Source organism: Streptomyces sp. RLA131 (assembly GCF_056270125.1).
The window spans coordinates 1,340,828-1,397,220 of record NZ_JBWDOQ010000002.1; the positions used below are offsets into that span (position 1 = coordinate 1,340,828).

The window sequence follows — 56,393 nt, forward strand, 5'->3', positions numbered from 1 at the left end:
TGAAGACCGCGTCGAGCTCGTCCTTGGGCTCGACCCGGAACAGCCGCAGCACCAGCCGGGCGCAGGCGCCCAGGACCGCGATGACCGGCCGGAACACCCGGGCGAAGGCCACCAGCCCGGGGCTGAGCCACAGCGCGGTCTTCTCGGGCGCGGCCATCGCCAGGTTCTTGGGCACCATCTCGCCGATGACCAGGTGCAGGAAGACCACCACCGCCAGGGCGATGACATAGCCCGCCGGATGGACCAGCTGGTCGGGCATGCGCACGGCCTCGAAGAGCGGCTCCAGCAGATGGGCCACCGTCGGCTCGGCGACGGCGCCCAGCGTCAGGGAGCACACGGTGATGCCGAACTGGGCGGCCGCCATCATGCGCGGCAGGTGTTCCAGGCCGTGCAGCACCGTCCTGGCCCGCCGGTGCTTGCCGGCCAGTGGTTCGATCTGGCTGCGGCGTACGGAGACGAGCGCGAACTCGGCACCGACGAAGAAGCCGTTCGCCAGCACCAGCAGGCCCGCGAAGAACAACTGCAGAACGCTCATCGCTCACCGCCCTCCCCGGTCGTCGCGGCGCCGGTACGGACCAGGCGAACCCGCTCCGCCCGGTGATGGGTGACATCCCCGACCCGCAGCTCCCAGCCCGGCAGCCGGGCCGTGTCGCCGGGGGCGGGGATCCGGCCCAGCAGGTCGGCCACGAGGCCGGCGACGGTCTCGTACGGGCCCTCGGGGGCCTGGAGGCCGACGCGGGCGAGTACATCGACCCGGCAGGAGCCGTCGGCGTCCCACGCCGGGCGGCCGGTGCCGGCCGGGTCGGGGACGGGGGCCAGCTCGGGCAGGTCGGCGGTGTCGTGCTCGTCGCGCACCTCGCCGACCAGTTCCTCGACGATGTCCTCCACCGTGACGACGCCGGCCGTGCCGCCGTACTCGTCGACGACGACGGCGATCGGCTGCTGGCCGCGCAGCCGCTCCAGCAACTGCTGCACCGGCAGCGTCTCGGGGACCAGCAGCGGCGCGACCGCGATCCGGCCCGCCGGGGTGCGGTCCCGCAGATGCGCGGGGACGGCGAGGGCGTCCTTGAGGCTGACCATGCCTATCGTGTCGTCGAGCCGCTCCCGGTAGACGGGGAAGCGGGACAGTCCGGTGGCCCGGGTGAGGTTGAGGACGTCGGCGGCGGTGGCGGTGTCCTCCAGCGCGCTGACCCGCACCCGCGGTGTCATGACGTTCTCGGCGGTGAGCTCACCCAGCGACAGGGTGCGCACGAACAGGTCGGCGGTGTCCTTGTCGATGACCCCGGCCCGGGCCGAGTGCCGGGCCAGCGAGACCAGCTCGGTGGGGGTCCGGGCCGACGCCAGTTCGTCGGCGGGTTCCACGCCCAGGGCGCGGACCAGCCGGTTGGCGGCGGTGTTGAGGACCTCGATGACCGGCCGGAAGAGCGCGGAGAAGGCCCGCTGCGGGCCGGCCACCATACGGGCCACCTGCAACGGCCGGGAGACGGCCCAGTTCTTGGGCACGAGCTCGCCGATCACCATCTGGACGGCGGAGGCCAGGGCCATGCCGATGACGACGGCGACCGTCGGGGCGGCCCTTGCGGGGATGCCGGCCGCGGTGAGCGGACCGGTGAGAAGATCGGCCAGGGCCGGCTCGGCGAGCATGCCCACCACCAGGGAGGTGATGGTGATGCCGAGCTGGGTGCCGGAGAGCTGGAAGGACAGCTTGCGCAGAGCCGCGACCACACTGCGGGCCCGGCGGTCGCCCTCGGCGGCGGCGCGCTCGGCGGCCGGCCGCTCCACGGTCACCAGGCCGAATTCGGCGGCGACGAAGAAGCCGTTCGCGAGGATCAGGACAAAGGCTGCCGCGAGGAGCAGCAACGAGGTGTTCATGCCACCGCTCCGGGATGTCGGAAGAATACGGCGGCGCTGGTACTACTGGACGGTCCGTCCATCGTGGCTTGGTTGTCACTCCTTGGGTCGTTACGGGCCGCTGTCGCGGGGTTCCAGGGTAATCAAGAACCGGGCCCGCGCGGCAGAGCCGACGTGTTACGAGCTCGCTTCCCCGGCTGCGGTCCCGTGGGCGTCGGCCAGGGCGCGCAGGCTCCGCGCGTCGCGCAGCGCCTGCTCGCGGCCGACGCCCGGCTGGATGCCCATGGCGGCGAGGCTGGTGCCGTCGGCGAGGTCGAGATGGACCCAGGCGTCGCCGACCCGCAGATTCACCCGGACGATCTCCGCCCAGGCCAGCCGGCGCCGGGTGACGAGGTTGACCACCGTCACCCCGTCCGGGTCCGCGACGACCTTGGGGCGGCTGAGCCAGGCCAGCACGGCCAGGATCAGCACGCCCGTGGCCGCGAAGGCCAGCCGGTCGCCGGTGCCCCACGGGCGGGCGCCGTCGGCGGGCAGCAGCACGGCGATCAGCGTGAACATGCCGAACGCCACGCCGCCCGCCGTCAGCAGCACCGCACGGGTGCGGGCCGGCCGGAAGGTGACCGTGGTCACAGCCGGCACGCGTGGATGCCGGTGGTGAGGATGGCGCGGGCCCCGAGGTCGTACAGCTCGTCCATGATCCGCTGTGCCTCACGGCTGGGGACCATGGCGCGGACGGCGACCCAGCCCTCGTGGTGCAGCGGGGAGACGGTGGGCGACTCCAGGCCGGGAGTCAGGGCGATGGCCCGCTCGACGTGCTCGACCCGGATGTCGTAGTCCATCATCACGTAGCGCCGCGCGACCAGGACGCCCTGCAGCCGGCGCAGGAACTGCCGCACCTTGGGGTCCTCCGGGTCGGCCTCCTTGCGGCGGATGACCAGCGCCTCGGACTGCATGATCGGCTCGCCGATGACCTCCAGCCCCGCGTTGCGCAGCGAGGTGCCGGTCTCGACGACATCGGCGATGACCTGGGCGACGCCGAGCTGGATGGCGGTCTCCACCGCGCCGTCCAGCCGGACGACGGAGGCCTCGACGGAGTTGTCGGCGAGGTGCCGCCGGACGACCTCCGGGTAGGAGGTGGCGATGGTCAGGCCGCCGAACTCGTCGACCTTCGTCACCGTGCCGGGCACGGTGGCGTAGCGGAAGGTCGAGCGGGCGAAGCCGAGCTGGAGGATCTCCTCGGCGTTGGCCGCGGAGTCCAGGAGCAGGTCACGGCCGGTGATGCCGATGTCGAGGCGGCCGGAGCCGACGTAGATCGCGATGTCCCGGGGACGGAGGTAGAAGAACTCCACCTCGTTCTCGGGGTCGACCAGGACCAGCTCCTTGCTGTCCTTGCGTTGCCGGTAGCCGGCCTCATGGAGCATGTCCGCCGCGGGTCCCGAGAGTTGGCCCTTGTTGGGGACGGCGATGCGCAGCATGGGAGCGGGTTCCTTCTGTCGGTCCGTGCGGGGGCTCAGGTGTCGCTGGGGCAGAGGGTCACAGATGGGCGTACACGTCGTCCAGGGAGATTCCCCGCGCGACCATCATCACCTGCAGGTGGTACAGCAGCTGGGAGATCTCCTCGGCGGTGCGGTCGGCGCCCTCGTACTCGGCTGCCATCCACACCTCGGCGGCCTCCTCGACCACCTTCTTGCCGATCGCGTGCACCCCCTTGCCGACGAGTTCGGCGGTGCGGGAGGTGCTGGGGTCGCCCGAGGCGGCCTTGTGCCGGAGCTCGGTGAAGAGCTCCTCGAATGTCTTCTTCGCCATGGTGGTCCTCAGCCTACGCGCAGCCGCCCGCCGCTCACCGCCACGGTTCAGATACTGAACGCAGAATGGTCGCGGTCGCGACAGCGGCGGTCACGGCCTCGTGTCCCTTGTCCTCGTTCGATCCCTCCAGGCCCGCCCGGTCCAGGGCCTGGTCCTCGGTGTCGCAGGTCAGGACACCGAAGCCGATCGGGACGCCGGTCTCCACCGAGACCTGGGTGAGCCCGGCGGTCACGCCCTGGCAGACGTACTCGAAGTGCGGGGTGCCGCCCCGGATGACCACGCCCAGGGCCACGATCGCGTCATAGCCCCGGCCGGCCAGTACCTTGGCGGCGACCGGGAGTTCGAAACTGCCCGGCACGCGCAGCAGGGTCGGCTCCTCGATGCCCAGGTCGCGCAGCGCGCGCAGCGCGCCGTCGACCAGGCCGTCCATCACCTTGTCGTGCCACTGGGCCGCGATGACGGCGACGCGCAGGTCGCCGCAGTTCTTCACGGTCAGCTCGGGGGCGCCTTTACCACTCACGTACGTCTCTCCTTGCTCGGTGCGTATTCTTCGGTGCGCAGTGCGGTTCACGGATCACGGGTGAGGTGTCACCGGTGTGTCGAGCCAGGGCAGGTCATGGCCCATACGGTCCCGCTTGGTGCGCAGGTACCGCAGATTGTGCTCGCCGGCCTGGACCGGCATGGCCTCACGGCCGGTGACCTGGAGGCCGTGCCGGGTGAGGGCGGCGACCTTCTCGGGGTTGTTGGTCATCAGGCGCAGCGAGCGCACCCCGAGATCGGCGAGGATCTGCGCGCCGGCGGCGTAGTCGCGGGAGTCGGCGGGCAGGCCGAGTTCCAGGTTGGCGTCGAGGGTGTCACGGCCCTGTTCCTGCAGCTCGTAGGCGCGCAGCTTGGGCAGCAGGCCGATGCCGCGTCCTTCGTGGCCGCGCAGGTAGACGACGACGCCCCGGCCCTCGGAAATCACCCTTTCGAGTGAGGCCTTCAACTGCGGACCGCAGTCGCAGCGCAGCGAGTGGAAGATGTCACCGGTCAGGCATTCGGAGTGGATCCGGACCAGTACGTCCTCGCCGTCGCCGATCTCGCCCTTCTCGCCGGCGACCAGCGCGATGTGCTCGACCCCGTCGACGGTGCTGCGGTAGCCGTAGGCACGGAAGTCGCCGTAGGCGGTGGGCAGCCGGGTCTCGGCCTCGCGGTGGACGGTCGGTTCGGCGGAGCTGCGGTAGGCGATGAGGTCCTCGATGGAGATGATGGCAAGACCGTGCTTGCGGGCGAACAGCACCAGTTCGGGGAGCCGGGCCATGCTCCCGTCCTCGTTGGCGATCTCGACGATCGCGGCGGCCGGGCGGAGCCCGGCGAGCCGGGCCAGGTCGATGCCGGCCTCGGTGTGGCCGGGGCGGACCAGCACACCGCCGGGACGGGCGCGCAGCGGGAAGACATGGCCGGGGCGCACGAAGTCGCCGGCCTGCGACCCACCGGCGGCCAGCAGCCGGATGGTGGTGGCCCGGTCGGCGGCGGAGATGCCGGTGCTGACCCCGTGGGCCGCGTTCGCGTCGACCGAGACGGTGAAGGCGGTGCCCATGGACTCGGTGTTGGTCTCGACCATCTGCGGGAGGTCGAGGCGCTCGATGTCGCTCTCCTCCAGTGGCACGCAGATCAGGCCGCGGCACTCGGTCATCATGAACGCGACGATCTCGGGGGTCACCAGCTCGGCGGCGGCGATGAGGTCGCCCTCGTTCTCGCGGTCCTCGTTGTCGACGACCACGACCGGCCGTCCGGCGGCGATGTCGGCGATGGCACGCTCGACCGGGTCGAGCCCGATCGGCTCCTCGCCGGTGTCGTGCACGCTGTGCGGTGCGCTGGTCATGCGGGCGCTCCTTCCAGGGCCGCGGGCCCCTCTTCCCGTGGGTCCGCCCGGGGGACGCGGGTCTGCTGCCACCAGGCGTACATACCGGCGATCACCAGGACGAAGTAGATGACGTAGACAAGGCCCGAGAAGGGCAGCCCGCTGGTGAAGGCGAGCGGGACGCCCACCAGGTCGACGGCCAGCCAGGCGAACCAGAACTCGACCCAGCCACGGGCCATGGCGACCATCGCGGCGACGGTGCCGACGAAGATGTACGCGTCGGGCCAGGGGTTCCAGGACAGCGACGGGTAGAGGGTGAACAGGCCGACCACGGCCAGGGTGCCGGCGACGGTGCCGCCCACCAGCCAGCCGCGCTCACGCCAGGTGGCGAACCGGATCCCGATCCGCCCGGAACCGGAGTCCCGGCCGCCGCGCCGCCACTGGAACCAGCCCCAGACGGCGACGCCGATCACCAGCAGCTGCTTGCCGACCCCGCCGCTGAGCTGCGCCGACCAGTAGGCGGCGACCAGCACCAGGCCGGAGAACAGCTGCACGGGCCAGGCCCACACCGAACGGCGCCAGCCGAGGGCGAGGCCACCGAGGCCGAGCAGGTTGCCCAGCATGTCGGACCATATGACGTGCTGGCCGAAGGCGGTGAACGCCTCGCTGTTGAGCCAGTCGGACGCACTCACGGGGTGGCCTCCTGACGGCCTGCGTTGTACAGCCGCTCGACGTACTTGGCGATGACGTCCACTTCGAGGTTGACCGGGTCGCCGGGCTGCTTGCTGCCGAGCGTGGTGAGGGCGAGGGTGGTCGGGATCAGGCTGACGGTGAACCAGTCCGGGCCGGCCTCGACCACGGTGAGGCTGATGCCGTCGACGGTGATCGAGCCCTTGTCGACGACATAGCGGCCCAGACCGGCCGGGAGGCTGATCCGTACGATCTCCCAGTGCTCGGACGGCGTGCGCGCCACGATGGCGCCGGTGCCGTCCACATGCCCCTGGACGAGGTGTCCGCCGAGGCGGCCGCCCAGTGCCATGGGACGCTCCAGGTTGACCTTCGAGCCGACGGTGAGGGCGCCCAGGCTGGAACGCTTCAGTGTCTCGGCCATCACGTCGGCCGTGAACTCGCCACCGCCGAAGTCGACGACGGTCAGGCAGACTCCGTTGACGGCGATCGAGTCACCGTGTCCGGCCCCCTCCGTCACGACGGGGCCGCGCAGGCGGAAGCGCGACGCGTCGCCCAGCTCCTCGACGGCGACGACCTCGCCCAGCTCTTCGACGATTCCGGTGAACACTCAGCTCTCCTTAACAACGGGATATGCGGTGATACGCAAGTCGGGGCCGATACGTTCGACTTCGGCCACGTCGAGCCGCAACGCCTGCTCGATGCCGGTGATTCCGGCGGGGCCCAGAGCGGCCGGTCCGGCACCCAGCAGAGCGGGGGCCAGATAGCCGACGACCTTGTCGACGGCGCCCGCGGCGACGAAGGCACCGGCGAGGGTGGGGCCGCCCTCCAGCAGGACGGACCGCACCTGACGCTCGTACAGCGCGGCCAGCAGACCGGGCACGCTGAGGCCGCCCGCGGCGCGCGGCAGCCTGAGGACGACGTCGGCCGGCAGATGCGCGGTGCCGGCGTCCGGGGCGACCGCGATCAGGGTGGGTGCCGCGCCGTCGAGCACCCGGGCGCCGGGCTTGACGGTGGCGTTGGTGTCGACAACAACCCGCAGCGGCTGGGCTGTTGCCTCGTGCGTCCCGTGTGCTCCGTATGTCCCGAGCGCCCGTACGGCCAGGTGCGGGTCGTCGGCGCGCAAAGTGCCGGAGCCGACGACGACCGCGTCGGCCTCGGCGCGCAGCCGGTGGACATCGGCGCGGGCGGCCGGGGAGGTGATCCAGCGGCTGGTGCCGTCGGCGGCGGCGATACGGCCGTCCAGGGTGCTGGCGTACTTCCAGAGCACGAAGGGGCGGCCGAGCCGGACCGAGGTCAGCCAGGCCTGGTTGCCCGTGGCGGCCTCGTCCGCGAGCAGGCCGCCCTCGACCGGGACACCGGCCGCCGCGAGCCTGGCCGCGCCGCCGGTGGCGGCGGGGTTGGGGTCGGCGACGGCGTACACGGCGCGGGTGACGCCGGCGTCGATCAGGGCCTGGGAGCAGGGGCCGGTACGGCCGGTGTGGTCACAGGGTTCGAGGGTGACGACGGCGGTGCCGCCCCGGGCCCGTTCCCCCGCGGCGCGCAGCGCGTGGATCTCGGCGTGCGGTCCGCCGGCCTGCTGGTGCCAGCCCTCACCGACGATCCGCCCGGCGGCGTCGAGGATGACGCAGCCGACGACGGGATTGGGGCTGGTGCGGCCGAGCCCACGGGCGGCGAGCATGATCGCCCGGCGCATCGCGTCGGCTTCCGTGGCGGTGGCCACCGGGTCCTCCTGCCTCTTCGGGCACGGACTCCGGGGCAAAGGGAACATGAGCGGACGCCGGGCTCCGGGAACGCCGAGGTCGGACGGACGGCTGGGCACGCGGGGCGCGTGCTTCGGCCGCCGACGGCGGCGTACCGGTGCTTGGACCGCCGCGCACTGCCTCCCATCCGGACTTTAACCGTCGGTCCAGGAATTTCACCTGGTCAACCGCCCGCTGGATGCGGACGGGTCGCGGACTGTAACCGCCGGTTCGGAGTTTCACCGACCCCGGAGTGCGCTGAACGTCACTGGTACGGAGACCAGTCTGCCACGGAGGTCGATGCGTGTGCATCGGGGTTTCTGTGGATTGGCTCACACGAAGGTCCGGACCTCCGGCGTGAACAGGTCGTCCTGGGCGGCGTCCATCGCGGTCAGGACCGCGCCGCGCAGCACCGCGCTGCCGGTGACCCCGCCGGGCCTGACCTCGGTGCGCAGCGGGGACATCCGGGCCAGGCCCTCCCCGACGCGCACGGCGAGGGCTTCGCCGCCGGCCCGGCCGACCTCGCCGGCCAGTACGACGCAGCCGGGGTCCAGGACGGCGCAGACCGCGGCGGCGGCGATGGCCACCCGGGCGGCGAGGGCGTCCAGGAAGAGTTCGCCGTGCTTGCCGCCGCCCCGCGCCCGGGTCACCACGGCCTCCGCGGCGGCGGCGTCGTCGTCCTCCCCGGGGACCGGCAGGCCGTGACCGCGGGCCAGGGCGCACACCGCGGCGCTGCCGGCCAGCGAGTGGAAGCCGCCCTCGCACTGGGAGGCCGTCGGCAGCTGGAAGGTGCCGGGGACCGGGAGGAAGCCGATCTCCCCCGCGCCGCCGGAGGCACCGCGGCGCAGGGTGCCGCCCAGTACCAGTCCGGCGCCGACGCCGTGTCCCAGCCAGAGCAGCACGAAGGTGTCCCGGTCCCGCACCGCCCCGAGCCGCTGCTCGGCCAGGGCGGCGAGATTGACCTCGTTGTCCAGGAGTACGGGGACCCCGATCCGCCGCCGCACTTCGGCGACCAGGGCGGAGTGCCACACGGGCAGTTGCCCGGTGGCGCGCAGTTCGCCCGTGGCGGGGTCGACGAGTCCGGGCGCGCCGACGGCGATGGTGTGCAGGTTGGTGGCGCCGGCCTGGCGGGCGGTGCGTTCCAGCAGCGCGACCGAGCGGCGTACGGTGCGCCGGGGGTCGCCGGCCGGGTCGACGGGCAGCGCGGCGCCGCCGATGGTGTTGCCCAGCAGGTCGGCGATCTCTATGGCGACGCTGTGGGTGCGCACGTCGACGGCGGCGAGGTGGGCCCGGCCGGCGACGATCCCGTACAGGCGGGCGTTGGGGCCGCGGCGCCGCGCTCCGGCCTCGCCGACGATCTCCACCAGGCCCGCCGCGCCCAGCCGTTCGACCAGGTCGGAGACGCTGGGCCGGGACAGCCCGGTCAGCTCCTTGAGCTGGGTGGCGGTCAACGGGCCCTCCTGCTGGAGGAGTTCGAGCGCCAGCCGGTCGTTGATCGCACGTGCCGTACGGGGCGAGGCCGTGCGCCCGGAGTAGCCGGGGCGGGGGGCGGTCATGGCGGGAATCATCCCATGGGCCTTTCCTGGGCATTTCTATCAGGCAGCCTTCCTGATAGTTTACTGGCCGCACGGCCGCGTCCGGCCGCGTCCGGCCGCATCAGGCAGCGCGTTCCCGGGGAGGGGATCCATACGATGACCACGAACCGGAACACGGCCTCCACCAAGGGCGATCCGCGGGCCCGCCGCGCGCATGTCGCGGTCGCGGCGGTCTTCGCCGTGCACGGCGCGGTCACCGGCACCTTCGGCACCCGCATCCCGTGGATCCAGGAGCACGCGGGGCTCAGCGCCGGGCAGCTCGGCTTCACCCTGATCTTCGCGGCCCTGGGCGCGTCGGTGGCGATGCCGCTGTCCGCCCGGGTGGTGCACCGGCTGGGCATCCGTACGGCGCCCCGGCTGCTGCTGGTCGTGTTCTGCGCGGCGCTGGCGGTGACCACGCTCGTCCCGGGGCAGCTGTGGCTGTCGGTGACGATGTTCGTGTACGGGGCGAGCGCCGGCATGGTCGACGTCGCCATGAACGCCCAGGGGGTCGAGGTCGAGGAGCGGCTCGGCCGGTCGATCATGTCGGGGCTGCACGGGATGTGGAGCGTCGGCACCCTGCTGGGTTCGTTGATCGGGGTCGCCGCCGCCCACGCCGACCTGGACGCACGGACCCACCTGACCGCGATGGCCGTGCTGCTGGCCGCCGCCGGCTGCTGGCTGTGCTCGGGCTTCCTGGACGTGGAGCTTTCACCGGGCGACGAGGCGCCGGCACGTTTCGCGCTGCCGCCGAGGTCGGCGCTGATCATCGGCGCCGTCGGCTTCTGCGCGGTCTTCGGCGAGGGCGCCAGCATGGACTGGAGCGCGGTCTACCTGCGCGATGTCGCGCACGCCTCCCCCGCCGTGGCCGCCGCGTCCTACACCGCCTTCGCCTGCACCATGGCCGCCACCAGGCTCCTCGGCGACATCGCCGTACGGCGCTTCGGCCCGGTGCGCACGGTGCGGGCCGGCGGCGTGCTCGCCACCATGGGCGGCGCCCTGGTGGTGACGGCGCACTCGCAGGCCGCCGCCGTCGCCGGGTTCGCACTGATCGGGGTGGGCGTCGCGGTCGTCGTGCCGCTGTGCTTCGCGGCGGCCGGGCGCAGCGGCCCGGTGCCGAGCCAGGCGATCGCGGGGGTGGCGACGGTGTCGTACACCTCGGGGCTGGTCGCGCCCGCCGCCATCGGGGCCATCGCCGAGGCCACCTCGCTGCGGACCTCGTTCGGCCTGGTCACCGCGCTGGCCTTCGGGCTGGTGCTGGGAGCCGGCGTGCTCCGCCCCGCCGCCGCCGTGGTGTCGCCCGGCCCGGCCGCGCGCAAGCAGGCCGCTAGCGACCCGGTGTGAGGTCCTGGAGCCCTACGACCCGCAGCAGACGCAGCCGGTCGTAGGAGGGGCTCCCGGGGCGCGCGGTGTGGATCACCAGCCGCTGGTCGTGGTCCGCGCCGAGCAGCACCTCGCAGTCCAGTTCCAGGAGCCCGACCACCGGATGCCGGACGCGCTTGACGTCGCTGCGCCGTACGGCGACCTCGTGGTCCGCCCAGAGCCTGGCGAACTCCTCGCTGGCCGAGCGCAGCCCGGCCACCAGCGCGGCCGGCTGCGGGTCGTCGGGACGCGCGGCCAGCAGGGCCCTCAGGTGCGCCACATGGTTGCGGCCGAGCCGTTCGTGGTCCTCGGCGGGGAACAGGTCGCGGGCGGCCGGATCCAGGAAGAAGCGGCGCACGATGTTGCGCTCCTGCGGCGGGCGGCCCGAGATGTCGCCGAAGAGCGCCGCCGCCATGGGGTTCTGGGCGAGGACCTCGCCGTCGTCGCCGACCACCTGCGCGGGCGTGTCGTCGAGGCGGTCCAGGACCAGCATCAGGCCCGGCCGTACGTGCCGTGAGCGCTGCCGCTCGCGCGGGGGCTCCTCGCCGGCCAGGTGGAAGAGGTGGTCCCGTTCGTCGTCGGCCAGCCGCAGCGCGCGGGCGATCGCGGCCAGGATCTGCCGCGAGGGGCGCGGCCCCCGGGACTGTTCGAGCCGGGTGTAGTAGTCCACGGACATCCCGGCGAGCTGGGCGACCTCCTCGCGGCGCAGCCCCGGGGTGCGGCGCCGGGCGCCCTCCGCCAGGCCCACGTCGGTCGGCGTGAGGCGGGCGCGGCTGCGGCGCAGGAAGTCGGCGAGTCCGGTTCGGTCCACGTCTCCAGGGTGCGGCGTTCCCGCGTCGGTATCCAGGGAGTGCTGATCCCGGGATCGGGAGGTCTCTGCCGCCGTGCACCGGCCCGGGGCACGGTGGTCCCCACGAGATCACACGGGATCACACGAGGTCCCGCGAGGGCGCTCTCGGCGAGAGGAGCACGACATGCTGACCCTGGTGACGGGTGCGACGGGCGAGGTCGGACGGCGGTTCGTGCCGCGGCTGCTGGCGCAGGCCGGCCCCGGCGACACCGTACGGGTACTGGTCCGTGACGAGGCGCGCGGCGAGCCGCTGGCCCGGCTGGGCGCCCGGCTCGCGGTGGGCGCGCTGGGCGACACCGAAGCGGTGCGCAAGGCGCTGGCCGGGGCGGACGCGGTGGTCAACATCGCGGCGGCCTTCCGGCACGGCGAGGCGGCCGAGGAGGTGTGGGCGGTCAACCGCGACGGCGCGGCCGGCCTGGCGCGGGCGGCCCTGGACGCCGGGGCGGGACGGTTCGTCCAGGTCAGCACGAACCTGGTCTACGGCCCCGGCCACGGGCGCCCCGCGACCGAGCAGGACGAGCCGCGCCCGGACGCCGCCTGGGGCCCCTATCCCGCCTCCAAGGCGGCGGCCGAGCAGCGGTTGCTCCAACTGCACCGGGAGCGGGGGCTCGACCTGCGCATCGCCCGGCTGGCCTACGTCTACGGCGAAGGCGATCCGCACCTCGCGCAGGTGGTGCGCTTCGCCGGGGCCTGGGCCGCGCACAAGCCGATGCAGCTGGTGCACCACGCCGACGTGGCCCAGGGCCTGCTGCGGCTGCTGCGGGCGCCGGGGATCGCCGGGCGGACGTACAACATCGCCGACGACGCCCCGGCGAGCGCGGCCGTGCTGCACACCCTCAACGGGGTGCCGCTGCCCGAGGGGATGGCCGGACGGGACTGCCCCGACCCCTGGGAGGGTGTGGTGTCCACCCTGCGGATCAGGGACGAGCTGGGCTTCCGGCCGCTGTATCCGTCGGTGTGGACCGCCCGGGACGCGGGCGTGCTCTGAGCTGCCGGCCGCGTCACCCGATCCGGCGACGCCCCGCGCGGGCAGCCGCCGCAACCGCACCCGGCCTGCGACTGTGTGCGCATGACGGACCGCACGACGACGAAGGCGCCCGGGCCGCACGATGTGGACGAGGTCGCGCGGCGCCTGCGCGACCTCGGCAGGGGCCTCCCGCCGGGCGACGGCGTGGCCGTCTTCAACCAGGTCTACCTTCGTGTCACCGAGGAACTGCGGCTGCGCATCGCCGCCCGGGCCTTCGCCGATCCGGTTGCCGCCGGAGAGCTCGGTGCCCGCTTCGCGGTCCGCTATCTCGACGCCGTCACCGCCGGGCCCCGCCGGGCCCCCGCCTGCTGGCGGCCGCTGCTGCAGCTGCGCGGCCACCGGGGCATCCGCCCGCTCCAGTTCGCGCTGGCCGGCATCAACGCGCATGTCGGCCACGACCTCGCCCTCTCCGTGGTCGACGCCGCCCGCGCGCTGCACCGCGAACCGGCCTCCCTGGAGCGGGACTTCGACCGGGTCGGGGACGTACTGACGGCCATCGAGGAACGCGTGCGCGAGGAGCTGATGCCCGGCCCCGACCTCCTCGACATCGCCGACCCCCTCACCCATCTCGCCGGCTCCTGGAGCCTGGAACGGGCCCGCGACGCCGCCTGGGCCGCGTCGCGCGTGCTGTGGTCGCTGCGGCGGCTGCCGGAGATGTACGAGGAGTTCGCCGACCGGCTCGACACGGGTGTCGGGCTGATCGGGCGCTTCCTGCTGACGCCCCTGGACCGCTGACCCGGGCCCGGGCCCGGGTCACCTGCGGGCGGGGATCAGTCCTCGGCGAGCAGCACCGGTGCGATCTCCTCGTACCGGTCGCCGGGCCCCGGGTTGGAGGCGTCGGTGCGGCCGCCGAAGTGGTGCATGACGCCCCACACCGCGTTGAGCGCGGTCTGCACGGCGCCCTCCGCCCAGCCGGCCGTCCAGGAGATGTCGTCGCCGGCGAGGAAGACGCCGCGCTTGTCCTCGGGGAGGTCGTTCTGCATGAAGTGGGTGAACAGGCGCCGCTGGTAGCGGTAGTGGCCGGGGAGGTTGGCCTTGAAGGCGCCCATGAAGTAGGGCTCGTTCTCCCAGGAGACGGTGACCGGGCTGCCGATGATGTGCTTGCGGATGTCGACCTTGGGATAGATCTCGCCGAGCGACTTGAGCATGACCTCCATGCGCTCGTTGGCGCTCAGCGGCAGCCACTTGAGGCTGTCGTCGCACCAGGTGTACGACAGACAGATGGTGGCCGGCCGGTCCGGGCCGTCGTCCAGCAGATAGGTGCCGCGGGTCATCCGGTCGGTGAGCGTCATCGACATCACGTCGCGGCCGGTGACCTCGTCCTTGTCGAGCCAGAAGGGCCGGTCGACGGGGACGAAGAGCTTGCTGGACTCCATGTAGTGGGTGCGCTCGATCGCCGTCCAGTGGTCGATCGGGAAGAGCGAGTCGTCGCAGGCGATCTTGCTGAGCAGCATCCAGCTCTGCGCGGTGAAGACCGCGGCGGCGTACGTACGGATGTCACCGGCGGCGTCGGTGACCGTGATCCGGTTGCCGGCGGTGCGGTGCAGGCGGGTGACGGCGGGGCGGGGCTCGCCGCCGTGCAGGGACTTCAGCGAGGTGCCGTACGGGTGGTGGACGATCTTCTCCGGCTCGCGCTCCCACAGCCGCAGCGGGAGCTGCTGGCTGCCGCCGACGATGCCGCGGTGGTCGTCGTCGGCGCCGGTGTAGACGACGCGCAGGATCTCCAGGATGGAGTTGGGGAAGTCGGTGTCCCAGCCGCCGGTGCCGAAGCCGACCTGGCCGAAGATCTCGCGGTGGCGGAACGACTTGAATGCCGGGGAGTCGCAGAGGAAGCCGTAGAAGGTCTGGTTGTCCAGCTTCTCGACCAGCCGGGACCAGATCTCGCGGATGCGCGGGATGTCGCGCTCGCGCATGGCCGTCTGCATGCCGGAGAAGTCGGCGCCGTCCTCCAGACAGGCGTTCCAGGCGTGCATGACCTGGTGGTAGACCTCGGGCAGGTCGTCGACCGAGGTCGCGTAATGGGTCTCGCCCTTGAGGTCGACGACGGTCGACGGGGTGCCGGGGGCAAGGGGGTTCGGGAAGGGCCTGGTCTCCAGGCCGACCAGGTCGACGTAGTGCTGGAAGGCCGTCGACGACGGCGGGAAGCGCATCGCGCCCATCTCTGCGGTCAGGGAGTCGTCACACCCGGGGAAGCCGACGGTCCGCAGCCGGCCGCCGATCCGGTCGGCCTCGTAGACGACCGGCCGCAGGCCCATCTTCATCAGCTCGTACGCCGCGACGATGCCGCTCAGCCCGCCGCCGATGACCGCGACCTCGGTGCCGTGCGCGGTCGCCGGTACGGAGCCGAGGCCCGTGGGGTGGGCCAGGAAGTCGTCGTACGGGTAGGGGAAGTCCGGCCCGAACATGGTGATCGGCGGGGTGGCCTGGGCCTGCGCGTGCTGCTCGTCGTGGACGGCGGTGGGCACGGACGTCATCGGGGCGGTGCTCCTCGGAAAGCGAAAGGGGGTGACTCAGTACAGCGCGGGGCGGCGGTCGGCCAGATACGGGTTGGCCGCGCGGGACTCGCGCAGCGTCGCGGGGTCGGCGTCGCCGAGCAGCAGCTCCTCGCCGCGCCCCGCCCGGACCGGCGTGGTGCCGTCCGGGCCGGCCAGGCAGCTCAGCCCGACGAAGTCGAAGTCGCCCTCCGTGCCGTGCCGGTTGACGTAGGCGACGTACAACTGGCTCTCGAAGGCCCGGGTCGGCACGACGCTCTCGGCGACGAACTCGTACGGGCGCATCTGCGCGGTGGGCACCACCAGCAGGTCGGTTCCGGCGAGGGCGTGCGCCCGCACGTTCTCCGGGAACTCCACGTCGTAGCAGATCAGGAAGCCCAGCCGCAGGCCGCCCAGCTCCGCCTGCACCACCGGGGTGTCACCCGGGGTGAAGTGCGCACGCTCGAAATCGCCGAAGAGATGGGTCTTGCGGTAGTTCGCCGCCCGCCGCCCGTCGGCGCCGATGAGCTGCACGGAGTTGTACGTCGTACCCGGGGCGCCGCGCTCCGGGTAGCCGTAGGCCAGGGCCACGCCGTGCGCGACGGCGATCCCCGCCAGCCGGTGCGCGCTCGGCCCGTCGGCGGGCTCCGCGAGGCGGTGCACGTCGTCCCCGATCGCGTACCCGGTCAGGAACATCTCGGGCGCGATCAGCAGTCCCGCTCCGGCCTCGGCCGCCCGGCGGGCGGCGTCGTCCAGGATGTCGATGTTCCGCTCGACGTCGCTGAGCTCTCCTGAGCTCTGGAGCAGGGCGGTGCGCAACGGCGGCGTCATGGAACCTCGCGTCGTCCGGGTGTTCGGGGGTCGTCCTGAACGGTACGTTCCGCCGTCCGGGGCGGACAAGGCGCGGACATTGCGGACCCGGGGCCGATCCGTTGCGTCTTTCGGCCCGGCGGCGGCGATTCGTTGTGCGGCCGCCGCCGGTGGGAGGGCGCCCGCCACGCCCGGGCCCGTACCGGCGAGTATCCGCGGCCGGGGCGCGGCCTGCTGCTACACCTGGCATCACCGTGTGTGACGGTCCCGGTACCTGATGCGAGGTGAATCCATGCCGCACCGCAACGACGGCGTCCGAGAGCAGGGGGTGCTGTGGCGGATGCGACGGTACGTCCCGCCGGAGTCGCTGCTCTTCGGCGGAGTCTACGGTTCGGTGCTGGCCTGCGCGCTGGCGGCCGCGCTGGACGAGCAGAGCGGCGCCCCCGACCCGGGGTACGACGCGCTGTGGGTGCTGCTCACCGCGCTCGCCTCGGCGGCCGCCCATGGTTACGCCCGCGCCATCGCCCGTCACCCGCCGCAGCACCACGGGATGGCGGCGGCCGCCCTGCGGTCGGTGCTGGGCGAGTGGGCCCTGCCGGCCGCCGTGATGCCGACCGTCGTCCTGCTGCTGGCCTCGTACGCGGGCTGGTTCCCGGAGTCCCGGGCCGTGACGGCCGCGCTGGCCTTCAACACCATCGCGCTGTTCGTGTGGGGGCTGTGGGCGGCCCGTGCCATCGGCCGCCGCAGCTGGGCCGCCGCCTGGGCGGTGGGCGCGGTGGACATGACCATCGGGCTGTTCATCGCCGCCGTGAACGCCCTGATCAAGTAGCCGGTGCCGCCGCGGGACCGGTGCCGCTCACGCCGGGGAGCCGGAGGTGAAGCGCCGCAGCAGCGGGGACAGCACCAGGACCGACTTCGTACGCTCCACGAACGGTTCGCCCGCGATGCGTTCCAGCACCCGCTCGAAGTGCCGGACGTCGGAGGCGAAGACCTGGACCACCGCGTCCGCCTCCCCGGTGACGGTCGACGCGGACGCCACCTCCGGGTAGCGGGCCAGACCTCGCCGGATGTCCTCCGGCGAGGTGTTGTGGCGGCAGTACAGCTCGACCAGCGCCTCGGTCTCCCAGCCCAGCGCCGCCGGGTCCACCCGTACCGTGAAGCCGGTGATGGCGCCGTCCGCGCGCAGCCGGTCGACCCGGCGCTTCACCGCCGGGGCGGACAGACCCACCTCGGCGCCGATGTCGGCGTAGGAGCGGCGGGCGTCCTCGGCAAGGGCGTGGACGATGCGTTCGTCGAGTTCGTTCAGACGCACAGCGGCGGGGTGTCACTTCTCTTCGCGGGCGAGCTGGGAGCGGCGGATGCCGTAACCGAAGTACACCACGAGGCCGACGGCCATCCAGCCGAGGAAGTACTCCCAGGTGATGGCGTCGAAGCTGCCCATCATCCACAGACACAGGGCGAAGCCGACCGCCGGCGTCACCGGTGAGAAGGCGACCCGGAAACTCCTGGGCATGTCGGGGCGCTTCCTGCGCAGCACGATGACGGCGATGTTCACCAGGGCGAAGGCGAACAGGGTGCCGATGCTGGTGGCGTCGGCGAGCGCGCCGAGCGGCACGCAGGCGGCCAGCACGCCGCAGAAGAGCGACACGATGACGGTGTTGGCGACCGGGGTGCCGGTGCGCGGGTGGACCTTGCCGAAGACCTTGGGCACCAGGCCGTCGCGGGACATCGAGAAGAGGATGCGGGTCTGGCCGTAGAGCACGGTCAGCACGACGCTGGCGATGGCGACCACCGCGCCGGCGGCGAGCAGCACGGCCCAGACGGTCTGACCGGTGACCTGCTCCATGATGCGGGCGAGGGCGGCGTCCGCGGTGCCGAAGTCCTGCCAGGGCATGGCCCCGACGGCGACCAGCGCGACCAGGCAGTAGAGCGCGGTGACGATGAGCAGCGAGAGCATGATCGCGCGCGGCATGTCGCGCTGCGGGTTCTTCGCCTCCTCGCCGGCCGTGGAGGCGGCGTCGAAGCCGATGTACGAGAAGAACAGCGAGGCGCCCGCCGCGCTGACGCCGCCGAGGCCCAGCGGCACGAACGGCGTGTAGTTGCCGGCCCGGATGCCGGTGAAGGCGACGGCGCAGAAGAGCACCAGCGAGGCGATCTTCACCATCACCATGACGGTGTTGGCGCGGGCGCTCTCGCGGGCCCCGCCGAGCAGGAAGCCCATGGCCAGCAGCACCACGAGCAGGGCGGGGAGGTTGAGGATCCCGCCGCCGGCACCGGGCGGGGCGGCGAGCGCGTGCGGGATGGTCACCCCGATCGTGCCGTCGAGGAGTTCGTTGAGGTACTCGCCCCAGCCGACCGCGACGGCGGCCACCGACACACCGTATTCGAGGATCAGGCACCAGCCGCAGATCCAGGCGATCAGCTCGCCCATGGTGGCGTAGGCGTACGAGTACGACGACCCGGAGACCGGGATGGTGCCGGCGAGTTCGGCGTACGACAGCGCCGAGAACAGGGCGGTGAACCCGGCGATGACGAAGGATATGACCACGGCGGGACCGGCCTTGGGCACGGCCTCGCCGAGCACCACGAAGATGCCGGTGCCCAGCGTGGCACCGATGCTGATCATGGTGAGCTGCCACATGCCGAGCGAGCGCCGCAGCTGCCCTCCCTCGCCCTGGCCGCTCTCGGCGACCAGCCGCTCCACGGGCTTGCGCCGCATCATGCGGGCAGCCGGGCCGGCGGGGCGCGGGCCGCCGGCCGCCGGCCTGCCGAGGGTGGACGGCGGCTGTGCGCCGGTTCGTGCCACGGGGGACTCCTTTGTCGCTGCGGCTTCAGGCGGCAGCGACGCGGGAGGGAGGGGAATCGCCGAGGGTCGCCGCCGCTCCACGTACGGCAACGACCCTACGAGACCGGCGACGAATACCGTAATACCGGTCTATTGCATGCCTGCGGGCGATCATTGCGGGAAACCGGGGCTCGCCGGTGATTCGTTGCACGGCCCGGATCGGGGCTACTGCCAGCTGGCGTGCAGCGGCTGGCCCTCCGCGTAACCGGCGGCGCTCTGGATGCCGACGACGGCCTTGTCCTCGAACTCCGCGAGCGAGGCGGCGCCCGCGTAGGTGCACGAGCTGCGCACGCCCGCGATGATCGAGTCGATCAGGTCCTCGACACCGGGGCGGCCCGGGTCCAGGAACATCCGGGAGGTGGAGATGCCCTCCTCGAACAGCGCCTTGCGGGCCCGGTCGTACGCGGACTCGTCGCTGGTGCGGTTGCGCACGGCGCGGGCCGAGGCCATGCCGAAGCTCTCCTTGTACAGCCGCCCGTCGGCGCTCTGCTGCAGGTCACCCGGGGATTCGTGGGTGCCCGCGAACCACGAGCCGATCATGACGTTCGACGCGCCGGCGGCCAGCGCCATGGCGACGTCGCGCGGGTGCCGGACACCGCCGTCGGCCCAGACGTGCTTGCCGTACTTGCGGGCCTCGGCGGCGCACTCCATGACGGCGGAGAACTGCGGGCGTCCCACGCCGGTCATCATCCGGGTGGTGCACATGGCGCCGGGACCCACCCCGACCTTGATGATGTCGGCGCCCGCCTCGATCAGGTCGCGCACGCCCTCGGCGGCGACGATGTTGCCGGCCACGATCGGGACCCGCGGGTCGAGGGCGCGCACCGCGCGCACCGCGGTGATCATCGATTCCTGGTGGCCGTGCGCGGTGTCGATGACGAGGGTGTCCACGCCGGCGTCGAGCAGCTGCTTGGCCTTGCCGGCCACGTCGCCGTTGATGCCGACGGCGGCGGCGACGCGCAGGCGGCCGTCGCGGTCCACGGCGGGCTCGTACAGCGTGGCGCGCAGCGCGGCCTTGCGGGTCAGGATGCCGGCCAGCCTGCCCTCGGCGTCCACGGCGGGGGCGAGCTTGCGGTGGGCGTCCTCCAGCCGGTTGAAGGCCTCGCGCGGGTCGATGCCGGCGTCCAGGAGCAGCAGGTCCGTCGACATGACCTCGGACAGCTGCGTGAAGCGGTCCACGCCGCTGAGGTCGTGCTCGGTGACGATGCCGACCGGGCGGCCGTCCTCGACGACCACGCCCGCGCCGTGCGCCCGCTTGGGCAGCAGTGACAGGGCGTCGGCGACGGTGGCGGTGGGGGCGAGCACGATCGGGGTGTCCAGGACCAGGTGGCGGGACTTGACCCAGCTGATCACCTCGGTGATCACATCGATCGGGATGTCCTGCGGGATGACCACCAGTCCCCCGCGCCGGGCGACGGTCTCGGCCATCCGGCGGCCCGCGATGGCGGTCATGTTGGCCACCACGAGCGGGATGGTGGTCCCCGTCCCGTCGGGGGACCCGAGGTCCACGGCCTGGCGGGATCCCACCGCGGAGCGGCTCGGGACCATGAAGACGTCGTCGTAGGTGAGGTCGTACGGAGGCTTTACATCGTTGAGGAAACGCACGTACTTCATTTTCGCATGCCGCGGCGTTCCGGGCCCCGGGATGAACGTCCTGGACCGGCCGCGGTCCTTTGTGGCTTTCTCCAAGCTCGTGCCTGGCGGGTCGCAAGAGCCCGCCACGGTGCCGGGATCCGTGCCGGGATGCCGGTGCGCCCGCGCCGGGATGCCGCATCGCGGACGGAGTGCAAGCCTGGTACCAGGGAGCCCTCGGGGGCCGATACTCCTCGCAAGGAGCGCCGACATGACAAGTCACGTCAGCCACACCCCCCGCAGCCACAGCCGGGAAGCCGCGGAAAGTCCGTGGGCGACCGGGTGGACGGCCGCAGCCGCCGCCCTCATGATCTTCGGCGGCATCATGGCGATCTTCGAGGGGATCGCAGCCATCGCCAAGGACGACATCTTCGTCACCACCCGCAACTTCACGTACCAGTTCAGCCTCACCGGCTGGGGCTGGGTCCACATGATCCTCGGGATCGTGATCGCCCTCGCCGGCTTCGCGCTCTTCACCGGTGCCATGTGGGCGCGGGTCGTCGGCGTGGTGCTGGCCGGCCTGAGCGCGGTGGCCAACTTCGTCTGGCTGCCGTACCAACCGGTCTGGTCGATCGTCCTGATCACCATCGACGCCTTCATCATCTGGGCGCTGTGCGCACCTCGGCGTGAGGCCGGGTCCTACTAGGGCCTGTCCGGCAGCCGACGCCGTCCGCCCGACGAGCGGGGCTCACGGCTTTCCCCCGGCCTGGTGGCCGGGGGAAAGCCGTGGGGCAGGCGGGATCTGCCGGGCGGGACCGGGCCGGCGGTCACGGAGCGCCGGACCGCGAGGGCCGCTGTGACAGCCGATCAGATCCTGGCGGGCACCGCCCTGACGGTGGTGCTCGCCGTGGGCTCGCAGGTGCTGGCCGGCCGGCTGCGGATACCGGCTCTGATCGTGCTGCTGCCGGCCGGCTTCACCGCCGGAGCCCTGACCGACGTCGTCCACCCCGACCAGCTGATCGGGGCCGCCTTCCCCGAACTGGTGTCGCTCGCGGTGGCGTTGATCCTCTACGACGCCGGGCTCGCGCTGGACCTGCGCCATCTGGCCGGGCACACCGGCCGGGTCGTCACCCGGCTCATCTGGCTGGGCACCCTGATCACCTGGGGCCTGGCCACGGTGTTCGCGGCACTGCTGCTGGGCATGTCGCACCGGGCGGCGGTCATGCTGGGCGCGATCCTCGTCGTCTCCGGGCCCACCGTGGTCGGGCCGCTGCTCGGCTACGTACGGCCCGTCCGGCGGCTCCAGCGGATCCTGGTCTGGGAGGGCTCGCTGATCGATCCGGTGGGGGCGATCCTGGGGGCACTGGTCTTCCACGTCGTGCTGGCGGGCCACGGGCGCTGGGGTTCGCAGCTGCTGGCCTTCGCCAGGAGCATCGGGGTGGGCCTGCTGGGCGGCGCCGTCGGGGCCGCCATGCTGTGGCTGCTGCTGCGGCGGCTGCGGCTCGGGGAGACGCTCGGCAGTACGGCCCAGCTCGCGACGGTGATCGGTGTGGCGGCGGTCTGCGACATCGTCCGGGACGACACCGGGCTCATCGCGGCCATCGTCATGGGTCTGGCGGTGGCGAATCTTTCCTGCTTCGACGCGGCGGGCCGCAGGCCGTTCTTCGAGACGCTGATCAGCCTGGTGCTGGGGCTGCTCTTCGTGTCCATCTCGGCCACGGTCACCCCCGAGTCGCTGCGGCATCTGCTGCTGCCGACGCTGGCACTGCTCGCGCTGCTGGTGCTGGTGGTGCGGCCGCTGGTCGCGGCGGTGTCCACATACCGGACGGACCTGCCCTGGCGGGAACGCGCCTTCGTGGGGTGGATGGCCCCGCGCGGCATCGTGGCCGCGTCCACCGCCTCGGCCTTCTCGGCGACCCTGGTGGCCAGGGGCATCGGCGGCGCCGCGAAGATCCTTCCGGTGACCTTCCTGGTCATCGTGGCGACCGTCACGCTCTACGGGCTGTCGGCGGTCCCGGTCGCCCGGCGCCTGGACGTGGTGCGGCCGGCGCTGTCCCGGCCCCTGCTGGTCGGCGGCGACCCCTGGGTGATCGACCTCGGGCTCGCCCTGCGGTCCGCCGGGCTGGACGTCCTGGTGTGGGCCGGCGGCGAGCAGCAGCGCGAGGCCGTGCGCCGCGCGGGCCTGCGGCTGGCCGAGGGCGAACTGCTGGCGACGGCCACCGGCGAGGGTGCCCGGCTCGAAGGCATCACCACGCTGCTGCTGCTCACCGCGGAGGACGACTTCAACGCCCTGGCCGCCACGGTGCTGCGGGGCAGTGTCGACGGCGCCGTCCTGCGTCTCGGGCCGCCCGCCGGCAACCACTGCGTGGTGGCCCCTTTCACCGGCGGCGACACCCTCTTCGGGCCCGCCCTGACCCGGCCCGCCCTCGCCGCCCGCTACCGGGCCGGCGCCCGGGTCACCGCCCTGGCCCCCGGAACCGCGGTGCCGCCCGGCCACGACCTCCTCTGCCTGGTCCACCCCGACGGGCGCCTCGAAGCCGCCCGCGGTCCGGCCCCGGCCACTCCGGCCCCGGCCCCGGCCCCGGAGACGGCGCCGGGCGTCATCGCCGTCACGCTTCCGCCGGCAGGACGGTGACCCGCGCGGGTGGGCGGCGCGGGTTCCCCCTCACCATCCGCGAGTGCGCCCCAACGGCCTCCGGGGGATCACCGGCGACGCGACCCGTCAGGGGCGGAACAGCACCTTGATCGCGCCGTCCTCCTTCTTCTGGAACATCGCGTACGCGTCCGGCGCGCTGTCGAGCGGCATGTGGTGCGTGGCGAAGCTGTCCACTCCCAGTGGATCCTCATCGGTGAGCAGCGGCAGGATCTCGTCACTCCACCGCCGGACGTTCGCCTGGCCCATGCGCAGCTGCAGCTGCTTGTCGAACATCGTCAGCATCGGCAGCGGGTCGGCGGCCCCGCCGTACACTCCGCTGATCGAGAGGGTGCCGCCCCGGCGAACCAGGGCGATCGCCAGCATGAACGCGCCGAGCCGGTCGATGCCCGCGGTCTCCATGAGCTTCTGCGCCCAGCCGGCGGGCAGCAGGCCCGTGGCCGCCTGGGCGAGCTTGGCGACCGGGCTTCCGTGCGCCTCCGTGCCCACGGCGTCCACGACACTGTCGGCACCCCGGCCACCGGTCAGCTCCCGCACCGCGTCCGTCATGGCGTCCGGGGAGTCGAACGCCTCCAGGTCCAGCGTGACCGTGCCGTCGAGTTCGGCCCGCTCCAGGCGTTCGGGCACCAGATCGACGCCGATCACCAGCTCGGCACCCAGGTGACGGGCGACCCTGCAGGCCATCGCCCCGATGGGCCCGAGGCCCAGCACCACCACCGAACCGCCCTTGGGCACGTCGGCGTACTTCACCGCCTGCCAGGCGGTGGGCAGCACGTCGGACAGGAACACGAAGCGGTCGTCGGCCGGGCCTTCGGGCACCTTGATCGGGCCGTAGTGCGCCTGTGGCACGCGCAGGTACTCCGCCTGCGCGCCGGGCACCGCCCCGTACAGCTTGGTGTAGCCGAACAGCCGGGCGCCCATGCCGTGCTCGGTGACCTGGGTGGTCTCGCACTGGGTCGGCAGGCCCCGGACGCACATCCAGCAACTGCCGCAGGCGATCTGGAACGGCACCACCACCCGGTCACCGGGTTTCAGGCCCGTCACCGCGGAACCGGTCTCCTCCACCACGCCCATCGGCTCGTGTCCGAGGATGTCGCCGGGTGTCATGAACGGCGCCAGGACCTCGTACAGATGCAGGTCGGAGCCGCACAGACCGGAGGAGGTGACACGGATGACGGCGTCGGTGTCCTCCTGGATGACGGGATCGGGCACGTGCTCCACCCGGACGTCCCGCTTGCCGTGCCAGACAGTCGCACGCATGAGGCCTCACCTCGCTCGTCCACGGGCCCAGCGGTGGGCGGCGGTCGGACCGCGCCGCCCCGCCGCTTCCGCTCCTGAGACCTCGACTGCCCGGGACATACTGTGACAAACAGCACAGAACGGACCCTTGCCGTTCCGGCGGCACCGGTCGTCACATCGAAGCCGGCAGCCGGCCGCCGGCGACTCGCCACTGAGCAGCCGGACCGCGGCGTGTGTTCCTCAGGCGGCCCGGAGGGCGGAGCGGCCGGCCCGCCACGCGTCCAGCAGATGGGCGGCCAGCCGGTCGTCGAGGAACACGGTGGCGTCCGCGCCGAAGGCCACGTCGGCCTCCAGGTGCGGTTCGTCGGCGAGCAGTCCGCCGATCACCTCGCGGCGTACCACCTGCTCGTGCACGGCGTCCGCCTCCACGTGCTCGTCGTAGAACCGCTCGGCGGCGGGACCGGCGCCCACGCGCCGCATCGCCGCGGCCAGCCGGCGCGAGCCGGGTGACGAAGTGACCTCGACGCAGGCGAAGTGACCGACCAGTGCCCCGCGCAGCGCCCGGTGCAGGCCGAACAGGGTCATCATGTTGACGGTGGCGAGCGCGACAGCCGGGGCGGCGTCGAGATAGTGGCCGTAACCGGTCTCCAGCTCCAGATCGGTCATCAGGTCGGCGAAGAGCCGCGCGTGGATGTTCTCCGCCCGTCCGGCCCCGAACTCGTCGTACTCGATGGCGACCATCCCGGCCTTGGCCCGGCCGCGCAGCCGCGGGATCACCCAGGCGTGCGGATCGGCCTCCTTGAGGTGGTACAGCGAACGCAGGGCGGCGTACTCGCGCAGCTGCCACAGCTCGCCGTGGTGCTCAAGGTGGTGGGCGACGCTGTCCCGGTGGTCGGTGGGCTCCACCAGCAGTTCGCCGAACACCTCGTCCGTACCGCGGCCGGTGGGGACGTCCCTGCGCAGCTCGCCGAGGAAGCGGTTTTCGAGCGCCCTGCGCAACGGCATCAGCGCGGGGTCCCATTCGCGGTCCTCGGCCACCCCCGCGAAGCCGCGGTAGTGCAGCTCGTAGCAGAGGTAGAGGGCCAGCTGCAGGTCCTCGCCGTACGGGTCCGCGGCCGCGGCCTCGCATGTGCCGGGCGCGGGCCGCCCCGGTGAGGTGAGCGCGGCCATGAGACCGGCCGAGAGCGGCCCGCGGGGTGCGGGCAGGGCCGGGCCGGTGCGGGGCCGGTCAGTGGGGATCGTCGTCATGCCTGTCCTTCGGGTCGCGGGCCGGGCCGCCGCTCGCCGTGGCCGGGCGCTCGGCGTCCGGCGGCCTCCGGTGGCCGCGGTGACTGGTGTCGCACCACGGGTAGGCGCGGCTGCGGCGGCAGGTGCACAGGGCCACCACGAACCGGTCGGAGGTGGCGATCGTGCCGTCTTCGGCGACCACCTCCACGGGGCCCTCGATGAGGATCGGACCGCCGCGGTCGACGGTGACCCGCCTGGGGCGGTCAGCTTCGTTCGGCACGGACGACCACCAGTTCTTCCTTGTCCTCGTGCGCCCCGACCAGACCCCGGGCGCGCAGCCACGGCAGCCGGCCGCTGAGTACGGGACCGAACGGCACGTAGGCCCTTTCGGTGACCGAGCAGGTCAGCCCGGCGTCGGCCAGCATCCGCAGGGTCGTCTCCGCGCCGCACAGGCCGGAGTGCACGATCAGCAGCACTCCGTGCGGCCGCAGGAGCGACGGAGCGCGGGAACAGATCCGGTCCAGGACGTGCCGGCCGTCGTGGCCGGCGTCCCAGGCACGGGTCCGGCCCCGCGGCGGGGGCCGCATGCTGCGGGCCGGAACGTACGGAGGATTGCTCACCACGATGTCGAAGGTCCGGCCGCGCCAGGGTACGGAGAGGTCGCCGTGGCGGACCTCTACCCGCTGCCCGGCGCGGGCCGCGTTGAGGCGGGCGGTCAGTACCGCGCGCCTGGATATGTCGGTGGCCGAGACCCTGGCGCCCATCCTGGCCGCCATCACCGCGAGCGCGCCGCTGCCCGTGCACACATCGAGGACGTCCATGCCCGGCGCGACCCCTTCCCTCGACAGAGCCCGCGCGAGCAGGAAGGTGTCCGCCTGGGGCGCGTACACCCCGGGCAGCGTCCACAGGTCCCCGAGGCCGGCGGGCCGGACGGCAGTCGTCATACATACCTCCGGGTGGGATGCGGTTTCAGCGGCGTGATCGTTCCGACGGGCGCTGGAACCAGCCTTCTCAAGGCTCGCCGCACCTGTGGTCCACCGCGACCGGGGCGGCGGTCACCAGGCGCCTGCCCGCCATCCGCTGTCCTATGCGCGGGCCCTCCGCCCCGCCGCCCGGCGGGGCGGGTCCACGTCAGACCGCGGGTGTGAAGCGGTCCCAGGCGCGGTGGCGGGCCAGCAGGTCGGTGACACCCTCCAGGGCCGAGGTCGCGTCGGCGGCGGTCACCACGCCGGGAGCGTCAGGGGTGAGACCGGCCGCCTCCAGCGCGGCGGCCCCGTCGGCCCAGGCGCCCAGGACCTTGCCGTGCCGGTACGCCTCGGTGAGCATCAGCAGCACCCGGGGGTCGATTCCCGCGGTCAGCGCGGCGTCGTCGTTCACCTTCGCGTCCCGCGCCCCGTAGGCGTCGGCGCCCGGGGCCGGGGCGCCGGCGAGCAGAATGGCGTCGAACTCGATGGAACGGGCGGTGGCGAAGGTGCGCTGCACGGTGACCGGGTCGCCGTCCGCATCGAGCTTCCCGCCCGTCGGCGCGATCACCAGCGGGACCATGCCGGCGTCGAGGACCGCCTGACGGACCGACCGTACGGCGCTCAGATCCTGGTCGTCCGCGGTGACGATCCCGATGATCCGCCCGTCCGCCGGCCAGCTGCGTCCGAGCTGGGAAAGCGCGGGGCTGGGCCGCGGTTCGGCCGGGCTCACGGTCGCTTCGGGTGCGGGCAGCCCGAGGCCGGTGGCGACCTGGGCGGACAGCTCGGTGTCGATGTTGGCGAGAACCTTCAGCGCACGTTCCTTGATCGCCGTCTCGTAGCACTTGTTCAGTTCGAAGGTGTAGGCGGCGACGATGTGCTCGCGTTCGGTGGGGGTCATGCTGAGCCAGAACAGACGGGGCTGGCTGAAGTGGTCGTCGAAGGAGGCCGCGGCGTCGCGGACCTTCCGGGCGGCCGGCAACTCGACAGGGGCCTCGATGTAGGCGCCGGTGTCGGCTCCCGCGAGGAAGGGACAGCCGCCGTCGAGGGAGTTGGGCCGGTAGGGGGCGACGCCGCGGTGGACGGCGGTCTGGTGCATGCCGTCGCGGAGCATGTCGTTGACCGGGGCGTGGGTGCGGTTGATCGGCAGCTGGCCGAAGTTGGGTCCGCCCAGCCGGCTGATCTGGGTGTCGAGGTAGGAGAAGAGCCGGCCCTGGAGCAGCGGGTCGTTGGTGACGTCGATGCCGGGTACGAGGTGGCCGACGTGGAAGGCGACCTGCTCGGTCTCCGCGAAGAAGTTCGACGGGTTCGCGTTCAGCGTCAGCAGGCCGACCGGCTGCACGGGGGCGAGCTCCTCGGGCACGATCTTCGTCGGGTCCAGAAGGTCGATGCCCTCGAACATCTGGTCCTCGGTGTCGGGAAAGGTCTGCACGCCAAGCTCCCACTGGGGGAACGCGCCGGCCTCGATCGCGTCGGCGAGGTCGCGGCGGTGGAAGTCCGGGTCCATCCCCGCGGTGATCTGCGCCTCCTCCCAGACCAGGGAATGCACGCCCAGCTTCGGCTTCCAGTGGAACTTCACCAGCGTCGTGTCCCCCGCGGCGCTCAGCAGGCGGAAGGTGTGGACGCCGAAGCCCTCCATCATCCGGTACGAGCGGGGGATGCCCCGGTCCGACATGTTCCACAGAGTGTGGTGGGTGGCCTCGGTGTGCAGGGTGACGAAGTCCCAGAAGGTGTCGTGGGCGCTCTGCGCCTGCGGGATCTCGCGGTCGGGGTGCGGCTTGCCGGCGTGGATGACGTCGGGGAACTTGATGGCGTCCTGGATGAAGAACACCGGCATGTTGTTGCCCACCAGGTCGAATACGCCCTCGGAGGTGTAGAACTTCGTCGCGAACCCGCGGGTGTCCCGCACGGTGTCGGCCGAGCCGCGCGAGCCCAGGACGGTGGAGAAGCGTACGAACACCGGCGTCTGCACGTCCTTGCCCAGGAACGCCGCTCTGCAGATCCCCTCGGCGGTGCCGTACCCCTTGAAGACGCCGTGGGCCGCGGCGCCCCGCGCGTGCACCACCCGCTCCGGGATCCGCTCGTGGTCGAAGTGGGTGATCTTCTCCCGCAGGTGGTGGTCCTGGAGCAGCACCGGGCCGCGCGGGCCGGCCTTCAGTGAGTGGTCGGTGTCGTACAACCGCGCCCCCTGCGCGGTGGTGAGCCGTTCTCCGCCCTGCGCGACCTCCTTCTGAGGGGTGCCCGTCGGCTGCCCGGTGGGGCTGTACGTGTCCGGGCCGCGCTGATCGCGCTTCGGCGGCAGCGGGGCGACCGGGTCGGTCGGCTCCTCCGGCGAAGGCGGCACCGGTCCCGGAGCGCCCGGGATCTCGTTGCCCGGGTGGATGGCCTCCTGGACGGAGTCCACGATCTTCTCCGCGGCGGCCGACAAGGGGTTCTTCTTCTCGTTCACGGGTTTCCGATCACTCGATTGCGCGGCGCCACGGAGAAAACAGGCGCACTCGGACGAGAGCGACGATGTGCGACGACGGGTACCCCCTGGCGCGGACGGGAACACCTGGGATGCGCCGTACGAGGTCGATTCCCGTAGGACACGGGACACCGGAGCCGCCGCGCCCGGTTCACCCCGCAGCCGGGGCAGTCAGTACGCAGGGCGGACCGTCGCACCGGCGTCATCGCGGGGCGTCATCGCGGGGCGGCAGCGGCACGGCTCGGGGTCAGTGCGTCCGCCGCCTCGCTGTGGGGGGCGGACGCTGCTTCCCTGATGGCGTCGGCCGACAGGCGGCGGCCCGGTAGGTCAGCGGCCGAGGGCCTTGGCCAGTTCCTGTTTCGTCATCGACGAACGGCCGTCGATACCCCGCTTCTTCGCCTCCGCGTACAACTGGTCCTTCGTCGGCCCCTGGGCGCCGCTGTGGGACCGTTCGCCGCCGCGCCGCGGCGCGGACTTCGGGTCCTGGGTGGAGGTCCTGCTCGCCGACCGGGCCTCCCCGGAGCGGGCGCGCTCCTTGTTCACGGTGCGCGCCGCGATCTCCTTCGCGCGGCTCTCCGAGGTGCCGCGCTTCTCGGCGCTCTCCTTGATGTGCTCGTACTGGCGCTCACGCTTCGCGCTGGAACCTCGCGGCATGGCGCTCTCCTTCCGGACCGGCACGGCCCCCTCGGCCGCACTCGCTCTGCGCTGTCTCGCGCGTACCCACAGCCCGGCGCTTCGCACCCTCAGGGCGCGCGAGCAGACGGGCCGAACGAATGATCGGACAGGCACCGGGGGGCGGACTCCGTACCGGACTGCTCAAGGTCGCCGAAGTGGGTAGGCGCCAACTGGAAGCCGCACAGGCGGACTTCACGTGTGCTCCCCGGCTGCTTGTGTGCAGCCCCTAGACCACGGAGATGCCGGTATGGACGCGATCGTGCTGCTCAAGGACGACCACCAGGCAGTGGAAAAGCTCTTCAAGGAGTTCGAGAAGGCGGGCGACAGGGCCTTCAAGACCAAGCGCGGCATCGCCGACAAGGTGATCGCGGAGCTGACCGCCCACACCTGGATCGAGGAGAAGGTCTTCTACCCCGCAGCGCGCGAGGCCGTGCCGGCTACCACCGACCACGTTCTGGAGAGCGTCGAGGAGCACCATGTGGTGCTGTGGATGCTCTCCGAGCTGGCGGGCCTCGACCCCAAGGACGAACGCTTCGACGCCAAGATGACCGTGCTGATGGAGAACGTGCGCCACCACGTCGAGGAGGAGGAGAAGGAGTGGTTCCCCCAGGTGCGCTCCGCGTTGGGCCGCACACGGCTGGCCGAGCTCGGTGAGCAGCTGGCCGCGGCCAGGCCCACCGCTCCGCGCGAACCGCTGAAGGTTCCCAGCGCGCGCGAATAGGGCCGTGCGGGTGGCCGGCCGGCAGATGCTCCGGCGGCCCGCCGGGAAGGGCGGTTACGAACCGTCCGGGTCGGCGCGGTCCAGGGCCGGGCGGGGCATCGGGGCGGTGGAGTGCAGGAGGTGGTCGGCCGCGGCGGTGTCGGTGACGAGGCTGGTGACCAGACCGGAACGCAGGACGGCGTCGACGGCGGCGGCCTTGCGCAGGCCGCCCGCGATGGCCAGGACCTCGGGGATGCGGCGGAGGCGGTCGGCCTCGATGGTGATGCAGCGTTCGCCGAGGTCGCGGCCGACCCGGCGGCCGGCGGCGTCGAAGAGGTGGGAGGACATCTCGGCGGCCACACCGAGGGTGGCGTAGTGTTCGCGCTCCTTGTCGGTCAGGGCGTCGTGGACGGTGGAGATCCCCGCCTCCCAGGAGCCGACGGAGACGACGGCGACGGTGACCTTGTCGAAGTAGCTCATGGCGGCCGCGATGCCGCTCTGCGCGCGCAGCGCGGCGGCCGTCGTCGCGTCGCCGAGCACCATGGGGGCGTACATGGGGTGTGCCTCGCCGCCGGAGACGGCGGCGGCGGTGCGGACGGCCTCGACGGAGCCGCGGTCGGCGGTGCCGGCGTCGTACACGCCGGTGAGCTGGACGACGGTGCAGGGCGGCAGCCGGTCGAGGGCGTTGGCCATGGTGATGATGGAGCGGCCCCAGGCCAGGCCGAGGACGTCGCCCTCGCTGACGAGTTCGCCGAGCAGGTCGGCGGCGACCGCGCCGAGGTTCTCCGGGTCGGGGCCGTCGCTCTCGTCGGCGGGGGACTCGACGACGACGGCGTGCCGGAGGCCGTAGCGGGCGCGGAGCGCGTCCGAGCGCTCGGCGTCGAGTTCGGCCGGTACGCGGATCTCGATGCGTACGAGATCGCGTTCGAGGGCGGTCTCCAGGACCCGGGCCACCTTGAAGCGGCTCACGCCGAACTCCTCGGCGATCTGGATCTTGGATTTCCCTTCGAGATAGAAGCGGCGAGCCATCGCTGCCGCCTGGACCATTTCACCGGGGCCCATGCGAACCTGCGTGCGGCCTGTGGTCACGTCGCTCTCCCGTTTTGCCCATCTGATCGGCTCCGCGCTCATCCTCGCAGATCGCGCGAGGTTACGGACACGTAGGCCTTGGTCGATACCCGGCTCCACTGTCAGTGGGCGCAGACCGCTCCGGCCTGCTTGCGCAGTGCCCGCACGGCCTCCGCCGGGTCCTGCGCCCCGTATACGGCCGAGCCCGCGACGAAGACATCGGCACCGGCCTCGGCACAGCGCTCGATGGTGGCGGCGGAGACCCCGCCGTCCACCTGGAGCCACAGCTCCAGGCCGTGCTTCTCGATCAGCCCACGGGTGCGCCGGATCTTCGGCAGCATGATGTCCAGGAAGGACTGGCCGCCGAAGCCGGGTTCCACCGTCATGATCAGCAGCATGTCGAGCTCGGGGAGCAGATCCTCGTACGGCTCGATCGGGGTGGCCGGCCTGAGCGCCATGGAGGCCCTCGCGCCCTTGGCGCGGATCTCCCGGGCGAGCCGCACCGGGGCCGCGGCCGCCTCGACGTGGAAGGTGACCGAGCCGGCGCCCGCCTCGACGTAGGCCGGGGCCCAGCGGTCCGGGTCCTCGATCATCAGGTGGCAGTCCAGCGGGGTGTCGGTGGCCTTGCGCAGCGACTCCACGACCGGGACCCCGAGCGTGAGGTTGGGGACGAAGTGGTTGTCCATCACGTCGACATGGAGCCAGTCGGCGCCCTCGACCGCCCGCGCTTCCTCGGCGAGACGCGCGAAGTCGGCGGACAGGATGCTGGGGTTGATCTGCACGGCCATGGGTCCAGTATGGCAGTCGGGAAGTATCCCGATCGTCGCTGCGCACGTACCGTCAACCACGCTGCGGCGGCGGCCTTGTCATGCCATGCTGGCCGGAGACAGAAGCACTCCTCGGGGGACGCCTTGGACCAGGCGGAGGTGGCTGACGTGACGGCTCCCAGCTCATCGGGTGCGTCCGGTTCGCCGGGGCGGGTGGCCCCGCTCGTGTGCGGCAGGCGCAGCAAGTGGGTCGTTCTCGCGCTGTGGATCGTGCTGCTCGTGGTGGTGGCACCGCTCGCGCGGAAGCTGATGGACGCGGAGCAGAACGACGCGTCCTCCTGGCTGCCCGGCAGCGCGGAGTCCACGCGGGTGCTCAACCTCCAGAAGGACTTCCTGCCCGACACCGCGCCCGCCGTGGTGATCTACGCCAGGCCCGGCGGACTGACCGCCGCGGACCGTACGAGGATCCGGGCCGACGCCGGCCGCATCAGGGCCATGACGGCCCACGGCATCTTCGGCGCGCGCAGCGTCGGGCCGGCCCTGGACCGCAAGGTGAACCCGCGCGCTGCCGAGCTGCTGGTGCCGATCAGCGTCGACGTGGGCGGCTGGAGCGGCATCGCCGACGCCGTCGAGGACATCCGCGGCGTGGTCACCGCGGAGCCCGCGGGCCCGGAGGTCCACATCACCGGGCCCGGCGGCTCCGCCTCCGACTCGGCCGACGCCTTCTCCGGCATCGACGGCACCCTGCTGTACTCGGCGCTCGCCGTGGTCGTGGTCATCCTGCTGCTGACCTACCGCAGTCTGGCTCTGATCCTGGTCCCCGTGCTGTCGGTGATCGGCGCCCTCTTCACCGCGCAGGCCGCGATCTATCTGCTCGCCGCGCATGCCGGTCTGGTCGTCAACGCGCAGAGCGCCGGCATCCTGACGGTGCTGGTCTTCGGCGCCGGTACGGACTACGCGCTGCTGCTCGTGGCCCGCTACCGCGAGGAACTGCGCCGCCACGAGGACCGCCACGAGGCGATGGCGCTGGCCCTGCACCGCGCCGGGCCCGCCATCATCGCCAGCGCGGCGACGGTCGCGGTCAGCATGCTGTGCCTGCTGTTCGCCGAGATGAACTCGACGTCGGGGCTGGGGCCGGTCGCGGCCGTCGGCATCACGATCGGCGTGCTCGCGATGCTGACGCTGTTCCCGGCGCTGCTGGTCATCGCCGGCCGCTGGGTGTTCTGGCCGACGATCCCGCACGTCGGCTCCGAGGAGCCCACCCGGACCGGGTTCTGGGCGCGGGTGGGGCGGCGCATCGACCGGCGGCCGCGCACGGTGTGGGTCACCACGGCGGTCGTCCTGGCGGTGCTCTCCCTCGGGCTGATCACCCTTGAGGCGGCCGGCCTCACCCAGGCCGAGAGCTTCACCGGCAAGCCGGACTCGGTGACCGGCCAGCAGGTCCAGGCCCGCTACTTCGCGGCCGGCGCGGGGCAGCCCGTCGTCGTCATCGCCAGGGCGGACGCCGCGGACCGGGTCAAGGCCGCCCTGGGCACGCTCAAGGGCGTCGCCCCCGGCTCGGCCGGCACCCCGCCGGGGGCCCCGGCCGAGAAGAACGGCCTGGTCTACCTGGAGGCCACCACCACGGCCGCCCCGGACAGCCAGGCCGCCAAGGACACCGTCGCCCTCGCCCGGACCACCCTGCACGCCGTCCCGGGCGCCGACGCCAGGGTCGGCGGCGGCACCGCCACGATGGTCGACGCCAACAACGCGGCCCGCCGCGACAGCGAACTGCTCATCCCGGTGATCCTGGTGGTCGTGCTGGTGATCCTGGCCCTGCTGCTGCGGGCCCTGATCGCCCCGCTGGTGCTGATCGGGACGGTCGTGCTGTCCTTCGCCGCGGCGCTGGGGGTCAGCGCGCTGGCCTTCCGGCACCTCTTCGGCTTCGACGGCGAGGACACCGCGTTCCCGCTCTTCGTCTTCGTCTTCCTCGTCGCCCTCGGCATCGACTACAACATCTTCCTCATGACGCGCATCCGTGAGGAGACCGCGCACTCCGGCACCCGCCAGGGCACCCTCACCGGCCTCGCCGCCACCGGCGGCGTCATCACCTCGGCCGGTCTGGTGCTGGCCGGCACCTTCGCCGCGCTCGCCACCCTGCCCATCGTCGGCTTCGCCGAGATCGGCTTCGCCGTGGCCTTCGGCGTCCTGCTGGACACCTTCGTGGTCCGCTCGGTGCTCGTCTCCGCGCTCACCCTGGACCTGCGGCACCGGGTGTGGTGGCCCGGCAGCCTGGACCGGCCCCCCGCGCGACACCCCGCGCCGCCCGGGCCCGTGGAGGAACCGCGCGGCTGACCGGGGAGGCCGTCAGGCGGTCCGGCGCAGCAGTGCCAGGTACATGGCGTCGGTGCCGTGCAGATGCGGCCAGAGCTGTACGTCGGGGCCGTCGCCGAGGTCGGGCACGCCGGGCATCAGAGGCCGGGCATCGACCAGTTCGGCCTTCGCTTCGCGCAGGACGTCGTCCACGACGGCCCGGGTCTCGGCGGGGTGCGGGGAGCAGGTCGCGTAGCCGACGACACCGCCGACCCGGACGGCGCGCAGGGCTTCGGTGAGCAGCCCGCGCTGGAGCGGCGCGAATCCGGTGACGTCCTCGGCGCGGCGGCGCCAGCGGGCCTCGGGGCGGCGGCGGAGCGCGCCCAGCCCGGTGCAGGGGACATCGACGAGGACCCGGTCGAAGGCGGACTCGCGCCAGGCGGGCCGGGTGCCGTCGGCGACCACGACCTGGTACGGGCCGGGGTTGCCGGCCAGGGCGCGGGCGACCAGTCGTGCGCGGTGCGGCTGTTTCTCGGAGGCGACCAGCAGCGCGCCGCGCTGCGCGGCGAGCGCGGCGAGCAGGGCCGCCTTGCCGCCCGGGCCGGCGCAGCCGTCCAGCCAGAGCGTGTCGGAGCCCTCGACCGGGGCGGCGGCCAGGGCCGAGGCGACCAGCTGGCTGCCCTCGTCCTGGACACCGGCCCGGCCCTCGCGCACGGCGTCGACGGCGGCCGGGTCGCCGCCCTCGGTGAGCCGCAGCGCGTACGGGGACCAGCGGCCCTCGGCGGCGGCGTCGGCGGGCAGGGAGCCGGCGATCTCCTGGGCGGTGGAGCGGCCCGGGCGGGCGACGAGCGTCACCTCGGGGCGCTCGTTGTCGGCGGCGAGCAGCGCCTCGATGCCGGACCGGCCACCGCCCAGGGCGTCCCAGAGCGCGGAGACGATCCAGCGCGGATGCGAGTGGACGACGGCCAGATGCTCCTCGGGATCCTCGTCGTAGGGCGGGGCGACCTGCTCCAGCCAGCTGTCGAGGTCGTGCGCGGCGACCTTGCGCAGCACGGCGTTGACGAACCTCGCCCGTCCGTCGCCGAGCACGGCCCGGGCCAGCTCCACCGTCGCGGAGACGGCCGCGTGCGACGGGATCCTGGTGCCCAGCAGCTGGTGCGCGCCCAGTGACAGCACGTCCAGCACCGGCGGGTCCACCTCGCGCAGCGGGCGGTCGACGCAGGCCGCGATGACGGCGTCGTACGTCCCCTGCCGGCGCAGCGTCCCGTACACCAGCTCGGTGGCCAGCGCGGCGTCCCGCCGCTCGAAGGTGCGCCCCGTGCGGGCCGCTTCGGCCTCGGCCTGCCGCAGCAGGGAGGGCAGCACGAGGTTGGCGTACGCGTCCCGTTCGTCGACCGCGCGCAGCGCCTCGAAGGCCAGGATGCGTACGGGATCGCGCTGCGGCCTGCGGTGGGGCCGGCCCTGGCGGGCCGGGCCGGGGGCCGTACGGCGGGGGGAGGGGTTGCTCAAGGGAAGGTGCTCCGGATCGGGATGACGGCGGCGGTGGCCTGCGCGGGCCTGCGGTTCCAGCCTACGGCGCGGCGGGGGACGTTCCCGTTACGCCTCCGGGAGCGGCTGCTCCCCCACCCGGTCGGGGAGCGGCTGCTCCCCCACCTGGTCGCCGGTGGCGATCCGTACGCCGCGCGCCCAGTCGGCGGCGGCCATCCGCTTCTTGCCCTGCGGCTGCACCTCGCCGAGCCGGACGGCGTAGCTGCCGGTGCCGACGTAGACCGCGTTCCTGGCGACCTCCAGCTCGCCGGGGGCCAGTTCCCGGCGCTCGGGGTGCGGGCTGACCGGGCCGACCTTGAGGCGTTCGCCGTGGAAGAGGGTCCAGGCGCCGGGCGCCGGGGTGCAACCGCGTACGAGGCGGTCGACGCGCAGCGCCGGGGCCGTCCAGTCGATGTGCGCGTCCTCGACGGTGATCTTCGGGGCGACGGTGATGCCGTCGGCGGGCTGCGGGCGGGCCACCAGGGTGCCGTCCTCGATGCCGTCCATGGTGGCGGCCAGCAGCCGCGCGCCGCTGTGCGCGAGGCGGGTCAGCAGTTCGCCGCTGGTGTCGGTGGGCCGTACGTCCTGGGTGACCACGCCGTACACCGGTCCGGAGTCGAGCCCCTGCTCGATGAGGAAGGTCGAGGCGCCGGTCACCTCGTCGCCGGCCATCACCGCGTGCTGCACGGGGGCGGCGCCGCGCCAGGCGGGCAGCAGCGAGAAGTGCAGGTTGACCCAGCCGCGGGCGGGGATGTCGAGCGCGGCCTTGGGGAGCAGGGCGCCGTAGGCGACGACCGGGCAGCAGTCGGGGGCGATCTCACGCAGCCGGGCCAGGAAGTCCTCGTCGCGCGGCCGGGCCGGCTTGAGCACCTCGATGCCGGCCTCCCGCGCCCGCTGCGCGACCGGGCTCTCCAGGAGCTTGCGGCCGCGGCCCGCCGTGGCGTCGGGCCGGGTGACGACGGCGACGACCTCGTGCCGGTCCGAGGCCAGCAGGGCGTCCAGGGCGGGGACGGCGACCTCGGGGGTGCCGGCGAAGACGAGCCTCATGAAGGGTGCGGTGCCTTTCGGTGTGCGGGATGTCAGAGCGCGCGGCCGAACGTGCCGTGCGGGGAGATCTTCACCTGCGGCGCGGTCTGCCCCGTCCACTCCGCCTCACGTATCGCCTTCATGGCCGCCTTGCGCCGCGCGACGTCGAGCCGGTCGATGAAGATGATGCCGTCCAGGTGGTCGGTCTCGTGCTGTATGCAGCGCGCGAGCAGCTGCGTTCCCTCGATGGTGACGGGCTCGCCGTGCATGTCGAAGCCCTTGGCGACCACGCCGTACGCCCGTGTGCAGTCGTAGGTGAGCCCGGGCAGCGACAGACAGCCCTCGGGGCCCTCCTGCTCGTCCTCGCTGAGGCTGAGGTCCGGGTTGACCAGGTGGCCGAGCTCCCCGTCCACGTAGTAGGTGAACACCCGCAGGGACACGCCGATCTGAGGTGCCGCCAGGCCGGCGCCGGGCGCGGACTGCATGGTCTCGGTCAGATCCCTGACGAGGGTGCGCAGTTCCTTGTCGAAGACAGTGACGGGCTGCGCGGTCATGCGCAGCACCGGGTCGCCGAAGAGTCGGATCGGTTGGACGGACACGCGGCGGACTCCCGTGGTCGGAGCGGGTCGGGACGGCGACCCAGTCTATGGGGTGCGGCCGTGGCGGCGGCGGGGGCGTGCGCGCCGTTGCGCGCCCCCCGGAAGGACCGGCGCGCCCCCAGCTGCGTGACCCGGGGGGATGCTGGCGCGTTGGTCAAAGGAGATTGACCGAAACCGGGCCGATTTGGGCGGCCCGTTCCCTGCCATCCATCACTGCCGGAGCCGGTTCGAGAGGCCTTTTGATGCCCGAACACGCAACGCACGACGCCCAGGCACGGGCAAGCCTGCACCTGCTGGTGCGGGACATCGAGAGGGTCCGCCGCCAGGTGGACGCTCTGCGCACCCTCACCGCCCAGCTGGGCAACGTCTACCGTCCGCGGCGCAGCGGTCCCGCCGCCGGATTCGTCGTCTACGGCCGCGCCCCCGCTCCCACCGTGCGGCTGGCGCAGGAGCTCCGGGACAGTGTCGAGACACTGGTCACGGCGGCCGTCGACTTCGACCGCTCACTGGGCTTCTCCTGGGACGCGGTGGGGTCGGCGCTCGGCGTCACCAAGCAGGCGGTGCACCGCCGCTACGGCACCCGGCGCGCCACCGCTCCCGGTACGGAGGAGACCGCCCAGCCGTCGATCCCCGCGGCCCGGTCCGTGCTGTCCCAGGAGGAGCCCCTGCCGGGCGCCGTCCCCGGCCCCCGTACGGGCTGAACCGCCCGCCCGGCCGTACGCCTCCCGCCTCCCGCACGCCGCACCCGCCCCGCCGCCCGCCACGCCGGACGCCGGGGCGGCGGCATTCGGGCGCACGGGGCCGGGCCCGGCGGCACGGGCCCGCGCGGGTGGGCGCGGGTGGGCACGGCCCGCACGGGCCCGCACGTAGCCGGGGTCAACCGATGTCCGGCGGATCGATCCGTACCCGGACCGGGTCGGCCTCCTTGCGCGCGATGCGTGCCGTCTGCGCGGCCTTGAGCGCGGCCGCCAGCGCCGCACCGCTGCCCGGCCGTACCCGGAGCAGCACGCGTTCCCACTGCTCGCCGGGCGGCGGGTCCCCGGCGCGGCGCGGCCGGCCCGGTTCCGGCACCGGAAGCGGCACCGGGCCCAGCACGTCGGTGCCCTCGGGCAGTTCGGCGGTGGCCACGAGGTCGGCGACGGCGGCCGGACGCCCGGCGACGGCCGCCATCCGGGACACCGGGGGAAAGCCCAGCTCGGCGCGCTCGGCCAGCTCGCGCACCGCGTGCCCGGCCGGATCCCAGCGCACCAGCGCCTGCACGGGCCGCAGCGTCGGCTCGGCCAGCACGACGACCGTGCCGCCCTCGCCCGCCGGACGCACCAGCGCCGCCGCGCCCGCCCAGCGCCGCAGCGCCTCCTCCCCCGCGCGCAGGTCGGGCCGGTTGAGCAGTGCCCAGCCGTCGAGCAGCAGCGCCGCCGCGTATCCCGGGCCCTCGGCCACCGGTTCCGCGCCCGGCGTTGAGATCACCAGCGCCGGGCTGTCCGGCACGGACGCCAGCACCGCGTCCCGCCCCGACATGCGCACCGGCACCTTGGGGAAGGCCCGGCCCAGCTCGTCGGCCGTGCGCCGCGCTCCCACGACCTGCGCGCGCAGCCGGACCCCGCCGCACTCGTGGCAGTGCCAGGCGGTCTCGATCCGGCCGCACCACCCGCAGGTCGGCGCGCCGCCGCCCTCCCTGAGCTCCAGCGGCCCGGAACAGCCCCCGCACCGGGCGGTCTCCCGGCACCGCTCGCAGGCCAGCCCCGGTACGTATCCGCGGCGCGGCACCTGCACCAGCACCGGGCCGCGGGCCAGTGCCTCCTTGGTGACCTGCCACGCCAGGCTCGGCAGCCGTGCCGCCCGCGCCGCCGCGTCCCGCGCCTCGTCCAGGTCACCGACGGTACGGATCAGGGGGGCGACGACCCGTACCTGCTCCCGGGCGGCGGCCAGGGGCAGTGCCCACCGGGTGTCGACCAGCTGGGCGCCCTCGACGGTGCAGGTGAAGCCGCCGAGCAGAAAGCCCGCCCGTTCCTCGGTAGCCCGCAGCAGCAGCACCTCGCGGGCGTGGGGCTGCGGGGCGTGCGGCTCGGAGTGGCTGGAGTCGCCGTCGTCCCACAGCGCGACCAGGCCCAGGTCGGCGACCGGCGCGAACATCGCGGCCCGGGTCCCCACCACGGCCCGCACCGCGCCCCGGCTGAGGGCCAGCCAGCGGCGGTACCGTTCCTCGGGCCCGGCGTCGGCGGTGAGCGTCACATGCCGGCCCTCGCCCAGCAGCGCGGTCAGTGCCGCGTCGACCCGGGCCGCCGCCCGGCCGTCGGGCACCACGGCCAGCGCGCCGCGCCCGGAGGCCAGGGTCGCCGCCATGGCCCGCGCCAGCTCCTGCGGCCACTGCGGTCCGGGCAGCGCCGTCCACACCGCCCGGGGCGAGTCGCCGCGGGCCAGGGCCTGGAGGAACGCCGGACCCGTCGGATACCGCGCCCAGCTCCCCGGCACCGGGGCCTCGGGCGTCGGCGGGGCGGCCCGCACCGGCTCCGCCTCCGCCTTCGCCCGCCGGGGCGGCACCGCCAGCTGCACCACATCCGCCAGCGCCCCGGCATAGCGGTCGGCCACCGCCCGGCACAGCCGCAGCAGGGCGGGCGTCAGTACCTGTTCGGGCGAGAGCACCTGCGCCAGCGGTGCCAGCGGTCCCCGGTAGTCGCTCTCGGTGAGCCGTGCCACCACGAAGCCGTCGTGCAGCTCGCCGCCCTCGCGGCGCCCCTTGACCACCCTCGCGCCGAACCGCACCCGCACCCGCACGCCCGGCTGCGCCTCCTGGTCCATGGCCGCCGGCACCGCGTAGTCGAAGTACTGGTCCAGGTGGAGCAGGCCCTTGTCCACCAGCACCCGGGCCACCGGCAGCCCCTCGGCCAGTGCCGCCCCGCGCCAGGTCCGCGGCTTGGCCCTGGGCTCCTTGGCCTGGCGGACCGTCTCCCGTATGAGGGCGAGCTGCTCTCCCCCGCCGGCCTGCTCCGACGGGGCTTCGCTGGGGTGGTTCTCGCTGCTCACAGCCTCAGTGTTACCAGACGGCGCGGACAACGGGCGGTGGCGTGACGCGCGACGGCCCCGGACCTGGGGTCAGGTCCGGGGCCGGGCGGGAAACGACGAGCCGGGTTACAGGCCGACGGCCCTGCGCAGCGCGTCCACGCGGTCGGTGCGCTCCCAGGTGAAGTCCGGCAGCGCGCGGCCGAAGTGGCCGTAGGCGGCGGTCTGGGCGTAGATGGGCCGCAGCAGGTCCAGGTCGCGGATGATGGCGGCCGGGCGGAGGTCGAAGACGGAGCCGATGGCGGCCTCGATCTTCTCGGTGTCGACGGTGGCGGTGCCGAAGGTCTCCACGAAGAGGCCGACGGGCTCGGCCTTGCCGATGGCGTAGGCGACCTGGACCTCGCAGCGGGAGGCCAGGCCGGCCGCGACGACGTTCTTGGCGACCCAGCGCATGGCGTAGGCGGCCGAACGGTCGACCTTGGACGGGTCCTTGCCGGAGAAGGCGCCGCCGCCGTGGCGGGCCATGCCGCCGTAGGTGTCGATGATGATCTTGCGGCCGGTGAGGCCGGCGTCGCCCATGGGGCCGCCGATCTCGAAGCGCCCGGTGGGGTTGACCAGGAGGCGGTAGCCGTCGGTGTCGAGCTTGATGCCCTCCTCGACCAGGGCCTTCAGCTCGGGCTCGACGACGAACTCCCGGATGTCCGGGGCCAGCAGGGACTCCAGGTCGATGTCCGAGGCGTGCTGCGAGGAGACCACGACGGTGTCCAGACGGACCGCCTTGGCACCGTCGTACTCGATGGTGACCTGGGTCTTGCCGTCGGGGCGCAGGTAGGGGATGGTCCCGTTCTTGCGCACTTCGGTGAGGCGCTTGGAGAGGCGGTGCGCCAGCGTGATCGGCAGCGGCATCAGCTCGGGCGTCTCGTCGCAGGCGTAGCCGAACATCAGGCCCTGGTCGCCCGCGCCCTGCCGGTCCAGCTCGTCCTCGTCGCCCTCGACCCGGTTCTCGTACGCGGTGTCGACACCCTGCGCGATGTCCGGGGACTGGGCGCCGATGGAGACCGAGACGCCGCAGGAGGCCCCGTCGAAGCCCTTCTTGGACGAGTCGTAACCGATGTCGAGGATCGTGTTGCGCACCAGGGTCGCGATGTCCGCGTATCCCTTGGTCGTGACCTCTCCGGCGACGTGCACCAGACCGGTGGTGATCAGCGTCTCGACGGCGACGCGGGAGGTGGGGTCCTCCTTCAGAAGCGCGTCGAGGATCGTGTCGCTGATCTGGTCAGCGATCTTGTCGGGGTGTCCCTCGGTGACGGACTCCGAGGTGAACAGGCGGCGGGACACATCGCTCCCTGGGGTTGCAGCGGCTGCTGACTGAACATTTGGTGGCTCGCGCGGGGCTGCGCCCGGCGGTTTCCTTGACTAGTTTATCGTCCGGCTCGCATCCATGGACACGGCATCTCGAAGCTTGGAAACGCCGTGACCTGCGACACTTCCATTCACCGTATGACGTGACCCCGCTATCGGCCCAGACGGCGCGCCACGAGGTCCCACAGCACGTCCGCCAGAGCCTCCTTCGGGCCGAACGGTACGGGGGTCTCGGTGCCGTCGGCGGCGAGCACGACGGCCTCGTTCTCCTCGGCCCCGAAGGCCTTGCGGTCGCCGACCTCGTTGACGACCAGCAGGTCACAGCCCTTGCGGGTGAGCTTGGCACGGCCGTTGGCGAGGACGTCGTCGGTCTCGGCGGCGAAGCCGACAACGATCTGCCGGGGGTTCGGCCGGCCGTGGGAGAGCTCGGCGAGCACGTCGGGGTTACGGACCAGCTCCAGCGGCGGCGGCTCCTCGCCGTCCTTCTTCTTGATCTTGCCCTCGGCGTAGTGGACCGGCCGGAAGTCGGCGACAGCGGCCGCCATCACCACCGCGTCGGCGTCGGCGGCGGCCTTGAGCACGGCCTCCCGCAGCTGTACGGCGGTGCCGACCCGGACCAGGTCGGCGCCGGCCGGGTCGGGCAGGTCGGTGTTGGCGGCGACCAGGGTGACCCGTGCGCCGCGGGCGAGGGCGACCCGGGCCAGCGCGTACCCCTGCTTGCCGGAGGAGCGGTTGCCCAGGTAGCGCACCGGGTCGAGGGGTTCGCGGGTGCCGCCCGCGCTGATGACGACGTGCCGGCCGGTGAGGTCGGCGGCGAGACCCTCGGCGCCCCGGGCCAGGACGCGGCGGCAGGCCTCGAAGATGGCGGCCGGGTCGGGGAGCCGGCCCTTGCCGGTGTCGACTCCGGTGAGCCGGCCGACGGCGGGCTCGATCACGATCGCGCCGCGCCCGCGCAGGGTGGCGACATTGTCCTGGGTGGCGGGGTGCTCCCACATCTCGGTGTGCATGGCGGGGGCGAAGACCACCGGACAGCGGGCGGTGAGCAGGGTGTTGGTGAGCAGGTCGTCGGCGAGGCCGTGGGCCGCCCTGGCGAGCAGGTCGGCGGTGGCGGGGGCGACCACCACGAGGTCGGCGTGCTGCCCGATCCGTACGTGCGGGACCTCCTCGACGCCGGCCCACACCTGGGTGGTCACCGGGTTGCCGGACAGCGCCGACCAGGTGGCCTCGCCGACGAAGCGCAGCGCCGACTCGGTGGGTACCACCCGTACGTCGTGCCCCGACTCGGTGAACCGCCGCAGCAGCTCGCACGCCTTGTACGCGGCGATGCCGCCGCCGACCCCCAGAACGACCCGTGGCTTCTTCATGGGTCCATCACACACCACGGGCCCGGCCGATGGACGGCCGGGCCCGTGGGGCAGCGCCGGAGAGGGCTGCGGAAAACAACTACTGAGCCGGGCCTTCCACAGCCTCGGAGGTCAGCAGACCCGCGTTGATCTCGCGCAGGGCGATCGAGAGCGGCTTCTCGTGGACGTGGGTGTCCACCAGCGGGCCGACGTACTCCAGCAGGCCTTCGCCGAGCTGCGAGTAGTACGCGTTGATCTGACGCGCACGCTTGGCCGCGTAGATCACGAGGCTGTACTTCGAGTCAGTGGCCTCGAGCAGCTCGTCGATCGGCGGGTTGATGATGCCCTCGGGCGCGGTGATGGAAGAGGACACGCTCTACCTTCCGATAAGTGGGTCCCCCCAGCGGAGCGAGGGGGATGAAAAGATCAGAGTCAGACAACTCCCATCAAGGCTAGCAGCTCACGTGCTACGTCCTCGACGGAGGTGTTGACCAGGGTGGTGTCGAACTCCGGTTCGGCGGCCAGTTCGATCTTCGCCGCCGCCAGCCGCCGCTCGATCACCTCGGGCGACTCGGTGCCGCGGCCGGTGAGCCGGCGGACCAGTTCGTCCCAGCCGGGCGGGGCCAGGAAGACCAGCCGGGCGTCGGCCATGGCCTGACGGACCAGCCGGGCACCCTGCAGATCGATCTCCAGCAGGACCGGCACACCGGCGTCGAGCTTGTCGAGCACGGCGCCGCGCGGAGTGCCGTAGCGGTTACCCGCGAACTCCGCCCACTCCAGCAGTTCCCCGTTGGCGACGAGCTTGTCGAACTCGTCGTTGTCCACGAAGTAGTACTGGACCCCGTGCTTCTCACCGGGGCGCGGCTTGCGGGTGGTCGCCGACACCGAGAGCCATACCTCGGGGTGGACTTTGCGCATATGGGCGACGACCGTGCTCTTGCCGACCCCCGAAGGGCCGGAGAGCACGGTCAGCCGCGGACGTTCCATCATGAAGCGATTATCCCCGGTTCCGGAGTGTGCCGGTGACCGCTGGGGACACGTCAGGCAGCCGGACTGCCGAACTCGCGCTCCAGGGAGGCGATCTGGTTGGAGCCGAGCCCACGGACCCGGCGGCTCTCGGAGATGCCGAGCCGCTCCATGATCTGCTTGGCCCGGACCTTGCCCACGCCGGGCAGGGACTCCAGAAGGGCGGAGACCTTCATCTTGCCGATGACGTCGTTCTCCTGGCCCGACTTGATCACCTCGTGCAGCGAGGCGCCGGAGTGCTTGAGCCGATTCTTGACCTCGGCGCGCTCCCGGCGAGCCGCGGCGGCCTTTTCGAGCGCGGCAGCGCGCTGTTCAGGGGTAAGGGGCGGAAGAGCCACGCCTACGTCACCTCGGATGTAGAACTTGTCGGATACGGACCGGTGTGGAACCTAGTCACCCCCCACCTGCGAGGGCAACATGAAACGCGCTGGCTGCGCGCTCTCGTCGGAGACTAGCGGCCAGAGCGCTCACAGTCAGCGCAAACAAGAAGAAAAGTCCTGGTCAGCCTTGCTCGACCAGGACTTTTGGGGCAAATCACCTCTAGTTTCGGGCCTACTTGACAGCTTCCGTCACTTCTGCAGCCTCCCGGGCGGCCGATTCACGCAGTGCGGCGACCGACGGTCCGTGTCGCAGGACGCCCCGGCTGAAGCTCGGGAGGACGTTGCGCACGGCGTCGCCGAAGATCCTCGGCAGATCGGCGGCGGTGGCTCCCTGGGCGCCCATACCGGGGGCCAGCAGCGGGCCGTTCACCGCGAGGTCCACCCCCGCCTCGGACAGGGTCGCCCCCACCACCGCCCCGACCGAGCCGAGCGGGGCGGGGCCGGCAATCCCGGCGTGCGCGGCGTCATCGTTCTCCCGCGCGATGTGGTCCAGCATCACCTGCGCGAGCGACCTGCCGGAGCCGTCGGACGCCGTCGCCCGCTGCACCTCGGCGCCCTCCGGGTTGGAGGTCAGGGCCAGCACGAAGACCCCCGACCCGCTGATCCGGGCCGCGTCCAGGGCCGGGCGCAGCGAGCCGAAGCCGAGGTAGGGACTCACGGTGACCGCGTCCGAGAACAGCGGCGAGTCCTTGTCCAGGTAGGTCGCGGCATAGGCGGCCATGGTCGAGCCGATGTCGCCCCTCTTGGCGTCCATCAGGACCAGGGCGCCGGCCTGCCGCGCCTGGGCGACGGCCCGTTCCAGCACCGCGATGCCGCGCGAACCGAACCGTTCGAAGAAGGCGCTCTGCGGCTTGAGCACGGCCACCCGGTCGGCCAGCGCCTCGACCACGGTGTACGTGAAGCGCTCCAGTCCGGCGACGTCGTCGCCCAGGCCCCAGGAGGACAGCAGCGACGCGTGCGGGTCGATGCCGACGCACAGCGGTCCGCGGGTGTCCATGGCGCGGCGCAGCCGTGCTCCGAAGGGTTCGGTGTGGTCCGGGCTCACGGAGGTCATGCGGCGGTCTCCTTGCGGGCGGCGGCACCGACGGCGTCGGCGAGGGTGGCGTACGGGCTGTGCGCGAGGCGGTCGGCCAGGTCCCGGTGGATGCGACGGCACCAGAAGGGGCCCTCGTAGACGAAGGCGCTGTAGCCCTGCACCAGCGTGGCACCGGCGAGGATGCGCTGCCAGACGTCGTCGGCGGTCTCCACCCCGCCGACCCCGACCAGGGTGATCCGGTCCCCCACCCGGGCGTACAGCCGGCTCAGCACTTCGAGGGAGCGGGCCTTGAGCGGGGCGCCGGACAGCCCGCCGGTCTCCTTGACCAGCGCGGGGTCCGAGGTGAGGCCCAGGCCCTCGCGGGCGATGGTGGTGTTGGTGGCGATGATGCCGTCCAGGCCCAGCTCGACGGCGAGGTCGGCGACCGCGTCCACGTCCTCGTCGGCGAGGTCGGGGGCGATCTTGACGAGCAGCGGCAGCTCGCCTGCGGCGGCCCGGACCGCGGTCAGCAGGGGCCGCAGATGGTCGACGGCCTGCAGATCGCGCAGGCCGGGGGTGTTCGGCGACGACACATTGACGACCAGGTAGTCCGCGTACGGGGCCAGCCGCTCGGCCGAGGCGGCGTAGTCGGCGGCGGCTTCCGCCTCCGGGGTGATCTTGGTTTTGCCGATGTTGACGCCGACGGTGGTCCGGAAGACCGCGTTGCGGGCGGCCAGGCGGGCCGCGACGGCTTCGGAGCCCTCGTTGTTGAAGCCCATCCGGTTGATCAGCGCCCGGTCGGGCACCAGCCGGAAGAGCCGCTTGCGGGGGTTGCCGGGCTGGGCCCGCGCGGTCACGGTGCCGATCTCGACGTGGTCGAAGCCCAGCATGGCCAGGCCGTCGATCCCGACCGCGTTCTTGTCGAAGCCGGCGGCCAGACCGAAGGGGCCGTGCATGCGCAGCCCGAAGGCCTCGGTGCGCAGCGCCGGGTAACGGGGCGCGAGGACGGCCGCGACGAAGGTGCGCAGCACGGGGATGCGGGCGGCGAGCCGGATCCAGCCGAAGGCGAGGTGGTGGGCCCGCTCGGGGTCGAGCCGGCGGAGGATCAGCTTGAAGACAAGCGGGTACATCAGGTGTTCTGCCTTTCCCTGCCGGTGGGTCGGGGGTGGGCCGCCGCTCGCCCGGGGCGGCGCGGGCCGGCCGGCCTGCCCGCGCCCGGCGGCGGACACGCACCCCCACCGGCCGTGGCCGGGGTTTCACGGGCGGCGGACGCCCGGTGGCCGGGCCGGCCCGTTCCCCCCGGGGGGAGGAACGGGCGGCACAACCCGGCGCGACGGGGGCTCAGGCCTCGCGGCCCGCGTTCAGCTGCGCGGCGTGCTCCTGCAGGGACCGCACCCCGACGTCGCCCCGGTTGAGCGCGTCGATGCCCTGGACGGCCGCTGCCAGCGCCTGGACGGTGGTCAGGCACGGGACTCCGCGGGCGACGGCCGCGGTGCGGATCTCGTAGCCGTCGAGGCGGCCACCGGTGCCGAAGGGGGTGTTGACGATGAGGTCGACGTCACCGTTGTGCACGAGCTGCACGATCGTGGGCTCGCCGCCCGGGCCGGTGCCCTCGCTGAGCTTGCGGACGACGGTGGCGTGGATGCCGTTGCGCCGCAGCATCTCCGCCGTGCCCGAGGTGGCCAGCAGCTCGAACCCGTGCTCGACCAGGGCCCGGGCGGGGAAGATCAGGGCGCGCTTGTCGCGGTTGGCGACCGAGACGAAGGCGCGGCCCTTGGTGGGCAGGGCCCCGTAGGCGGCGGCCTGGGACTTGGCGTAGGCGGTGCCGAAGACGGTGTCGATGCCCATGACCTCGCCGGTGGAGCGCATCTCGGGGCCGAGGATGGTGTCGACTCCGCGGCCCTGGACGTCGCGGAAGCGGGCCCAGGGAAGGACGGCCTCCTTGACCGAGATCGGCGCGTCCAGCGGCAGGGTGCCTCCGTCGCCGTCGGCCGGCAGGAGGCCTTCGGCGCGCAGCTCGGCGATGGTCGCGCCGAGCGAGATACGGGCGGCGGCCTTGGCCAGCGGGACGGCGGTGGCCTTGGAGGTGAAGGGGACCGTGCGGGAGGCGCGCGGGTTGGCTTCGAGGACGTACAGGATGTCCCCGGCGAGGGCGAACTGGATGTTGATCAGGCCCTGGACGCCGACGCCCGCCGCGATGGCCTCCGTCGAGGTGCGCAGCCGCTTGATGTCGTGGCCGCCCAGCGTGATGGGGGGCAGTGCGCAGGCGGAGTCGCCGGAGTGGATGCCGGCTTCCTCGATGTGCTCCATGACGCCGCCGAGGTAGAGCTCGTGGCCGTCGTAGAGGGCGTCGACGTCGATCTCGATGGCGTCGTCGAGGAAGCGGTCCACCAGGACCGGGCGGTCGGGGCTGATCTCGGTGGACTCGGCGATGTACGAGGCGAGCCGGGCCTCCTCGTAGACGATCTCCATGCCGCGGCCGCCGAGGACGTAGCTGGGCCGTACGAGCACCGGGTAGCCGATCTCGTCGGCGATGGCCTTGGCCTCGTCGAAGGTGGTGGCGGTGCCGTGCTTGGGGGCGGGCAGGCCGGCCTTGCTCAGCACACGGCCGAAGGCGCCGCGGTCCTCGGCGAGGTGGATGGCCTCCGGGGAGGTGCCCACGACGGGGACGCCGTTGTCCTTGAGGGCCTGGGCCAGGCCCAGCGGGGTCTGGCCGCCGAGCTGGACGATCACGCCCGCCACCGGCCCGGCCAGCGTCTCGGCGTGGACGATCTCCAGGACGTCCTCCAGCGTGAGCGGCTCGAAGTAGAGCCGGTCGGAGGTGTCGTAGTCGGTGGAGACGGTCTCGGGGTTGCAGTTGACCATGACGGTCTCGTAGCCGGCGTCGGACAGCGCGAAGGAGGCGTGGACGCAGGAGTAGTCGAACTCGATGCCCTGGCCGATGCGGTTGGGGCCCGAGCCGAGGATGATCACCGCGGGCTTCTCGCGCGGCGCGACCTCGCTCTCCTCGTCGTAGGAGGAGTAGAAGTACGGGGTGTTGGCGGCGAACTCGGCGGCGCAGGTGTCGACCGTCTTGTAGACCGGGCGCACACCGAGGGCGTGCCGCACCTCGCGCACCACGTCCTCGCGCAGGCCGCGGATGCCGCCGATCTGGGCGTCGGAGAAGCCGTGCCGCTTGGCCTCGGCCAGCAGCTCCGGGTCGAGCCGGTCGGCGTCGGCCAGGGCGTCGGCGGTCTCCTTGATCAGGAAGAGCTGGTCGACGAACCAGGGGTCGATCCTGGTGGCCTCGAAGACCTCGTCCGGGGTGGCCCCGGCGCGGATGGCCTCCATGACGGTGTTGATCCGGCCGTCGGTCGGGACCGCGGCCTTGGCCAGCAGTTCCGTTTTGTCACCGGTCGCGCCGGTGAAGGCGAACTGGCTGCCCTTCTTCTCCAGCGAGCGCAGCGCCTTGTTGAGGGCCTCGGTGAAGTTGCGGCCGATGGCCATGGCCTCGCCGACCGACTTCATGGTGGTGGTCAGCGTCGCGTCGGCGGCCGGGAACTTCTCGAACGCGAACCGCGGCACCTTGACGACGACGTAGTCCAGCGCCGGTTCGAAGGAGGCCGGGGTCTTCTCGGTGATGTCGTTGGGGATCTCGTCGAGGGTGTAGCCGACGGCGAGCCGGGCGGCGATCTTGGCGATCGGGAAGCCGGTGGCCTTGGACGCCAGGGCGGAGGAGCGCGAGACCCGCGGGTTCATCTCGATGACGATGACGCGGCCGTCTTCGGGGTTGATCGCGAACTGGATGTTGCAGCCGCCGGTGTCGACGCCGACCTCGCGGATGATCGCGATGCCGATGTCGCGCAGCCGCTGGTATTCACGGTCGGTGAGGGTCATGGCCGGGGCGACGGTGATCGAGTCACCGGTGTGCACGCCCATGGGGTCGAAGTTCTCGATGGAGCAGACGACCACGACGTTGTCGTGCTTGTCGCGCATCAGCTCCAGCTCGTACTCCTTCCAGCCCAGGATGGACTCCTCCAGGAGCACCTCGGTGGTCGGCGAGAGGGTCAGGCCCTGCCCGGCGATGCGGCGCAGCTCCTCCTCGTCGTGCGCGAAGCCCGAGCCGGCGCCGCCCATGGTGAAGGAGGGGCGGACGACGACCGGGTAGCCGCCCAGTTCCCGTACGCCGGCCAGGACGTCGTCCAGGGAGTGGCAGATCACCGAGCGGGCGGACTCGCCGTAACCGATCCTGGCGCGTACGGCCTCGACGACGCCCTTGAACAGGTCGCGGTCCTCGCCCTTGTTGATCGCCTCGACGTTGGCGCCGATGAGCTCGACACCGTACTTGTCCAGGACGCCCTGCTCGTGCATGGAGATCGCGGTGTTCAGCGCGGTCTGGCCGCCCAGGGTGGGCAGCAGGGCGTCGGGGCGCTCCTTGGCGATGATCTTCTCGACGTACTCCGGGGTGATCGGCTCGACATAGGTGGCGTCGGCGATCTCCGGGTCGGTCATGATCGTGGCGGGGTTGGAGTTGACCAGGATGACCCGCAGGCCCTCGGACTTGAGCACCCGGCAGGCCTGGGTGCCGGAGTAGTCGAACTCGGCGGCCTGGCCGATGACGATCGGGCCGGAGCCGATGACCAGGACGGACTGGATGTCGGTGCGCTTAGGCACGCTGGCCCTCCAGGAGCGAGACAAAACGGTCGAACAGGTAGGCCGCGTCGTGCGGGCCGGCCGCGGCTTCGGGGTGGTACTGGACGCTGAAGGCAGGCTGGTCGAGCAGCCGGAGTCCTTCGACCACGTTGTCGTTGAGGCAGACGTGGGAGACCTCGGCCCGGCCGTAGGGGGTGTCCGAGACGGCGTCGAGCGGGGCGTCGACGGCGAAGCCGTGGTTGTGCGCGGTCACCTCGACCTTGCCGGTGGCGCGGTCCTGGACGGGCTGGTTGATGCCGCGGTGGCCGTACTTCAGCTTGTACGTGCCGAAGCCGAGGGCGCGGCCGAGCAGCTGGTTGCCGAAGCAGATCCCGAACAGCGGGGTCCTGCGCTCCAGGACGCCGTGGAGGGTGGTGAGGTCGGCGGTGGCCGGGTCGCCGGGGCCGTTGGACAGGAACACGCCGTCGGGCCGGACCGCGTAGACGTCCTCGACGCTGGCAGTGGCGGGCAGCACATGGACCTCGATGCCGCGCTCGGCCATCCGGTGCGGGGTCATGCCCTTGATGCCCAGGTCGATGGCGGCGACGGTGAACCGCTTCTCGCCGATGGCCGGGACGACGTAGGGCTCGGTGGTGGCGACCTCGGCGGACAGGTCGGCGCCCTTCATCTGCGGGGACTGCCGGACGCGCTCCAGCAGGGCCTCCTCGTCGGCGAGGGGCACGCCGGAGAAGATGCCGACGCGCATGGCGCCGCGCTCGCGCAGGTGGCGGGTGAGCGCGCGGGTGTCGATGCCGCTGATGCCGACGACTCCCTGCGCGACGAGCTCCTCGTCCAGCGTGCGCACCGAGCGCCAGTTGGACGGGAGGCGGGCGGGGTCGCGGACGACGTAGCCGGCGACCCAGATCCGGGACGACTCGGGGTCCTCGTCGTTGACGCCGGTGTTGCCGATGTGCGGGGCCGTCATGACGACCACCTGGCGGTGGTAGGAGGGGTCGGTCAGCGTCTCCTGGTAGCCGGTCATGCCGGTGGAGAACACCGCCTCCCCGAAGGTCTCCCCCACGGCCCCGTAGGCGCGGCCGCGGAAGGTGCGGCCGTCCTCCAGGACGAGTACGGCGGGAGTCTTGGCCCCCTGGGTGGAGGTCGTCATCGTGCGGCGCCTTCCGTAGTGGTGTGCAGGGTGTTGATGGCCTCGACCCAGGCCGGGTGCTCGGCGGACCGGTCGGAGCGGAAGCCGGAGTCGATCAGCCGGTCGCCGTGGGCCCAGGTGACGATCAGCAGGCCGCCCTCGGTGAGGACCTTGCCGGCGATGCCCTTGTCGAGCCGGGCCTCGCGCAGGGCGGCGGCGGGGACGAAGAAGTCGGTGGCACCGGGGCGTACGACCGCCAGCCCGGCGTCGGTGAGCGTGAGCTCGGCACGGCTGCGGGTGCCCAGGCCGCGGGCGACGATGCGGTCGAGCCACTGCCCGGCCGTGGTGGAGCCGTGGTAGCGGCCGTCGAGCACGGGAAGCCGGGGCTCGCCGGGCTGCTCGGGGGCGGTCGGCAGCTCGGGCAGGTCGCCCTGCAGGGTGCCGCGCCACTTCCAGCCCTCGCGCATCAGCCAGTAGAGCAGGGCCACGAAGAGCAGCAGCCCGACCACCCAGCCGACCCGGTTCGCCCAGTCGGTGACCTGGGCCGATTCCTTCGCCTGGGCGATGAGTACCAGAGGTGTCACGTGAGCTTCCCGTCCATCACCGTCGCCTTGCCCCGCAGGAAGGTGGCGATCACCTGGCCCGGCAGCTCGATGCCCTCGTACGGGGTGTTGCGGCTGCGGGAGGCGAAACCCGCGGGATTCACCACTCCACGGTATGCCGGATCGACCAGCGTGAGGTTGGCGGGCTCACCAGCCGAGACGGGACGGCCGTGGCCGGAGAGGCGGCCGATGACCGCCGGGCGGAAGGACATCCGGTCCGCGACGCCCGCCCAGTCCAGCAGCCCGGTCTCGACCATCGTGTGCTGGACGACACCCAGCGCGGTCTCCAGGCCCACCATGCCCATGGCCGCGGCGGCCCACTCGCAGTCCTTGTCCTCGTGCGGGTGCGGGGCGTGGTCGGTGGCGACGCAGTCGATGGTGCCGTCGGCCAGCGCCTGGCGCAGGGCCATGACGTCGGCCTCGGTGCGCAGCGGCGGGTTGACCTTGTAGACGGGGTTGTAGGAGCGCACCAGCTCGTCGGTGAGGAGCAGGTGGTGCGGGGTGACCTCGGCGGTGACGTCCCAGCCCTTGGACTTGGCCCAGCGGACGATCTCCACCGAGCCGGCGGTCGACAGATGACAGATGTGCACCCGGGAGCCGACGTGCGCGGCGAGCAGCACGTCGCGGGCGATGATCGACTCCTCGGCGACGGCCGGCCAGCCGGTCAGGCCCAGCTCGCCGGAGACGACGCCCTCGTTCATCTGGGCGCCCTCGGTGAGCCGCGGCTCCTGCGCGTGCTGCGCGACGACGCCGTCGAAGGCCTTCACGTACTCCAGGGCCCGGCGCATGATCACCGCGTCGTCCACGCACTTGCCGTCGTCGGAGAAGACCCGCACCCCGGCGGCGGAGTCGGCCATGGCGCCCAGCTCGGCGAGCTGCTTGCCCTCCAGGCCGACGGTGACGGCGCCGACCGGCTGTACGTCGCAGTAGCCGTGCTCCTTGCCGAGCCGCCAGACCTGCTCGACGACGCCCGCGGTGTCGGCGACGGGGAAGGTGTTGGCCATGGCGTGCACGGCGGTGTATCCGCCGACGGCGGCGGCGCGGGTGCCGGTGAGGACCGTCTCGGAGTCCTCACGGCCGGGCTCGCGCAGGTGGGTGTGGAGGTCGACCAGGCCGGGGAGCAGGATCAGGCCCGCGGCCTCGACGACGGTGGCGCCGGCGGCGTCCAGTCCGGTGCCGACGGCGGCGACGGTTTCGCCGTCGATCAGGACGTCCTGCGGCTCGCCGCCGAGGATCCGCGCGCCGCGGATCAGGGTCTTGGTGGTGCTCACTGGTTCTCCTCGGTGCGGGCGTGGGTGGCGGCGGGGCCGGAAACGGCGGGTGCGGCGCCGCCGAGCAGCAGGTACAGGACGGCCATGCGGATGCTGACACCGTTCCTGACCTGCTCGACGGCGGTGCAGCGCGGCGAGTCGGCGACCTCGGCGGTGATCTCCATGCCCCGGTTCATCGGGCCGGGGTGCATGACGATGGCGTGCTCGGGCAGCGCGGCCATCCGGATGCCGTCGAGGCCGTAGCGGCGGGCGTACTCGCGCTCGGTGGGGAAGAAGGCGGCGTTCATCCGCTCGCGCTGGACGCGGAGCATCATCACCGCGTCGGACTTGGCGAGCACCGCGTCCAGGTCGTACGAGATCTCGCAGGGCCAGTGCTCGACGCCGATCGGCAGCAGGGTGGGCGGGGCGACCAGGGTGACCTCGGCGCCCAGAGTGCCCAGCAGCAGCACATTGGAGCGGGCGACCCGGCTGTGCAGGATGTCGCCGACGACGGTGATCCGGCGGCCGGCGAGGTCGCCGCCGGTGCGGGCGAGGTGCCGGCGCATGGTGAAGGCGTCCAGCAGGGCCTGGGTGGGGTGCTCGTGGGTGCCGTCGCCCGCGTTGACCACGGAGCCGTTGATCCAGCCGGAGGTGGCCAGGCGGTGCGGGGCGCCGGAGGTGTGGTGGCGGATGACGACGGCGTCGGCGCCCATCGCCTCCAGGGTCAGGGCGGTGTCCTTGAGGGACTCGCCCTTGGAGACCGAGGAGCCCTTGGCGGAGAAGTTGATGACGTCGGCGGAGAGCCGCTTGGCGGCGGCCTCGAAGGAGATGCGGGTGCGGGTCGAGTCCTCGAAGAAGAGGTTGACGACCGTGCGGCCGCGCAGCGTCGGCAGCTTCTTGATGGGGCGGTCGGCGACACGGGCCATTTCCTCGGCGGTGTCGAGGACCAGGATGGCGTCGTCGCGGGTGAGGTCTGCGGCCGAGATCAGGTGGCGCTTCATCGGGTTCGCTTCCGAGAAGAGGGTGTGGATGACGTCGAGGGCGCGCCAGGGCCCGCGGGGAACGGCCCGGGCCCGGTGGGCGTTGCGTGGCTACTGGTCGCGGGAGCCGAGCAGGACGGTGTCGCGGCCGTCCTCCTCGGTGAGCTGGACCTTGACGGTCTCGCGCAGCGAGGTCGGGATGTTCTTGCCGACGTAGTCGGCCCGGATGGGCAGCTCGCGGTGGCCGCGGTCGACCAGGACCGCCAGCTGGACGGCGCGCGGGCGGCCGATGTCGCCCAGCGCGTCGAGGGCGGCCCGGATGGTGCGGCCGGAGAAGAGCACGTCGTCGACGAGGACCACGAGGCGGCCGTCCACCCCGTCACCGGGGATGTCGGTGCGGGCGAGCGCGCGGGGCGGGCCGAGCCGCAGGTCGTCGCGGTACATGGTGATGTCGAGGGAGCCGACGGGGACCTTGCGTCCGGTGATCTCGGCGAGCTTGTCGGCGAGCCGGCGGGCGAGGAAGACGCCGCGCGTCGGGATGCCGAGCAGGACCACGTCGTCGGCGCCCTTGGCGCGTTCGACGATCTCGTGGGCGATACGGGTCAGGACCCGTGCGATGTCCGGCGCCTCCAGGACGGGGCGGGCCGGGTTCGCGCCGACGGAACCTGTCGGACTCGTCGGACTCGTCGAACCGGTCGAACCTGTCGGACTTGTTGAACCGGTCGAGCTGGTTGCACTGAATTCGGCCATCAGAAATGGACCTCCTTCCCCGCCTCACGGGACGGGTCTTAAAGGACGCCAGAATTACGTCGTCACCGTAGCAGGTAGCCGCGTATGGTCTCGCACCAACGGCACACAGGGTACGCGAAACGCCGTAAACCTGTCATTCCGAACGCTTCAGTGGTACCGGTGTGGACCATTCGGCTTGACGATTCCAACTACGCTGCGTAACATCACACTGAGTAACCGAGTTTCCGTCCGGGGAGCCTTATGTCCAGCGATTACGCCAAGCAGCTCGGAGCCAAGCTCCGCGCCATCCGCACGCAGCAGGGACTCTCCCTCCACGGCGTCGAGGAGAAGTCCCAGGGCCGCTGGAAGGCCGTCGTCGTCGGCTCGTACGAGCGCGGCGACCGTGCGGTGACCGTCCAGCGCCTTGCCGAGCTCGCCGACTTCTACGGCGTTCCCGTGCAGGAGCTGCTGCCCGGCTCCGCGCCCGGTGGCGCCGCCGAGCCGCCGCCGAAGCTCGTCCTCGATCTCGAACGGCTCTCGCAGGTGCCGTCGGACAAGGCCGGCCCGCTGCAGCGCTATGCCGCCACCATCCAGAGCCAGCGTGGCGACTACAACGGCAAGGTGCTGTCGATCCGCCAGGACGACCTGCGCACCCTCGCCGTGATCTACGACCAGTCGCCGTCGGTCCTGACCGACCAGCTGATCAGCTGGGGTGTGCTGGACGCGGACGCGCGCCGCGCGGTCCAGCACGAAGAAGGCTGACGCCCCAGAATCTGCAGAAACGTTCGCCCGGTGGTGCGGTGTCCTCACGGACGCCGCGCCGCCGGGCGTTTTCTGTGTGCGGGCCACCCGACCGCGCCGGCGGCCCCGAACGGCCTGGGCCCGGAACGCGGGTGCGTTCCGGGCCCAGGGTGCCGCCGCACGGCTACTCGCGCCGCAGGCTGGGCTTCAGGTCCTTCAGACGGGCCAGCAGCCCGTTCACGAAGGCCGGGGACTCGTCCGTGGAGAACTCCTTCGCCAGCTGGACGGCCTCGTCGAGGACGACGGCGTCGGGCACCTCGTCCTCCCAGATCAGTTCGTACGCGCCGAGCCGCAGCACATTGCGGTCCACGACCGGCATCCGGTCGAGCGTCCAGCCCACCGAGTAGGTGGACAGCAGCTCGTCGATGCGCGCGGCGTGGGCGGAGTAGCCCTCCACGAGCTGCATGGTGTACTCGCTGACCGGCGGCTGCCGGTCGTCGGTCCGGGCCAGCCGTATCCAGTCCGCCATGGCGGTCTTGGGGCCGACTCCTCGCTGCTCCGCCTC

General features: G+C 72.6%; 53 protein-coding genes and 1 riboswitch (2 of these 54 running past the window's edge). Of the genes, 10 read left to right on the forward strand and 43 right to left on the reverse strand.

Annotated elements, in window-relative coordinates:
- The 11 genes from RWE79_RS07030 to RWE79_RS07080 all read right to left on the reverse strand — a co-directional run.
- Positions 1-535, reverse strand: the beginning of a protein-coding gene (locus RWE79_RS07030; RefSeq protein WP_475939145.1) for a hemolysin family protein. Its footprint begins 551 nt before the window's first position; only the first 535 of its 1,086 coding nucleotides appear in the window; the start codon lies at positions 533-535; its stop codon lies beyond the left edge, outside the window.
- Positions 532-1,872 carry a hemolysin family protein gene (locus RWE79_RS07035; RefSeq protein ID WP_475939146.1) on the reverse strand — a complete coding sequence of 447 codons (1,341 nt, stop codon included), beginning with the start codon at positions 1,870-1,872 and terminating at the stop codon, positions 532-534. Before RWE79_RS07035 ends, RWE79_RS07030 begins: the two co-directional genes overlap by 4 nt.
- A gap of 156 nt (positions 1,873-2,028) precedes the next feature.
- The gene (locus RWE79_RS07040) at positions 2,029-2,490 is read right to left on the reverse strand and encodes a PH domain-containing protein (RefSeq protein ID WP_475939147.1); all 462 of its coding nucleotides are present in this window, start codon (positions 2,488-2,490) and stop codon (positions 2,029-2,031) included.
- The gene (gene hisG, locus RWE79_RS07045) at positions 2,478-3,326 is read right to left on the reverse strand and encodes an ATP phosphoribosyltransferase (RefSeq protein WP_475939148.1); all 849 of its coding nucleotides are present in this window, start codon (positions 3,324-3,326) and stop codon (positions 2,478-2,480) included. The genes RWE79_RS07040 and hisG overlap by 13 nt, the downstream gene beginning before the upstream one ends.
- Positions 3,327-3,384: 58 nt before the next feature.
- Positions 3,385-3,657 carry a phosphoribosyl-ATP diphosphatase gene (locus RWE79_RS07050; RefSeq protein WP_475939149.1) on the reverse strand — a complete coding sequence of 91 codons (273 nt, stop codon included), beginning with the start codon at positions 3,655-3,657 and terminating at the stop codon, positions 3,385-3,387.
- A gap of 34 nt (positions 3,658-3,691) precedes the next feature.
- Positions 3,692-4,177: a 6,7-dimethyl-8-ribityllumazine synthase gene (gene ribH / locus RWE79_RS07055; RefSeq protein WP_475939150.1), complete on the reverse strand. Its 486-nt coding sequence runs from the start codon at positions 4,175-4,177 to the stop codon at positions 3,692-3,694.
- Between the two features lie 54 nt (positions 4,178-4,231).
- A complete protein-coding gene (locus RWE79_RS07060; RefSeq protein WP_475939151.1) occupies positions 4,232-5,521 on the reverse strand; it encodes a bifunctional 3,4-dihydroxy-2-butanone-4-phosphate synthase/GTP cyclohydrolase II in 1,290 nt (429 codons plus the stop codon).
- A complete protein-coding gene (locus RWE79_RS07065) occupies positions 5,518-6,192 on the reverse strand; it encodes a nicotinamide mononucleotide transporter family protein (RefSeq protein ID WP_475939152.1) in 675 nt (224 codons plus the stop codon). The genes RWE79_RS07060 and RWE79_RS07065 overlap by 4 nt, the downstream gene beginning before the upstream one ends.
- A complete protein-coding gene (locus tag RWE79_RS07070; protein ID WP_475939153.1) occupies positions 6,189-6,797 on the reverse strand; it encodes a riboflavin synthase in 609 nt (202 codons plus the stop codon). Before RWE79_RS07070 ends, RWE79_RS07065 begins: the two co-directional genes overlap by 4 nt.
- Positions 6,798-7,910 (reverse strand): bifunctional diaminohydroxyphosphoribosylaminopyrimidine deaminase/5-amino-6-(5-phosphoribosylamino)uracil reductase RibD, encoded by a 1,113-nt coding sequence (gene ribD, locus RWE79_RS07075; protein WP_475939154.1) that lies wholly within the window; start codon positions 7,908-7,910, stop codon positions 6,798-6,800.
- 149 nt (positions 7,911-8,059) lie between these two features.
- A riboswitch (FMN riboswitch) is annotated at positions 8,060-8,190 on the reverse strand.
- 71 nt (positions 8,191-8,261) lie between these two features.
- A complete protein-coding gene (locus RWE79_RS07080; protein ID WP_475939155.1) occupies positions 8,262-9,485 on the reverse strand; it encodes an ROK family transcriptional regulator in 1,224 nt (407 codons plus the stop codon).
- 135 nt (positions 9,486-9,620) lie between these two features.
- On the opposite strand from RWE79_RS07080, the gene RWE79_RS07085 reads away from it, so the two are divergent.
- Positions 9,621-10,847, forward strand: coding sequence for an MFS transporter (locus RWE79_RS07085; RefSeq protein ID WP_475939156.1), 1,227 nt, complete (start codon positions 9,621-9,623; stop codon positions 10,845-10,847).
- Here RWE79_RS07085 and RWE79_RS07090 read toward each other — a convergent pair.
- On the reverse strand, positions 10,831-11,676 hold the full coding sequence (locus RWE79_RS07090; RefSeq protein ID WP_475939157.1) for a helix-turn-helix transcriptional regulator: 846 nt from the start codon (positions 11,674-11,676) through the stop codon (positions 10,831-10,833). The genes RWE79_RS07085 and RWE79_RS07090 overlap by 17 nt on opposite strands.
- 163 nt (positions 11,677-11,839) lie before the next feature.
- Here RWE79_RS07090 and RWE79_RS07095 point away from each other — a divergent pair, with 163 nt between their 5' ends.
- Together RWE79_RS07095 and RWE79_RS07100 are read left to right on the forward strand one after the other, a co-directional pair.
- Positions 11,840-12,703 carry an NAD-dependent epimerase/dehydratase family protein gene (locus tag RWE79_RS07095; protein WP_475939158.1) on the forward strand — a complete coding sequence of 288 codons (864 nt, stop codon included), beginning with the start codon at positions 11,840-11,842 and terminating at the stop codon, positions 12,701-12,703.
- Between the two features lie 81 nt (positions 12,704-12,784).
- Complete coding sequence (locus RWE79_RS07100) at positions 12,785-13,477, forward strand: DUF5995 family protein (RefSeq protein WP_475939159.1); 693 nt, start codon at positions 12,785-12,787, stop codon at positions 13,475-13,477.
- 35 nt (positions 13,478-13,512) lie between these two features.
- Here RWE79_RS07100 and RWE79_RS07105 read toward each other — a convergent pair whose 3' ends face one another.
- Both RWE79_RS07105 and RWE79_RS07110 read right to left on the reverse strand, forming a co-directional pair.
- Positions 13,513-15,216, reverse strand: coding sequence for a flavin monoamine oxidase family protein (locus tag RWE79_RS07105; RefSeq protein WP_475939160.1), 1,704 nt, complete (start codon positions 15,214-15,216; stop codon positions 13,513-13,515).
- 36 nt (positions 15,217-15,252) lie between these two features.
- The gene (locus RWE79_RS07110; protein ID WP_475939161.1) at positions 15,253-16,044 is read right to left on the reverse strand and encodes a carbon-nitrogen hydrolase family protein; all 792 of its coding nucleotides are present in this window, start codon (positions 16,042-16,044) and stop codon (positions 15,253-15,255) included.
- A gap of 271 nt (positions 16,045-16,315) precedes the next feature.
- Here RWE79_RS07110 and RWE79_RS07115 point away from each other — a divergent pair, with 271 nt between their 5' ends.
- Positions 16,316-16,852 carry a hypothetical protein gene (locus tag RWE79_RS07115; RefSeq protein WP_475939162.1) on the forward strand — a complete coding sequence of 179 codons (537 nt, stop codon included), beginning with the start codon at positions 16,316-16,318 and terminating at the stop codon, positions 16,850-16,852.
- A 27-nt stretch (positions 16,853-16,879) separates the two neighbouring features.
- Here RWE79_RS07115 and RWE79_RS07120 read toward each other — a convergent pair whose 3' ends face one another.
- The 3 genes from RWE79_RS07120 to RWE79_RS07130 all read right to left on the reverse strand — a co-directional run bounded on the left by RWE79_RS07120 (position 16,880) and on the right by RWE79_RS07130 (position 20,482).
- The gene (locus tag RWE79_RS07120) at positions 16,880-17,335 is read right to left on the reverse strand and encodes an Lrp/AsnC family transcriptional regulator (RefSeq protein WP_475939163.1); all 456 of its coding nucleotides are present in this window, start codon (positions 17,333-17,335) and stop codon (positions 16,880-16,882) included.
- Between the two features lie 12 nt (positions 17,336-17,347).
- Entirely contained in the window at positions 17,348-18,829 is a 1,482-nt protein-coding gene (locus RWE79_RS07125) for an amino acid permease (protein ID WP_475939164.1), read from the reverse strand.
- 204 nt (positions 18,830-19,033) lie between these two features.
- Entirely contained in the window at positions 19,034-20,482 is a 1,449-nt protein-coding gene (locus RWE79_RS07130) for a GuaB1 family IMP dehydrogenase-related protein (RefSeq protein WP_475939165.1), read from the reverse strand.
- Between the two features lie 229 nt (positions 20,483-20,711).
- Between RWE79_RS07130 and RWE79_RS07135 the strand changes: the two genes are divergently transcribed.
- Together RWE79_RS07135 and RWE79_RS07140 are read left to right on the forward strand one after the other, a co-directional pair.
- On the forward strand, positions 20,712-21,146 hold the full coding sequence (locus tag RWE79_RS07135) for a DUF7144 family membrane protein (protein ID WP_475939166.1): 435 nt from the start codon (positions 20,712-20,714) through the stop codon (positions 21,144-21,146).
- A 150-nt stretch (positions 21,147-21,296) separates the two neighbouring features.
- Positions 21,297-23,075, forward strand: coding sequence for a cation:proton antiporter (locus RWE79_RS07140; RefSeq protein ID WP_475939167.1), 1,779 nt, complete (start codon positions 21,297-21,299; stop codon positions 23,073-23,075).
- 87 nt (positions 23,076-23,162) lie between these two features.
- On the opposite strand, the gene RWE79_RS07145 is transcribed toward RWE79_RS07140, so the two are convergent.
- The 6 genes from RWE79_RS07145 to RWE79_RS07170 form a co-directional block, all read right to left on the reverse strand.
- Complete coding sequence (locus tag RWE79_RS07145) at positions 23,163-24,353, reverse strand: zinc-dependent alcohol dehydrogenase (protein WP_475939168.1); 1,191 nt, start codon at positions 24,351-24,353, stop codon at positions 23,163-23,165.
- 219 nt (positions 24,354-24,572) lie between these two features.
- Positions 24,573-25,580, reverse strand: a complete 1,008-nt coding sequence (locus tag RWE79_RS07150) for an iron-containing redox enzyme family protein (RefSeq protein ID WP_475939169.1) — start codon at positions 25,578-25,580, stop codon at positions 24,573-24,575.
- Complete coding sequence (locus RWE79_RS07155) at positions 25,561-25,839, reverse strand: CDGSH iron-sulfur domain-containing protein (RefSeq protein WP_475939170.1); 279 nt, start codon at positions 25,837-25,839, stop codon at positions 25,561-25,563. The genes RWE79_RS07150 and RWE79_RS07155 overlap by 20 nt, the downstream gene beginning before the upstream one ends.
- Positions 25,823-26,503, reverse strand: a complete 681-nt coding sequence (locus RWE79_RS07160; protein WP_475939171.1) for a HemK2/MTQ2 family protein methyltransferase — start codon at positions 26,501-26,503, stop codon at positions 25,823-25,825. Before RWE79_RS07160 ends, RWE79_RS07155 begins: the two co-directional genes overlap by 17 nt.
- Positions 26,504-26,690: 187 nt before the next feature.
- On the reverse strand, positions 26,691-28,970 hold the full coding sequence (locus RWE79_RS07165; RefSeq protein WP_475939172.1) for a catalase: 2,280 nt from the start codon (positions 28,968-28,970) through the stop codon (positions 26,691-26,693).
- A 345-nt stretch (positions 28,971-29,315) separates the two neighbouring features.
- Positions 29,316-29,642: a plasmid stabilization protein gene (locus tag RWE79_RS07170; protein ID WP_475939173.1), complete on the reverse strand. Its 327-nt coding sequence runs from the start codon at positions 29,640-29,642 to the stop codon at positions 29,316-29,318.
- A gap of 268 nt (positions 29,643-29,910) precedes the next feature.
- On the opposite strand from RWE79_RS07170, the gene RWE79_RS07175 reads away from it, so the two are divergent.
- On the forward strand, positions 29,911-30,384 hold the full coding sequence (locus tag RWE79_RS07175) for a hemerythrin domain-containing protein (protein ID WP_475939174.1): 474 nt from the start codon (positions 29,911-29,913) through the stop codon (positions 30,382-30,384).
- Between the two features lie 54 nt (positions 30,385-30,438).
- Here the strand turns inward: RWE79_RS07175 and RWE79_RS07180 are convergent, their stop codons facing one another.
- Positions 30,439-31,452 carry a sugar-binding transcriptional regulator gene (locus tag RWE79_RS07180; protein ID WP_475939175.1) on the reverse strand — a complete coding sequence of 338 codons (1,014 nt, stop codon included), beginning with the start codon at positions 31,450-31,452 and terminating at the stop codon, positions 30,439-30,441.
- A gap of 101 nt (positions 31,453-31,553) precedes the next feature.
- Complete coding sequence (rpe, locus tag RWE79_RS07185; RefSeq protein WP_475939176.1) at positions 31,554-32,219, reverse strand: ribulose-phosphate 3-epimerase; 666 nt, start codon at positions 32,217-32,219, stop codon at positions 31,554-31,556.
- A 147-nt stretch (positions 32,220-32,366) separates the two neighbouring features.
- Between rpe and RWE79_RS07190 the strand changes: the two genes are divergently transcribed.
- Positions 32,367-34,532, forward strand: a complete 2,166-nt coding sequence (locus RWE79_RS07190; protein ID WP_475939177.1) for an MMPL family transporter — start codon at positions 32,367-32,369, stop codon at positions 34,530-34,532.
- 12 nt (positions 34,533-34,544) lie between these two features.
- On the opposite strand, the gene RWE79_RS07195 is transcribed toward RWE79_RS07190, so the two are convergent.
- The 3 genes from RWE79_RS07195 to def all read right to left on the reverse strand — a co-directional run bounded on the left by RWE79_RS07195 (position 34,545) and on the right by def (position 37,642).
- Complete coding sequence (locus RWE79_RS07195; protein ID WP_475939178.1) at positions 34,545-35,999, reverse strand: RsmB/NOP family class I SAM-dependent RNA methyltransferase; 1,455 nt, start codon at positions 35,997-35,999, stop codon at positions 34,545-34,547.
- Between the two features lie 87 nt (positions 36,000-36,086).
- Positions 36,087-37,064, reverse strand: a complete 978-nt coding sequence (gene fmt / locus RWE79_RS07200; protein WP_475939179.1) for a methionyl-tRNA formyltransferase — start codon at positions 37,062-37,064, stop codon at positions 36,087-36,089.
- Between the two features lie 32 nt (positions 37,065-37,096).
- Positions 37,097-37,642: a peptide deformylase gene (gene def / locus RWE79_RS07205; protein ID WP_475939180.1), complete on the reverse strand. Its 546-nt coding sequence runs from the start codon at positions 37,640-37,642 to the stop codon at positions 37,097-37,099.
- Positions 37,643-37,884: 242 nt separating this feature from the next.
- Here def and RWE79_RS07210 point away from each other — a divergent pair, with 242 nt between their 5' ends.
- Positions 37,885-38,343 carry a hypothetical protein gene (locus tag RWE79_RS07210; protein WP_475939181.1) on the forward strand — a complete coding sequence of 153 codons (459 nt, stop codon included), beginning with the start codon at positions 37,885-37,887 and terminating at the stop codon, positions 38,341-38,343.
- Between the two features lie 175 nt (positions 38,344-38,518).
- Here RWE79_RS07210 and RWE79_RS07215 read toward each other — a convergent pair whose 3' ends face one another.
- The 14 genes from RWE79_RS07215 to pyrR all read right to left on the reverse strand — a co-directional run bounded on the left by RWE79_RS07215 (position 38,519) and on the right by pyrR (position 55,108).
- Positions 38,519-40,666 carry a primosomal protein N' gene (locus RWE79_RS07215; RefSeq protein WP_475939182.1) on the reverse strand — a complete coding sequence of 716 codons (2,148 nt, stop codon included), beginning with the start codon at positions 40,664-40,666 and terminating at the stop codon, positions 38,519-38,521.
- A 105-nt stretch (positions 40,667-40,771) separates the two neighbouring features.
- Entirely contained in the window at positions 40,772-41,980 is a 1,209-nt protein-coding gene (metK, locus tag RWE79_RS07220; protein WP_475939183.1) for a methionine adenosyltransferase, read from the reverse strand.
- A 176-nt stretch (positions 41,981-42,156) separates the two neighbouring features.
- Positions 42,157-43,368, reverse strand: a complete 1,212-nt coding sequence (gene coaBC, locus RWE79_RS07225; RefSeq protein WP_475939184.1) for a bifunctional phosphopantothenoylcysteine decarboxylase/phosphopantothenate--cysteine ligase CoaBC — start codon at positions 43,366-43,368, stop codon at positions 42,157-42,159.
- A gap of 79 nt (positions 43,369-43,447) precedes the next feature.
- A complete protein-coding gene (gene rpoZ, locus RWE79_RS07230; RefSeq protein ID WP_003982715.1) occupies positions 43,448-43,720 on the reverse strand; it encodes a DNA-directed RNA polymerase subunit omega in 273 nt (90 codons plus the stop codon).
- Between the two features lie 59 nt (positions 43,721-43,779).
- Positions 43,780-44,337, reverse strand: a complete 558-nt coding sequence (gmk, locus tag RWE79_RS07235) for a guanylate kinase (RefSeq protein ID WP_475939185.1) — start codon at positions 44,335-44,337, stop codon at positions 43,780-43,782.
- Between the two features lie 50 nt (positions 44,338-44,387).
- Positions 44,388-44,711, reverse strand: coding sequence for an integration host factor (locus RWE79_RS07240; protein ID WP_127358056.1), 324 nt, complete (start codon positions 44,709-44,711; stop codon positions 44,388-44,390).
- A gap of 214 nt (positions 44,712-44,925) precedes the next feature.
- Entirely contained in the window at positions 44,926-45,807 is an 882-nt protein-coding gene (gene pyrF, locus RWE79_RS07245; protein WP_475939186.1) for an orotidine-5'-phosphate decarboxylase, read from the reverse strand.
- Positions 45,804-46,898 carry a quinone-dependent dihydroorotate dehydrogenase gene (locus RWE79_RS07250; protein WP_475939187.1) on the reverse strand — a complete coding sequence of 365 codons (1,095 nt, stop codon included), beginning with the start codon at positions 46,896-46,898 and terminating at the stop codon, positions 45,804-45,806. The genes pyrF and RWE79_RS07250 overlap by 4 nt, the downstream gene beginning before the upstream one ends.
- Before the next feature lie 211 nt (positions 46,899-47,109).
- On the reverse strand, positions 47,110-50,421 hold the full coding sequence (gene carB / locus RWE79_RS07255) for a carbamoyl-phosphate synthase large subunit (RefSeq protein ID WP_475939188.1): 3,312 nt from the start codon (positions 50,419-50,421) through the stop codon (positions 47,110-47,112).
- Positions 50,414-51,547 carry a glutamine-hydrolyzing carbamoyl-phosphate synthase small subunit gene (gene carA / locus RWE79_RS07260; protein ID WP_475939189.1) on the reverse strand — a complete coding sequence of 378 codons (1,134 nt, stop codon included), beginning with the start codon at positions 51,545-51,547 and terminating at the stop codon, positions 50,414-50,416. Before carA ends, carB begins: the two co-directional genes overlap by 8 nt.
- Entirely contained in the window at positions 51,544-52,110 is a 567-nt protein-coding gene (locus RWE79_RS07265) for a PH-like domain-containing protein (protein ID WP_475939190.1), read from the reverse strand. Before RWE79_RS07265 ends, carA begins: the two co-directional genes overlap by 4 nt.
- Positions 52,107-53,399 (reverse strand): dihydroorotase, encoded by a 1,293-nt coding sequence (locus RWE79_RS07270; RefSeq protein WP_475939191.1) that lies wholly within the window; start codon positions 53,397-53,399, stop codon positions 52,107-52,109. Before RWE79_RS07270 ends, RWE79_RS07265 begins: the two co-directional genes overlap by 4 nt.
- The gene (locus RWE79_RS07275; protein ID WP_475939192.1) at positions 53,396-54,379 is read right to left on the reverse strand and encodes an aspartate carbamoyltransferase catalytic subunit; all 984 of its coding nucleotides are present in this window, start codon (positions 54,377-54,379) and stop codon (positions 53,396-53,398) included. The genes RWE79_RS07270 and RWE79_RS07275 overlap by 4 nt, the downstream gene beginning before the upstream one ends.
- A gap of 90 nt (positions 54,380-54,469) precedes the next feature.
- A complete protein-coding gene (gene pyrR / locus RWE79_RS07280) occupies positions 54,470-55,108 on the reverse strand; it encodes a bifunctional pyr operon transcriptional regulator/uracil phosphoribosyltransferase PyrR (RefSeq protein WP_475939193.1) in 639 nt (212 codons plus the stop codon).
- A 240-nt stretch (positions 55,109-55,348) separates the two neighbouring features.
- Between pyrR and bldD the strand changes: the two genes are divergently transcribed.
- Positions 55,349-55,849 (forward strand): transcriptional regulator BldD, encoded by a 501-nt coding sequence (bldD, locus tag RWE79_RS07285; protein ID WP_384643529.1) that lies wholly within the window; start codon positions 55,349-55,351, stop codon positions 55,847-55,849.
- A gap of 163 nt (positions 55,850-56,012) precedes the next feature.
- Here bldD and nusB read toward each other — a convergent pair whose 3' ends face one another.
- Positions 56,013-56,393: the 3' portion of a transcription antitermination factor NusB gene (gene nusB, locus RWE79_RS07290; protein ID WP_475939194.1), read on the reverse strand. The gene runs 48 nt beyond the window's last position; 381 of the gene's 429 nt are visible here — the last part of the coding sequence; its start codon lies off the right edge, out of view — the gene reads right to left on this strand; the stop codon is at positions 56,013-56,015.

What these genes read in the sequence shown, in the direction of transcription:
- RWE79_RS07035 (WP_475939146.1), bottom strand. Translation starts at nt 1,872, where the DNA reads ATGAACACCTCGTTGCTGCTCCTCGCGGCAGCCTTTGTCCTGATCCTC.
- hisG (WP_475939148.1), bottom strand. Translation starts at nt 3,326, where the DNA reads ATGCTGCGCATCGCCGTCCCCAACAAGGGCCAACTCTCGGGACCCGCG.
- RWE79_RS07050 (WP_475939149.1), bottom strand. Translation starts at nt 3,657, where the DNA reads ATGGCGAAGAAGACATTCGAGGAGCTCTTCACCGAGCTCCGGCACAAG.
- RWE79_RS07060 (WP_475939151.1), bottom strand. Translation starts at nt 5,521, where the DNA reads ATGACCAGCGCACCGCACAGCGTGCACGACACCGGCGAGGAGCCGATC.
- RWE79_RS07080 (WP_475939155.1), bottom strand. Translation starts at nt 9,485, where the DNA reads ATGACCGCCCCCCGCCCCGGCTACTCCGGGCGCACGGCCTCGCCCCGT.
- RWE79_RS07085 (WP_475939156.1), top strand. Translation starts at nt 9,621, where the DNA reads ATGACCACGAACCGGAACACGGCCTCCACCAAGGGCGATCCGCGGGCC.
- RWE79_RS07095 (WP_475939158.1), top strand. Translation starts at nt 11,840, where the DNA reads ATGCTGACCCTGGTGACGGGTGCGACGGGCGAGGTCGGACGGCGGTTC.
- RWE79_RS07100 (WP_475939159.1), top strand. Translation starts at nt 12,785, where the DNA reads ATGACGGACCGCACGACGACGAAGGCGCCCGGGCCGCACGATGTGGAC.
- RWE79_RS07105 (WP_475939160.1), bottom strand. Translation starts at nt 15,216, where the DNA reads ATGACGTCCGTGCCCACCGCCGTCCACGACGAGCAGCACGCGCAGGCC.
- RWE79_RS07110 (WP_475939161.1), bottom strand. Translation starts at nt 16,044, where the DNA reads ATGACGCCGCCGTTGCGCACCGCCCTGCTCCAGAGCTCAGGAGAGCTC.
- RWE79_RS07115 (WP_475939162.1), top strand. Translation starts at nt 16,316, where the DNA reads ATGCCGCACCGCAACGACGGCGTCCGAGAGCAGGGGGTGCTGTGGCGG.
- RWE79_RS07130 (WP_475939165.1), bottom strand. Translation starts at nt 20,482, where the DNA reads ATGAAGTACGTGCGTTTCCTCAACGATGTAAAGCCTCCGTACGACCTC.
- RWE79_RS07135 (WP_475939166.1), top strand. Translation starts at nt 20,712, where the DNA reads ATGACAAGTCACGTCAGCCACACCCCCCGCAGCCACAGCCGGGAAGCC.
- RWE79_RS07145 (WP_475939168.1), bottom strand. Translation starts at nt 24,353, where the DNA reads ATGCGTGCGACTGTCTGGCACGGCAAGCGGGACGTCCGGGTGGAGCAC.
- RWE79_RS07150 (WP_475939169.1), bottom strand. Translation starts at nt 25,580, where the DNA reads ATGACGACGATCCCCACTGACCGGCCCCGCACCGGCCCGGCCCTGCCC.
- RWE79_RS07160 (WP_475939171.1), bottom strand. Translation starts at nt 26,503, where the DNA reads ATGACGACTGCCGTCCGGCCCGCCGGCCTCGGGGACCTGTGGACGCTG.
- RWE79_RS07170 (WP_475939173.1), bottom strand. Translation starts at nt 29,642, where the DNA reads ATGCCGCGAGGTTCCAGCGCGAAGCGTGAGCGCCAGTACGAGCACATC.
- RWE79_RS07175 (WP_475939174.1), top strand. Translation starts at nt 29,911, where the DNA reads ATGGACGCGATCGTGCTGCTCAAGGACGACCACCAGGCAGTGGAAAAG.
- rpe (WP_475939176.1), bottom strand. Translation starts at nt 32,219, where the DNA reads ATGGCCGTGCAGATCAACCCCAGCATCCTGTCCGCCGACTTCGCGCGT.
- fmt (WP_475939179.1), bottom strand. Translation starts at nt 37,064, where the DNA reads ATGAGGCTCGTCTTCGCCGGCACCCCCGAGGTCGCCGTCCCCGCCCTG.
- RWE79_RS07210 (WP_475939181.1), top strand. Translation starts at nt 37,885, where the DNA reads ATGCCCGAACACGCAACGCACGACGCCCAGGCACGGGCAAGCCTGCAC.
- coaBC (WP_475939184.1), bottom strand. Translation starts at nt 43,368, where the DNA reads ATGAAGAAGCCACGGGTCGTTCTGGGGGTCGGCGGCGGCATCGCCGCG.
- gmk (WP_475939185.1), bottom strand. Translation starts at nt 44,337, where the DNA reads ATGATGGAACGTCCGCGGCTGACCGTGCTCTCCGGCCCTTCGGGGGTC.
- pyrF (WP_475939186.1), bottom strand. Translation starts at nt 45,807, where the DNA reads ATGACCTCCGTGAGCCCGGACCACACCGAACCCTTCGGAGCACGGCTG.
- RWE79_RS07250 (WP_475939187.1), bottom strand. Translation starts at nt 46,898, where the DNA reads ATGTACCCGCTTGTCTTCAAGCTGATCCTCCGCCGGCTCGACCCCGAG.
- carA (WP_475939189.1), bottom strand. Translation starts at nt 51,547, where the DNA reads ATGACGACCTCCACCCAGGGGGCCAAGACTCCCGCCGTACTCGTCCTG.
- RWE79_RS07275 (WP_475939192.1), bottom strand. Translation starts at nt 54,379, where the DNA reads ATGAAGCGCCACCTGATCTCGGCCGCAGACCTCACCCGCGACGACGCC.
- pyrR (WP_475939193.1), bottom strand. Translation starts at nt 55,108, where the DNA reads ATGGCCGAATTCAGTGCAACCAGCTCGACCGGTTCAACAAGTCCGACA.
- bldD (WP_384643529.1), top strand. Translation starts at nt 55,349, where the DNA reads ATGTCCAGCGATTACGCCAAGCAGCTCGGAGCCAAGCTCCGCGCCATC.